The sequence below is a fragment of the Rhizobium sp. AAP43 genome (genome assembly GCF_001296045.1).
Lineage (GTDB): Bacteria > Pseudomonadota > Alphaproteobacteria > Rhizobiales > Rhizobiaceae > Allorhizobium.
Window position 1 is genome coordinate 1 of sequence record NZ_LJHS01000007.1, and the last position, 57,671, is coordinate 57,671.

Genomic DNA, 57,671 nt, shown 5'->3' on the forward strand with positions numbered 1-57,671 from the left:
CGAGACATCCATCAGCCGCCCGATCAACTCTTCCGGCTTCACCTGCGGTTTCTTCGAGCGCGCCGAGATGCGGACCTCGAACAGGCGGTTGACGCCCTCCTCGATCACCACGCGTTCGGGCAGCAGCTGGTCGGCGCCGAGCGGCGAGACAAGCCGCAACACGCGGCTTGCCTGGATGAAATCGGCTGAGGAGGACTGTTCGGTCATGGGCGGATCTCCAGCCTCACGCGGTGCGGCTGGACAGGAGCGGCCAGAACCAGATCGAGCGGGACTGGTAGTAGCAGGCCGAGGCGCATTGGGCAGCTTCCGCGGCTCCGGTCACGAGATCGATATGGCCGCCGCCGGCATAGCCGGGGATTTCGTTGAAGGCGACGAGGCCCTTGCGCGCGGCGATCCCGGTCTGGGCTGTGCGGGGCGTGAAGGTCTCAGGCGTGCCGAGATAGCCCGGAGTGGCGAGAAGGTCGGCCAGCCGGCGCATCGAAACCTGGATGCCCTTGCCGGAATGGGTGCCCTTCAGGATGTTGTGCGACTTCGGCGCGATCTTGATGCCGGACTTGACGAGGGCAAGGCTGATCCGCACGGCGCAGGTGTTGGCGTAGAGCGGATTGTTGAGAAAGCTGTCCCAGCCGATTTCGGCAAACAGATCCTGCTGGCTGACATAGTTGGATTTGAACGGCGTGCTACCGGAATAGTTTGAATTCAGTGTGTCAAAGGCAACGGTGATCATATCGGCTCCGGGTCAATCGTCTTTGCAGGGGAAGGATTTGGTGAGGGCGGCAAGGACCGGGATTGCCGCGTTGCGAGCAAGCGCGTCTGCCGGCGCGGTCTTCAGCTCGGTGAAGACGCGATCCGTCAATTCGTGCAGCAGGATGCCGCCTTCCATGCACCAGGCGGTGCCATCGGTTGCGTCGGCAACGCCGGCGACATAGGCGGCCGCCCGGTCGTAGGAAACCTGGCGCCTGAGGTCCGGATTGGTGATCTCAGGTACGGCTTCGCCCTTGAGACCGGCCAGAAGCTGTTCACCGCTCATCCGAAAGATATCGACCTGCTGCGCCGAACTGGGCTGCGATCCGATGATCGCGGCGACTGCCAAGAAGCCGAGAGCGGTCACGCTCAAGCGACCTGGACGGTTTATCAAGGCACGGATGGTTAAGCGGCTTGGCATCCGGCATCCTCACATGGGTCAAAAGGTTCAAGCCGTTGCCCAGAGGCAACAGCCAGCGTGCTGCGCCGGCTGATGCCGGCGCAGGTTTTCGGAAAGGAAGTTCAGGAAGCCTTGGTGGTCGCCAGATCGTAAGACGCGATCATCGGCGACTGCGGCGAATGGTTATCGTCATAAGGCGTGTACTTCACTTCCATCTTGGTGAAATTCAGCTTGATCGTCTCGACCGGCCGGTCGCCGTTGGAATCGATGGAATAGCTGGCGATCAGCGTGTTCGTCAGCGAGTACTCGATATAGGTGTCGCCCGGATTGCCGGTGGTGACCAGATGGATCACGGCGCGCTTGCCGGTCCGACCCGAGCAGGCTTCCTGGAACAGCTTGGTCGAAGAGGAATCCGAAACCTTGGTCAGAATGACTTCCGAGACCGTCGGCTCCGACGCTTCACGGTTCGCGGCCGAACCGGCTGATGTGTTCATGTTGCGCGCGACATTCCAATGGATGGCTTCGATATCCATCCATTTGCGATGCTGCTCGTGCGTGGCGTCGCCCTGAATGCCATCGATCTGCAGATAAATCGGCATGCGTCTGTCTCCTGTGAAATAACTGCGTCCGTTTACGGCACGTCGTTCAAGTGTCGTGCCCTCCCCGAGCCTGACTGGGCTGCGGGGTTTCTTCATCCGGCCTGCCGGCATGTGTGGCAGTGCCCGATTGTGTTGCGACCTCGCCTTCCTCAGCCTCAATGGTGAAGCTGTGACCGTCGTGCCGTATGGTGATGCGCGTTACCTTGACCCCGCGGGTCAGTGTGCCGAGCAGGTATGTGGATAGAACCGGCATCAGGTCGCGCATGATCATCAATTCGATGGCGCGGGCGCCCATTTCGCTGGTCTGTGCCTTTGCGACGAGTGCGCTCCGCGCTTCGCCCGCCAGGACGGCTGCTGCGCCATAGGTGGCGAGGACGCGGGCCTTGATGCGTTCAAGCTGGATGTCGATGATGCCGAGAAGGCTCTCTGCCGTCAGCGGCATGAAAGGCAGAATGGTGGTGCGGCCGAGGAAGGCCGGCTTGAAATGCTTCTGCAACTCGGGCAGCAGCATTGCCTCCAGCGCTTCACCTTCGGGCATCGTCTCGGGGTCGGCTGCGAGCTGCGCCAGGAGTTCCGACCCCGTATTGGCGGTCATGAAGATCGTGGTGTTCCTGAAGTCGATATCGCGGCCCTCGCCGTCGCGCAGCGCGCCCTTGTCAAATACCTGGTAGAAGATGTCCTGTACGCCCGGATGAGCCTTGTCGATTTCATCAAGCAGCAGCACGCCGAAAGGTCGCCGCCGAACGGCTTCGGTCAGCACCCCACCTTCGCCATAGCCTACATAGCCGGGTGGTGATCCGACGAGCATGGAGACTTTGTGCTCCTCCTTGAACTCGGACATGTTGATTGTGGTCAGGTGCTGGCTGCCGCCATAAAGCATGTCGGCAACCGAAAGCGCGGTCTCCGTCTTGCCTGTGCCCGACATCCCGACAAGCAGAAAGACCGCCGGCGGACGAGTGGGATCAGCAAGGCCAGCACGGGCGGCGCGCATGGCGGCTGCAATCCGGGTAATGGCCCTGTCTTGCCCGAGGACGCGTGTCGAGAGTTTTTGATCCAGACCGCATACAGCCTCGACCTGGTCGGCCAGGAGTTTGCCGACCGGGATGCCTGTCCAACGGGCCAGAACGGCCGCAACGACATCACGATTGACGACGCGCGGCACAAGCGCCGTGTCGCCCACAATCTCCGCCAGGCTGCGCTCGACCTTCAAGAGAGTGACTTCAGGCCTCTCATCCCGATGGCTCGCGGCAAGAACGGCGACGTTCCCGACATTGTCGGCCGCAAAGGTCGAGGCTGGCTGCAGATCCTCGTCGTGAGCGGAAAGTTGCTCCAACCGATCGGCCTCCTGAACCAGCAGGACCTCAGCGGCGTGCTGCACTTCGAGCACGGAAATTTCCCGGCGGATATCTTCGATTTCGGCGCTTGCGGCCTCGATCCGGCTGTTGCGCTCTTCTGTTTCGGGCTCCTGCAAAAGCCAGGTCCGCTCGTCAGTAACGAGTTTCAGTTCGTGGGCGAGGTCCGAAAGTTTCTCGGGGCGTGTCTGGCGCGCAAGCGCGACGGATGCAGCGGCCGTATCCAGCAGGCTGATTGCCTTGTCTGGCAATTGCCGGGCCGGCAGATAGCGTGCCGACAGTTTTACCGCAGCTTGAATTGCCTCGTCGCGAATTCGCACACCATGATGGCGTTTCAGGCTGGGAGCGACCCCTCGCACCATTCGGATCGCGGTTGCCTCATTGGGCTCAAGCACCTGTACGATCTGAAAGCGCCGCGTCAGCGCCGCATCCTTCTCGATGAACCGTTTGTATTCGCTCCATGTCGTGGCCGCGATGGTCCGGAGTTCCCCGCGCGCGAGAGCAGGCTTCAGGATGTTGGCGGCATCACCCTGCCCTGCCTGCCCGCCTGCCCCGATGAGACTGTGTGCCTCGTCGACGAAGAGAATTATCGGCTGCATTGACGTCTTTACGGCATCGACAACGCCGTGAAGACGCCGCTCGAACTCCCCTTTTACGCCGGCACCAGCCTGGAGCAGAGTGAGATCCAGTAACAACAGGCGAACTGCCTTGAGGCGTTCTGGCACATCACCGCAGGCAATGCCGATCGCGAGGGCTTCGGCCACTGCCGTTTTTCCGACACCAGGCTCGCCAACGAGAATTGGGTTGTTTTGCCGACGACGCATCAGGATATCGATCACTTGTCGCAGCTCATTTTGCCGCCCAATGACCGGATCCAACCGCATCTGCCGCGCATCCTCGGTCAGGTCGCGGGTATAGAGCCTCAGGAATTCGTTCTGTTGCTCTGCAGATGCAACGCCATGGGTCTCGACGCTGGCAGTGCTCTGCGGCGCGGCCCCTACCTGTGCGGCGCGCAAGGCCTCGAGTGCCGCGCGATCGGCGCGCAGCAAGCTCGGGGCCGTACCGCGTGCGATAATCCGCAGCGATGACTCGTCGAGGAGAGTTACCAGGATGTCCGAGGCTGCAATCAACTCGCGGCCACCCTGTAAGGAGGCAGCAAGCCATGCTTCGCGGCAAAGGGTCAGAATATTTTCCGACAACACGAGGGACTGGCCATCGGTCCGGGCGATGTCGGCGATTGCCTGATCAAGCTCCCGGCGCATGACGCCGATATCAATCTTGGCGGCCTCGGCGACCTGCAGGAAGGCAGTATCGTCCGTAAGAGCGCGCAGCCAATGCGACAGGTCGACGGCAGGATGCTGAAAACGGACGGCTATCGATGCTGCTGTTTCCAAACCGACATGCAGAGACGGCTCCAGTTTTCGCACGAGGCGGTCTATTTCGATCTGCGGCATTGCTGAATTGTCGTCCCGGCTGAAGATTTAAACCCACGCAGAGGTTGTAGCGAAAGAGCTAGGTCCGTACATTCGGATTGTCGAGTGTAAGACGTCACAAACTCCAGTATTTTTTGAAAACCATTCGTCGTCACACTTTTGTCATCTTCTTGACGACGAAAAGAGGATGTAAATTTTCACCGGTGTGAATCTGTATCTTGACCAAAAGCCAGATCATGAGAAATGAATTCGCATGAAAATAGAATCTATGATCGCTCCAATTTCAGAAGATCGTCCGTGCGGATTTAACATCAGGAGTAATACTGATTCTCGGGAGATTTATTTCAGTATTAAGGATGCAAGGACTATGGCGCGTGCTGCTGAGCGCAGTGTCGAGCCGGGGCAAACTGTCAATTCTTCAGCGATTTGGGTCGAGGTTCGCAATCTTGGATTGAGTATTCTGTCATCGCGCGGCAAGGACATTGAGGTGCTTGCGTGGCTGATGGAGGCGCAGTTGCGGCTTGAAGGCTTTGCCGGATTGCGAGATGTGTACCAAGTGACGCTGTCGCTTATAGAACATTATTTCGATGATCTGCATTCAATAGGAGACGACGATCCCGAAGAAAGGTTCGCGCCGCTTGCAGGTCTCAACGGGATTGGCAGTGAGGGAACGCTGATACAAGCGATACGGCTCACACCACTGACACCGAATGCCAAATTCTCGCAATTTTCGCTCTGGGACTTCCAGGTTTCGCAACGCCCTGGAGAGGAACGAGCAAGAGAGGCTCTCCAGCAGGCCGCAGCTGATGTGGGGCAGTCGGCTATGGTCGAGCACTTAGGGGCCGTGCGAGACTGTATTTCATTATTTGATCGATTGACCGAGCTGTTGATTGAACGTTGCGGTGCTCAAGCGCCGCCGAGCTCCAACATACGAAATGCTTTGGTCGAGGCCGCAAACGCGATCCGTTACCTTGCCCGCATTGAAGAGGAGCCGCTCGGGTTGCTGTTGCCCGCTGATCCGATGCCGGAGCAGAGCATTGTTTTGCCGGAGCAGAAGCAGACTGCCGCTGTGCCGCCACGCGTTGATGCCATTCGGTCTAGAGACGACGCTTTCGAAGTGCTGCTCGGCGTGGCGCGATATTTTCGTAAGACCGAGCCCCATTCACCGATTTCGATGTCGATCGAAACCCTGGTGCGTCGCGGGCGCATGGACTTCTCCCAGTTGCTGGCCGAACTCCTTCCGGATGCGGCACAGCGCCAGGCGGTCCTCACGGCAGCTGGCATACGTCCGAATCTGGACGCCTGACGACAAGACATGCCGTCGGTTTGCCAATCGACGGGGAAACTGACGAACGGACTGAATTGGATCTGCCGCATCGGCATGAAGGAGCAAGAAATGGCGAGTGTTCACGAGAAGCTGGAGCGGGTCCGTAAGCCACGTGTCCACATCAAGTATGAAGTTGAAACCGAAGGGGCGATGGTCGTCAAGGAACTGCCTTTCGTTGTCGGTGTTCTGGGGGATTTCTCCGGCAATCCCACGCAGCCGCTAAAACCGTTCGGTGAGCGCAAGTTCGTTCAGATCGATCGCGATAATTTTGATGACGTGATGCAGCGCATGTCGCCTGGACTTGAACTCGCCGTCGACAACACGCTGCAGGGCGATGGTTCCCAGATGCGTGTTTCCCTGAAATTCGAGCGGATGGAAGACTTTGAGCCAGGCTCTGTTGTCCAGCAGGTCCCAGCATTGAAGGCACTGCTTGATGCACGCAACGAGCTGCGAGACCTGATGAGCAAGGCTGACCGTTCCGAAGAATTGGAGCGTCTCCTTGAAGAAATTCTGCAGAACAAGGGCGATCTTGCCGCCCTTGTCGGCCAGCTCGGCGAGAAGAACCACGACGGAAAATGAGACTGCCTTTCCCCGTCGTTGAGACAGGGCAGGACAGATCCATCACTTGGGGTGCCACGTCGACATGGCGTCACCTCGGCGGAAGGACAAGAAGATGAGTGCTGAAACGCAAGTGCAGGCGAGACCAGAAGCAGTTTCCTCTGAGGGCGAAAACCTGCTTTCCAAAGTCGTGGCCGCGACGCGCCAGACGGAGCCGGATCGGGCGCAGGATCTGCTGCGTACGCTGACCGAACAGGCAATGAAAGGCACGGTCTCTTACGACCGTAATCTGACGATTACGTTGAACAATGCCATTGCAGAAATCGACAAGGCTATTTCCCTCCAGCTTGCGGCGATCATGCAGGCGCCGGAATTCGTCAAGCTGGAAGGCTCCTGGCGAGGCCTGAACTATCTCGTGAAGAACTCCGAGACGAGCGTCAACTTGAAGATCCGCGTATTGAACGCCAGCAAACGCGAGATCTCGAAAGACCTTGCCAAGGCCGTCGAGTTCGATCAGTCGCGGCTGTTCAAATCGATCTATGAAGACGAATTCGGTACGCCCGGCGGGGAGCCGATGGGGGCTTTGATCGGTGACTACGAATTCGGTAATTCGTTCGAGGACGTGCAACTGCTGCAAGGCGTCTCAATGATTGCAGCGGCCTCCTTTGCACCGTTCATTGCCGCTGCGAGTCCGCACATGTTCGGATTTGATGACTTCCGTGATTTGGCCAAGCCGCGTGATCTCGAGAAGATCTTCGAGACGGCGGAATACGCGAAGTGGCGCAGCTTCCGCGAAAGTGATGATTCTCGCTTCGTTACGCTCGCCATGCCGCGCGTTCTTGCCCGCATGCCCTACGGGCCGAACACGACACCGATTGACGAATTCAACTATGACGAGACTGGCGGTTCGACCTCCGGCGAACTGGCGCATGATTCCTATTGCTGGATGAATGCCTCATACGTCATGGGCACGCGGTTGACCGAAGCATTTGCCAAGAGCGGCTGGTGCACGGCGATCCGCGGTGCCGAAAACGGGGGTAAGGTCGAAGGCCTGCCCATGCATGTCTTTTCCAGCGATGAGGGCGATCTCGATCTGAAATGCCCGACAGAGGTCGGCATTACGGATCGTCGCGATGCCGAACTTGGCAAGCTCGGCTTCCTGCCTTTGTGCCACTACAAGCACACGGACTATGCGGTCTTCTTCGGGGCCCAGACGACCCACAAGCCGAAAACCTACGATCGACCCGAGGCGACAGCGAATGCTGCCGTCTCCGCGCGCCTGCCTTACATCATGGCAACCTCTCGCTTCGCGCATTACCTGAAGGTCATGGGTCGCGACAAGATCGGCTCCTTCATGGAAGCGGAAGGTTGCGAGGCTTGGCTTAACCGATGGATCTCGAACTATGTCAACGCCAACGACGATGCTGGTGAGGAGTCTCGCGCCAAATATCCGCTGCGCGATGCCAAGGTGACGGTTCAGGAAATCCCCGGTCGGCCGGGTTCCTACAATGCTGTGGCTTGGATGCGTCCTTGGTTGCAGATGGAAGAGCTCACCACCTCTCTGCGCATGGTCGCCCGTATTCCGACGAAGAACTGACGCGCTTATCGGAGACAGGTGGCGCATTGCCGTCATCTGTCTCTGTCGCGCAGCAAGGCACAGGACCCATGCTCGACACGCGCTCGGATCTGCGACGGAGAGTGGATCAGTTGATCCATCTTATCGACGATCGTCTCAACCGCCAGGTCAATGCCATTCTTCACCATGCTGACTTCATGGCGATGGAGGCAAGATGGCGGGGGCTTGCCATGCTTGTCGTGGAGGCGGCCCGAGGCCCGGACGTCAAGGTCAAGGTTCTCGCAGTCTCCTGGCAGGATCTCTCCCGATCCATCCAGCGAGCCGCCGATTTCGACCAGAGCCACCTCTTCGAACTTGTCTACAGCCGCGAATTCGGCATGCCAGGCGGCGAACCCTTCGGCTTGTTGGTCGGCGATTATCTGCTGTCGCCAGAGGAGCCGAGCGGTGGAGATACCGTGGGCACGCTTGCGCAGCTTGCCCTGGTTGCAGCTGCCGCTTTCTGTCCTTTCGTGGCTGGTGCCACGCCGCAGGCGATCGGGCTTGAACGTTTCGCTGACCTGGATCGCGTGCATGATTTTTCTTTTCTCGCCACTGACCCGAGGCGGTTACGCTGGAATAGCCTGCGTGCGGCGGATGACGCCCGCTTCCTTGGTCTCGTTGCACCAAGGGTTTTGATGCGCAGCCCACTGCCTCCCCTTTCTCGCAGGCGCGACGATCTCTTCCCCTTTCGCGAAGAAATCGCAGCGGATGGTCGTACGCTGCTCTGGGGCAATGGTGCTTTTGCTTTCGCGTCCATCGTTATTCGAAACTTCATCGAAAGTGGTTGGTTTGCCGATATTCGGGGTGTTACCCAGGATGGCATCGATGGCGGACTCCTTTCGGAACAGCAATTGCCGCCGCTTGACTTCGGTACGGAGAGTGGAGGCCTTTCTGCCCAGCCGCCGGTCGAGATCAGACTGTCCAGCGGTCAGGAGCAACAACTCGGCGATCTCGGCGTCATTCCAATCGGCACGACCTATCTGACGGCCAATGCCATCTTCAATACCAATCCGTCGCTTCATGCTCCATCGCGTTTTTCGACCGAACAGGCCCGCCAGAACGCCCGACTTGCTGCGATGCTACAATATGTGCTGTGCGCCTCCCGTTTCAGCCATTTCCTCAAGGTGATCATGCGCGACGAAATCGGACAGATTTCGGATGCCCGAACGCTGGAGCGTCGACTGGACGAGTGGCTTGGCGGATACACACTCGGGAATGACGATGCAGATCTTTCGCTGCGAGTACGCTATCCGCTGCGCTCGGCTGGCATCACCGTAGCGGAAGTGCCCGGCAAGCCCGGTTGTTTCTCCTGCACGGTGCGGCTGCAGCCACATTTCCAGCTCGACGACATTTCCACGAGTTTTCACCTGATCGCCGAGATGGCGAGAGACACCGTCGGCCTGGCCTCTGGCCCTGCTTCACGGGAAAGGATTTCCGCATGAGCTTTTCGCAAGAAGTCGATGCCCTTTTGTCGAGCAACGACATTCGAGCAGGTCTTGAAGCCTGCAAGGCAAGGCTGAAGACGGCCCCGTCCGATCCGCAGGCACGTCAGCTTTACATCGATCTCTTGATCCTGGTGGGCGACTACGAGCGCGCCGACGATCAGTGCGGCCTTGCTGCCACGCTCGATTCATCGAAGGTGATGAGCTTTGCCATGCTGCGCCATCAGTTGCGTGGAATGGCGGCGCGCAATGCTTGGTATGAGACGGGCGCCGTTCCGGAGTTCCCCGATGGGCCGACCGGGCTCGATACGCTCGCTCTCAAGCTTGCCGTCGCAGATCGAGCCGGCAATCGAAACGAGACTGGCGCGGCTCTCACCGCCTTGGAAACGGCGCGCGCAGAGCGGCCGATGTCAGTTGCTGGCCAGAATGTGTCTGATTTTCGCGACCTGGATGATCGCCTCCCACATGCATTCGAAGTGATCATGGGCGGAGGATCGTATCTCTGGGTGGATTATTCGCGTGTCCGACAGCTCCGTCTCGATCCAATCAGCCGCCCTCGCGATTTGGCCTTCAGACCTGCGCAACTTACGTTGATGGATGGCGCAACAGCACCAGTCCTGCTACCGGCAATCTATCATGGCACGGCCGGTGACGACGCGACCCAACGCCTTGGCCGAAGCACAGAATGGGTTGAGACCATGACCGGCTTGACGGTCGGGCTGGGGCAGCGTTGCTTCCTCAGTGGTGAGACCCTGGTCCCGTTTCATGAACTCGGCCTGCTCGAAAACATCGCCACCGAAGAGGCTGTCCATGGCTGATCCGTTGGACATGTTCCGTCCGCGTGAACGGCAGGTTGCACGTTCCATACTGGATCGGCTTCTGGATGACGCGCCTTATAGTTCGGCAGACCCGATGAGCGGCTATGTCGATCAGGTGCGAGATATGCGCGAATGCATCCGGCGCGACCTCGAAGCGCTCCTGAACAGCCGCAAACCGATCAGGACTCCACCTGCAAAACTAGTCGAATTGCAGAATTCGTTGCTCGGCTACGGGATTGATGGAGCCGTATCAGCGAACCTTATTACCGATGAAGCGAAGCTCATGCTGGCGCGGTCCATAGAGCGCCGAATTCGCCGGTTCGAAACCCGGTTGGATAACATTCAGGTGACGATTCTGAAGAGCAGGACTGTTACTGAGCGTGCGCTTAGACTGCGGATCGAGGCGACTTTCCGCCTGCATGACGGCATGCCGCCGATCAGCTTCGAATCGACCATCGACCCGGCAACCCAGCGTTTCCGCGTCGACGGAGGCCGAAGTGCTGAGTACGGTGTCGCTCATGGCTGAAGGCTTTCTGTCGCGATACAACGAAGAGCTTGCAGCGCTCCGCCAGCGTGCTGGCCGCTTCGCCAATGCTTTTCCCAAGATTGCGGGTCGCCTTCGCATGTCCGACGAGGTCGCGGACGATCCCCATGTGGAGCGGTTGATCCAGAGCTTCGCCTATTCCGCGGCGCGCATCCGCCAGAAGCTTGACGACGAGTTTCCCGAACTCACGGACAGCATGCTGGAAACCCTCTATCCACATTATCTCGCGCCAATACCGTCTATGACCATCGTCCAGTTCGAGCCGGGTCGCACCCTGGCCAGCCAACAGGTCATCCCGCGTCACAGCGAACTCGTGGCGGAGCCGATCGGCGGCGAAAGTTGCCGTTTCCGAACGACGCAGGATGTGCGCATAGCCCCGGTCGAGCTTGTTGCGGCCAAATTGACAGGGCAGCCGGTTGAAGCGCCGCCGGCCCCCTTTCCGGGCGTGGCCGGTTGTTTGCGTCTATCGCTCCGGTCCACTGATGAACGGCTCCCTCTTTCAGCCGTGGGGCTCACCCACCTTCGGCTTTGCCTCACCGCGCCGTGGCAACAGGCCGTTGGCATGCATGAGCTTTTGGTCAACCATGTTGCGGGTTTTGCATTTGCGCGCCATGCAGACGACCGGACGGCTATATTCATGCCGGCCTCGAAGCTGACACCGGTCGGTTTCCAGTCTGACGAGGCTATGCTTCCCTATCCCGCCGCTAGCTTCGCGGGCTATCGGCTGCTGAGCGAATTCTTCGCCCTCCCCCAGAAGTTTCTCTTCCTGGAGATCGCGGGGCTTGAGGCTTGGCAGGGCGATGCGATGGAAGTCTTCATCTATCTTCGCAAGAGCGATCCTAAGCTTGAGCGGTCTTTGACGGCACGCGACATCGCACTTCATGCAAGCCCGGCCGTCAATCTGTTCCGGCAGGGGTGCGAACCTGTGGCGATTGACGGAACCCGGACGGAATATCGACTGATCGCCGATGCCCGGCGCCAGAAGACCCGCGAAATTCACAGCGTCGAGCGTGTCGTGCTGACAGATGTGGCGGGACGGCGCCAGACATGCCAGCCGTTTTTCGGCCGCTCCCAACGAACGAACGGCGCAAGTATCTATTTCCAGATCTATCGCCGTTTCGACGAGGATGATGGCACGAGCGACACGGATATCGCGTTTGTCGACCCCAACAAGCGACACGCAACCCCGCTCGACACGGTCGCTAGCATCGATGCCCTGTGTCTCAATCGTGACCTTCCGGAACAATTACCCTTCGGTGGTGGACATCCACATCTCCAGCTGGCGTCCGGTCATGAGGCGGTTGCTTCCGTCATGGCACTCACACCGCCAACACCGGCCGTCAGGATGAACGATCGGGAGGGGCGTGCATGGCGGCTAGTTTCTCATCTGGTTCTGAACCATCTGTCGATCGCAGACGGACAAGGCGGAGCCCTCAAGGATATCCTGTCGCTGTATGCCTTTCGCGATACGCCTGAAACACGACAATTGGTGGATGCGATTGCCGCTGTTGAAACGCATCAGTCGCTTGCCCGGATGGAGCATGGCGGAATGGTTTCCGGTACGGAGGTGAACGTTTCTTTTGATCCGGCAGTCATCGATCAGCCCACTGCCCATCTGTTCGGTCTCGTGCTCGACCGCTTCTTCGGCCTCTACACCTCGATGAACAGCTTTACACGGCTCACTGTCACGATGAAGGGCATGAGTGAACCGGTCGCTCGTTTTCCGGCCCGTGCGGCCGAACGTCCGTTGATCTGACGGGAATGATGGCATGACCCATAGGATCAGCGAAATCACGGACACTCTGGCAGACCGCCTCGATCGCGAACCCGGCAGTTTCGATCCGGTGACAGCCTTGCGGGTGGCGCAAACTTCGGCCAACGGCTTGCTCGATATTGTCGCCCCTGTCGGTGTTTCGCCCGCACCACTTGGGGTCAGCGGTTATGAAAGACGCGGACCGCGCCAAAAGATCCGTGCGCTCTTCGCCAACCTTACAGGCCCGGTCGGCGCATTGCCTCACGCCTATAACGAGCTCGTCCTGCGCGAGGAGCGCAATCGCGCGCGCGCACTCTCGGCATTCTTCGATCTTTTCAATAGTCGCGTTTCCGAACTTTTTGCCGACGCAAGTGACAAATATAGGCTGGCCCGCCGGCTGCGCTGGCGCGGTGCGAGCGAGCATGGTGGCTTCATCAAGGCGCTCCTTTCCCTGGCTGGCCTCGGAACACATGAGCTGGTCGATCGTGTTGGCATTGAGCAGGACCTCCTCCTGCGGTTCTCTGGATATTTTTCCGACAAGACCCGTCATGCATCTGGCCTGCGTGCAATGCTTGGTGACCTGACCGGCTTACCGATTGAAATCGAGCAATTCCGTCCACGTTGGCTGGCGATACCGCTGGATGAACAGACCCGAATGGGGCAGTCGAGCGCTGTGCGGCTCGGTATCAATACGTCGGCGGGCTCGGCTGTTCGCGACCTTGTTGGTTCGTTCCGGATCGTGGTTGGACCGGTGCGCTACGGCGATTATTTGCGCTTCTCTCCAGATGGCCGCTTCATCCGGGAAGTGGTGGCACTCACTCGCCTTTATGTCGGCCCGGTTCTCGATTTTGATATTCAGGTTATCCTCCACAAGGATGATGTTCCTTTCTCCTCGTTGAGTCAGGCCGGTCATGTTCCTCGCCTCGGTTGGAACAGCTGGGCACGGATAGCACCGGCCGAGCGAGACAGCCGTGATGCCATCGTCAACGCCCATTCGGTTGAGCGGCGGATATCGGAGGATGCAACATGCAGATCGAACTGATGCCGATCGGTGGCAAGGAAGTTGGCCAGTTCAATCGGATGGTTCTCGACCGTGGCCGAAAAACACTAGGCCGCGGGCCCGATTGCGACTGGAAGCTACCACAGGATCTGCGGGTCGCTTCGAAACTCCATTGCATTGTCGAACGCCAGGGTGATCGCTTCCAGCTGGTTGACCGGAGCTCAAACGGCACCTGGGTCGATGGAGTTTTGGTGCAGGATGGCGCATCCGCACCCCTTGCCGACGGCAGTCGCGTGACAATCGGCAATCTGGAACTGGCAGTTTCGATCAGCGGGCAGCCAAGCGGCACTGACGGTGATTTCGCCGGGGACTACGCGCTTTCCGATGAGCCTCTGACGATTTCCGCCATCCTCTCAGATATCGTTCCTGGCGGACGCATTGCTGGCGGTATTCTCGGTGCGTCTGAAACGGCTGAATTGCCTGTTCGTCCCTCGATTGCGATCAAAGGCGTCTCCTCCTCCCGCAATGTTGAGATTGGGTGGTCCGGGCCACCAGACCCGCGGGATTTTGGCACGATCCTCCCCGCAGACTGGGACGCCGATCCGACATCTGAGTTCGGCGGTCTGCTTGAACATGGAGCAGCGACGCAAGTTTCAATTTCGGTTGCGCCAAAGATTGGCGGGGGACAGGCAAAGGCGCCGTCTCAGTTAGCCGATGGCTTGCCTGAAAGCGGGAGCACGGCAGTGGCGCAGGATTCGGATGCCGCGTTAACGCCGCTTGTCGATCGATTGGAAAGGCAGGTCGGCTTGCTCAGCGGCCTGCTCGGCTGTGACGATGGGACCAGTGCAGATACTCTCACCGATCGCGTCGATATCGATGGTCGCCTCATAGCGCTTCTCACCGTCCACGAACGACTCCATGCCAACCTTGACCGGTTGCTTTCAAACAGTGACCGCATCTTCAATCCACGAATGATCGAAGCGCGTGTCGATGCGCAGAGCGGTCTGCCGCTTGGCCCCCTGCAAGCCCTTCGCTACTGGCGGATCTATCGCGCGCAATTCGTGACCGATGGGCGAAACCTTTCCGCCTTCGATCTGATGCGTGCCGGTGTGTCTGCCGATCCACTGCAGGAGACGCCCGGGAGGGCCGGCCTCGCCAAACAAGGAAAGACCTCCGATGAGGAATGAGAACCGCGTAGCCTGGAGCGAGGGAATGTTCCTTCGCGTCCAGCATTTCCAGCAATCAGACCGCTGGACCGAACGGCTGGTAAGAACCTCGATCCGTCCTCTTTCGCCCTATCCTTGGGGCGTGTCCGAGCTTGCGATCGACCGCAGCGCGCTTGCGACAGGTAAATTTGCCCTCGTCTCGGTTGCCGGAATCTTGCCGGATGGCACGCCGTTCGAGGCGCCGCTTGATACCGACCTGCCACCGCCTCTCGATCTCGATGAGACGGTGAAGAACACGATCGTCTATCTTGCCTTGCCGACCCGCCAGCCGGGTCGTGCCGACACGACCATAAACGGGGTGGGTCTGCGTAACCAGATCCGGCATGTCGGCTCCGTCTACGAGGCACCCGACGCGAATGTCGAAACTGATTTCATGGCTCAGATAGAAGTTGGGCGGCTGGCTCTACGTTATCTGAAGAGCGGCGACGACATGGCAGGTTACGATCTGATCGGGGTCGCAAGGGTTGTCGAGGTCCGCTCAGACCGGGCCGTCATTCTCGATGCCGACTATCTGGCTCCTTCCCTGACCCTCTCGGCAGAACGTCGTTTGAGCGACTTGGTCGGAGAATTACTTGGCATCGTGCGGCATCGTGCCGAGGCGATTGCCGAGCGTATCGGCGATCCGACGATCCGAGGAACGGCGGAGGTGGGAGACTATTTTCTCTTGCAGATCCTCAATCGCGCTGATCCCCTGCTTCAGCACATGGTTGCAAACGCCACGCGTCTGCACCCGGTCGACTTTTTCGAAACCTGCATCCAGCTTGCTGGCGAACTCGCAACCTTTACCACAGAACGCAAGCGGGCAGTCGAGTTTCCGCCCTATCGGCATAAGGATCTTAAGGCCACATTTGCGGCGGTATTTGATGAGCTGCGAACTTCGCTGTCTGCGGTACTCGAACAGTCGGCCGTATCGATCGAGCTTGCCGAGCGGCGTCACGGTGTTCGGGTTGGCACAATCCACGATCGGACGCTATTGCGAGATGCGGGTTTCGTTCTCGCCATCCGGGCGGACATGCCGGCGGAAGATATCCGGCGCAAGCTTCCGGCCCAGATCAAGGTTGGTCCAGTCGAACGCATTGCCGAACTTGTCAATGTCGCACTCCCCGGCATTCCGGTGCGACCCTTGCCCGTTCTCCCACGCCAGCTCCCCTATCGGTCGGGCACGATCTATTTTGAGCTGGATACGCAAAACCCGCTTTGGAAGCAGCTCGATACCTCGGGTGCCATTGCTCTGCATCTCTCCGGCGATTTCCGTGAACTGCAGATGGAACTCTGGGCGTTGAGAGCATGAGCAGGGATCCTTCTTCCTGGCAGAGCTTGCCGACCATCGTTGAACTTACCGATAGCGGACGGGCGAAGCAGCAAGCCGCTGCTCGAATTGCAGATCTGCTCGACGATGTGATCGTCGCTCCGGAAAACAACAGGGCGTCGGGAGATGCATCTGTTGATCGCACTGGCTGGTCCGTCGAAAGGTTGGTTCGTGACTTCAGCTTGGGCGGCGAAGAGGTGCCAATGCTGGTGCGCGCTGCAGCGCCATTGCTCAATCTATCGCATGAAATTCGAAAAACAGACGCCCAGCCGGATATCGACGAACTGCGCCGGGTTTCGTTTGAAGTGGTCAATCGCTACGAGCGTGATCTTGGCGCGGCGAGGATCAGTCCCGAACGGGCTCGGGCTGCGCACTACATCATCTGCGCGACGCTGGACGATGTGGTCCTTAGCAAGCCCTGGGGGGTGACTGCCGGCTGGGCCCGGTCAGGCTTGGTGTCGACCTTTCATATGGATGTGACGGGTGGCGAGCGAGTTTTCGATCTTCTTGACCATTTTCACCAGACGCCTGGATCGGCCAAGGATATCCTGTTGCTGATCTATCTTTCGCTATCGCTTGCCTTCGAAGGCCGTATGCGTGTTTCTGCTCGCGGCAACCTTGAACTTAGCCGTATCCGTGATGGTCTATACAAGACGTTGCTTGGCCAATACGGCATCTTCGAACGGGAACTGTCACCCCATTGGCGCGGTGTTTCTGCCCGCCACCGGCCGCTTAAGACCGCTACGGCGCTATGGACCCTGTTGTCCGTCGTGGCGCTTATCTTCGCCCTTGGCTATCTGTTCTTCACCCTATCCCTGAATGGGATTTCAGACGGTACGTTCACGCGTCTTGCCGGACTTCCGCCAAGCGAGACGCCGAGTGTGGTGATGACCACGCCGCCTCTACCGACGCCACCTGCTGAAGATCCGGCGCCCATTGCTGTCGCACCGCCGCCTGTCATTCCTGAATTGCCTCCACGAAAGCCCGACCCGGTGCCAATCGAGGAACTTCTCGCCTTTCTTCAGCCGGAGGTCGACAAGAAGCTGGTGACGCTCTCGGATGCCGAAGGCAGGCTTCGCATCCGGATCAACAATTCCGGTTTGTTTGAGACGGGCAGCGCCGAGGTCAGCCCACTGTTTCGCGATCTGCTTGAGCGGATTGGAGCAGCCCTTGCTGCCGATCGTTTCCGGGCGGTCGTCGTCGGGTATACTGATAATGTTCCAATCAAGACCGTACAATTTCCTTCGAATTGGCACCTGTCCGAGGCGCGTGCCAAGGCGGTTGGCGAAATTCTAGGCGCCTATACCGGTACCGAGGCCATCCTGACGGAAGGGCGCGCCGACAGCGATCCGATTGCCTCCAATGACACGCCAGAAGGCCGAGAAATGAACCGACGTACAGAAGTACTCGTTCTGACTGATCCCCGGCAACATCTTGGCGGCCAAGACATCGCGCCTCCTGTGGTCGAAGCAAGCGAGCCTGCCGAACCGAGTACAGGTAGCCAGCCATGAATCCTTTGAGTCTCTTTTATACCATCCGATCCTATGTCGAGGCCTATGCCGGCCTGGTTGGTCGCCGCTTCATCTCAGTCATCTGGGTTGTCGCACTCTGCGTTGTGATCTGGTTCTACGGTTTTCTTCTCGCTTTCGGCAGCTTCAAGCCACTGGCGAGCGTCAACATCCGGATCCTGCTGGTCGCGACGGTAAGCCTTGCCTGGCTTGGATATCTCGTTTTCACGATCATCCGGGATCGGCGCAGAGACACTGCACTTGTCGACGGGATAGAGAAGAGCGCTGAGGCCGAAGCTGCCGCCAGCCAGAGTGCGGAAGTGGGCGAGATCCATGCCCGGCTGAAGGACGCCCTACAACTGCTGCGCCGTGTGACCAAGAGGCGCTTTGGCTACATTTACCAGCTTCCCTGGTATGTCATCTTTGGCGCGCCAGGATCCGGAAAGACAACGGCTCTCACGAATTCGGGCCTGAGTTTTCCGCTGGGCGATGCGCTGGGCGGCAATTCTGTGCAAGGTATTGGCGGCACGCGCAATTGCAATTGGTGGTTTACCGACGATGCAATCCTGATTGACACCGCCGGCCGTTACACCACCCAGGACGACCTGAACGGAACGGCGAAGGCCGGTTGGGAAGGTTTTTTAGGGCTCCTGCGCAAGTATCGCCGCTCGCAACCCGTCAACGGCGCCTTGGTCACCCTGTCAATCGGTGATCTCATCAGCCGTGATCCGGAGTCGCAACGGGATGAGGTCCGCATCATTCGCCAGCGCCTTGCGGAGCTGGACGAACAGTTGCAGGTCCGTGTTCCTGTTTATCTGGTGCTGACAAAAGCCGACCTTCTGACCGGTTTCATCGAATTCTTCGACGGCTTCAATCGCAGTGATCGGGAGCAGGTCTGGGGCACGACCTTTTCTCTGGAGCAAAGCGAGGCGATGGAGGACTTGCCGCAACGCGTCTCGGAGGAATTCGCTCAACTTCAGGAACGTGTCGGTGCCATGCTTATCGAACGGCTTCAGCAGGAGCCGAGCGCTGAAGTCCGCGGTCGTATTTTCCGGTTTCCGGCGGAGTTTGCCGCGCTGCGCGAGCGGCTTCAGGATGTGGTCGAGGAGTTATGTGCCAGCTCGAAACTCGTTGAGCCACCGCTCCTGCGGGGCATCTACTTCGCCTCTGGAACCCAGGTCAGTGAAGCTGGAGCCACAGGCGGCAGTGTGCGCCCGAGACGCAGCTATTTTTTGACGCGGCTCTTCAAGGAGGTAATCTTCGGCGAAGCCGCACTCGTCGCGCGCGACAAGCGGTTGACGCGGCGCCAGGTGATGACGCGTCGGGCGGCCTATGCAATCGCCGGCATCGCCGTTTCCGTGGTACTCACCAGCTGGATTGCTACCTATGTGCAGAACCGGGCCGCCCTGTTAAGCGCTGAGCGCCGCCTCGATGCATTCGAAGAGCTCATTCGTGGAATTCCGGTCACGAATGTCGCCGATACCGATTTTCTCCGTATTCTTCCTGCTATCGATAATCTGGCGGCCGTCTCGACAGATTTCGATGTCACCCGCGCGTGGCCGCTGAGCTTTGGTCTGGACCAGCAGGCGAAGGTAGAAGGCCGCCAGCGTGACGCCTACCGGCGTGCCCTTAATGCACTGCTTCTGCCACGCATGCTTGTTCAACTGCAGCGTGACATGCAGATGAGCAATGATCCCGAACAGACTTTCGATGCATTGAAATTTTATGGAATGCTTGGCGGTCTCGGCCCCATGGATGTCGATTTCGCTGAACGCCAGGCCGAAATCATGTATTCGAGGCTCTATCCTGGTGAAGCGCGCCAAGCTGTTCGCGATGCGCTGACCCGCCATACCGCAGTGTTGGCGTCGGGGACGCTTTCCTCCGTCGAACTTGACAATCGCCTCATTGCAGAAGCACGCGAACGTATTCGTGAGATCGGCGTTGCCGATCGCGCCTTCCATATTCTCGTACAGCACCGGGATGCCCAGGCCCTGCCGAACTGGACAGCAGCCCAAGCTCTCGGTCCCTTGGGTGAGCGTGCTTTCATCCGCAGATCGGGTAAGCTGCTGCGGAATGGGCTTGCCGGTATTTTCACGGCAACTGGCTACCGGACGGTGGTGTCATTGCGTCTTGACGATGCTGCCCGCGATGCGGTGAATGAAGAATGGGTGCGGGGGGAAGCCAATCCGCCCGAGACAGCGATTGACGCTGTCGGCCAGGCCGCACTGATGCTCTATCATGCCGAATTCGAGCGTCAGTGGAGATCATTGCTGGCGGATCTTGTGATCAAGCCGTCGCAGACGATTGCCGATGCGGCGGAAACGACCCGAATCCTGGCCAGCGAGCCCAACCCGGTCGAATTGCTGCTACGCGCTATCGCACGCGAGACAGATCTTTCGATCGTGACATCCCCTCCGGCATCCGGAGGAAAAGGCGTCACCGAGGCTTTCGCTTCTGTCGTGCACGCTTCTCCGCCCGATCCCTATGGCGGCCTCCGGGAAATGCTTGATGCAAATGCGGGTGAAAGTGCCGATGGTCAGGCGCAGACCGAAATGCAGCAGCTGATCGCCAGACTTTCCGTGCTTGGCGAACAATTATCGCGGGCTACCACCTCATCCGCCGAGCTTGCCAAGGTTTTCGATGTCGATAGTCAGTTGACGATGGCCAATCAGGACTTGCTGCAGCAGGCGCGCCGTCTCCCTGCACCGGCTGACACTCTGATGGCGGGTGTTGCTGCGGATATCGGTTCGCTGGCTGTCAAGTCTGCCCGAACGCGGATTGCTGAAGCCTGGTCGGCCGAAGCGGCAAATTTCTGTGAAAGCGTGGTTCTGGAACGCTATCCCTTCGATCGTCAGTCTAGCCGCGATGCCGCCCTTGCCGATTTCGTGCGGCTGTTCGCTCCAGATGGCGTCATGAAGACCTTTTTCGATCAGAGGCTGTCGCCATTTGTTGATACAACAAGCACGCCCTGGAGCTGGAAGGGTACATTCGGTTCACGCGGTATCGAGAGTGAAGCGGTGGCGCAGTTCGGCTATGCGGATCAGATCACCCGCGCCTTCTTCCCGAATGGCGCGAAGGTGCCGCAGGTCTCCGTCAACGTTACTCCTGTTTCGCTCAGCCAGGCAGCCAATGCTGTCAAGTTGGAGCTCGGCGGACAGCCCGTCATTTATTTCCATGGCCCTATCCGTTCAAAGTCCATCAACTGGCCTTCTGAGGAGGGGAACAACAGTTCAAGCCTCGCCTTTCAGCCCGGTGGATGGCAGAACGGTTTGACGGCCACTGGCGATTGGTCATTGTTCCGGCTCTTCGATCGTTCGACACTCGTGCCGCAGGGTGATCGTGATCTGTTTCGCGCGACTTTCGAGCAGAACGGCCTGAAGGCGTCCTTTGATATCCAGTTTGGTTCGGTTCTCGACCCCTTCCGTCTGCCCGCCCTCTCCGCCTTTTCGTGCCCTAAGGCATTCTGAACTCCATGCAGGACAAAGGCTATCGAACAAGCGAAAGTGCTGAGCGTGAGCGGATCGGGTTCTTCGGCAAGTTGCCCAGCCACGGGGACTTCGTTGGTTGGGGTTTTGCGCGCGACTTCGAGTTGACACTTCAAGCGTTTCTGCAGACGGGTTTGCAGTCTTGTGCTTCGAAACTCGGTTCAAGTTGGGAAGATGCCTTTGCTGGCATGCCGCCTTGGCGGTTCATCGTTGAGCGCGGACTCTGGTGCGGCGGCACTGTGGCCGGGGTCTTGGTGAACAGCCGAGACCGCGTTGGTCGGCGCTTTCCACTGATCGTTGCGGTGCAAATATACGAGTTCAGCGGTCATCCACGTCAACTCTATCTCGACGAAAGCTGGTTTACGGCGGTTGAGGCGCTTGCTGAGACCGCGAACCACCGCGATTTTGACATGGAGCGGTTTACAACAGCGCTAACGCGTCTGCGAAGGTTGAGACCGGCAGATCCGCCAGATGATTTTGCCGGAATCAGAGATCGAGTCGCGACTGAAAGCATATGGTGGTCGGTCGAACCCGGCAGCAGGAAAGTTCGTGGCTTTCGCAATTCAGGCCCGCCCCGCGGTGAGGATCTGCCCAAGCTCATCGAAGCTGGTCTTCCGCCGCTGTCAGCAGCCGCACAGCCTGGGCAAGGGGTCGCCGATCCCGATCCGGCACCTTTGTCATCGGTAGGGACCTCACCCGGATCAATGCTCCCCCAGCCTATTGGTCGCAGTTCATCGAGTGAGGTTATGGTCGATGGCAGTCGTAGAAACTCAAGCTTCGTCGGTCGCGGCAGTTCGCCGGTTGTTCCGCCAGCGGTGCATCAGCCTTCCCCTCCCTTGCGATGCCGGCACGCCTATTCGAGCCATTCGGGAACACGCACTACACTTAATGCAGACGCCATCCTCGCGGCCGATGCCTCGGGCATGTTTGTGGTGGCCGATGGAATAGGGGATGGTAGCGGTGCGGTTCACGCAGCGAAACTCATTGTACATCTGCTCGGCAGCGATATCGTGCCCGGACCCCTCGAGCCTCGCCTTCAGTATGTGACTAGCAAGATTGGGCTGGTCAACGGGCTGCTGTTTTCTCAAAGACGTGAGAACACCGATGCGGCTGTGGAAACTGCCAGCCTTGTTGCGCTTTTGGTCGGTGAAGATAGGGTTGGCTTGCTCTGGGCAGGTGATGCACGTTGCTATCTGATCAGGCACGGCATGATGCGATGCCTGACGCGGGATCATGTGGCGCTCGGGCTCAGGTACAATCTTTCCAGGGCCGTCGGTCTGTCGGATACGCTGTCACCCGAGACGACGACTGTAATGATCGAGCCCGGCGATCTATTCTTGCTGTGCAGTGCCCCGCTCGTGCGTGTTCTTGGAGAGCGGCTGATCGCTGAAACACTGATTCAAGAGGAGTTCAGTCAGGCACCGGCGATCCTTGTCGAAAATAGCATGATTGCCGGCGCACGCGAGAATCTGACTGCAGTTTGTGTGTCTGTCGATCATGAGTGACGCCGAGGATAGTGCAGCGCGCCGGATCGCCGATTGTTTTGCTTCCTTGTGGCATCTTGTCAGGCCGATCGACGGGTCAGGTACGGACGAATTCCGCCGCATGGCGCGCATCCAGATTATCAACGCCCTGGAGCGCGGCGGTGAGTTTGTCGGTAGCCAGACTGGCGTCCAACTCTTCGCCGGAACCTTCTATTCCGAAGCTGTGATATGGTCTGGCCAGATGAGCGAAGTCCATCTCGTGCGCCATCGTGATCTAGGAAACCTGCAAGTCCTGAAAACTGTCCCGAAAGCGAGGGCCAGGGATCAGATGATCGTCGAAAGGCTTATAGTTGAGGCAAAAATCGGAGTGGCGCTCAGGCATGCGCACCTCGTCGAAACAACGATGCTCCTGCGACTTGAGGACGGTCGGCCCGCATTGATCCTAGAGTCATGCGGTAAGTCCCTGGCGGATCAGCTCGCGCATGGCGTGGTTGAATCAGGTGAAATTGTCACCGCTCTTATGCATCTGCTGGAAGGGCTCTCTGCCCTACACCGGGCAGGTTATGTTCATGGAGATGTCGCCGCAGAAAATCTCCTTTCCGCGCTCGATCTAGCCGAACAATGGAAGCTTGGTGACTTCGGTCTCACGCTTCCGGTAGGAGGTTCCTGTGCGGTCAAAGATGTCGCCTATCAGGGGCGGCCGCACTATGCTTCGCCGGAGCAAAAAGCGGGCTTGCAGCTAACCCCGCTCTCGGATCTCTACAGTGTCGGAATGTTGGCGGGGCACATTGCACGATCTTGTGTGCCGGCCTGCACTCGCGACCAATTGATAGCCTCGCGAGCGCTTCAGGCTTTTGAGGCAATCTTGGTCCAAGAGGACCAAGGCAAGCGCCCGGCAGACGCCCACACTTGCCTTGCCATCCTCAAAGATTGTTTTCGTAGTTGTGCTAATTAGAGCCTCTCCGATGAAACGCGGACGCAGAACGGCTCAATTTTTTGTTTTCAAGCAATTGCGGACGACAAACTGCTGCGGACTTTTCAGCGAGCTGATTCAAAGACCTGGTGTTTTTGGAAGAGGAGCGGCCGGTAATGATGGGCTCTTCTGATAGATGGTGAACAGCTTTCCAAAGTCGGCCATGCCGGAATTGCCAGCATACAGGATGTCGCCATCGCGCATCTTGAACTGCTGCATCAGAGCGAGGTTACCGATGTCTTTCAGATCGGCGCGATAGATGGTCGGCCGCACCTTGACTGGGCCAGCAGCGACGGTTTTGCCGTCGATGACTCGAGACGGCACCTGAACCTGTTGACTGCGCAGGACATAGACCTGGCTTGCATTTGCGCGGTCGTCGAGCAATCCCCCTGCGCGTGCCAAGGCTTGTGCCAGCGTCATGCGACCGGGTTCGAAGGTGAACTCACCCGTACTTTTAAACGCACCCATCGCGGTAAAGCTCGGGGCGTCGTCTTCCAGATACAGCTGGTCGTCTGGCAACAAATACACATTCTGACTTTGGTCTTCGAGGATCCGCGCGAGTGAAACGCTGGCTTTTCGGCCGCCCCGGGTCAGCGAAACCATGGTGGCACCGGGTGCTGCGGATGCGCCACCCGCAAGCGCCAGGCCATCAAGCACGCGCTCCTTGCGGGCCGTCAAGCCAACGCGCCCCGGCTGGTGCACGAGCCCACCGATGCTGACCCCGCTGCCCGGACGCTCAACAACTGTTACGACCGCTTGCGGATTAACGGCCGATCCCTTGAGTCCCGCGACAATGCGATCCTGCAGAGCTTGCGGCGACGAATCAATTGCGCGCTGGCGTCCGACAAATGGAAGGTTTACGTTGCCCGAGGAATCGACAGTGAAGCGGCCGAGGGGTAATGTCTTGCTGTTTGCGGACGCAAAAAGCCCCTCCTCACCTGTATCGAAGATTGTAACGTCAATCACGTCTCCACGCCCCAACCGGGCATCTGAGTAACCGCTCGAGCGGAAGATCGAAAGCCCAGCGTCTCCCGCCGATGCTGGAGCCGCGTCCGAGGTGATCTCGCTCAGTGACGCTTCTTGAAGGCGGACAACGCGCACATTCCCGCCAGTGACAGGATCCTTCGTATTGTAGAAGCTTGAGGGAGACGGGCCGTCTGAAGGGGCGGCACATGCGCCAAGCAACAAGGCAAGCAGGACCGGATAGGTTTTGCGCATTTTGTTAACCGTGAAAAATGATAGGTGTCAGAGGGTTAACACCTACCGTTCACGGAGGATGTGCGCGGTGTCACGATAGGTCAGATCATTCTCGAGAATTAACACCATGTGGCGCTCGGGTCACATGGTGCCATTTCGGTTTAGTGGTGGGCGGTTGTCACAGATCAGGCAACCAATGATCTCAGATTGTCTGCAGAGGCCGCGAACCACTCCTCGTAGCTTTGCGGCGCACGACCAGTGAGGTGGCGGAAATCGTCTGTTGTCATCGACAGGCCGCCAACCCCAACAGTGGTGTCCACCGAGGCAAAGACGCGCGCTATCGGTTCTGGCAAGCCACTGCAGATCATCCCGTTCACGAGCGCTTCGAGCGGTACATCGACGACGGTTACATCTTTCGCCGTTGCTTGGGACAGCAGTGCTGCGACGTCACGATATGCGTAGGTTTTCGAGCCGGTGAGTGTAAAGGTCTGCTTGCCCTCATTGGCTTCAACCAGGGCCTTGGCCGCTGCGAGAGCAACATCGTCGCGGGCGATGTAGGCAACGCGGCCTTCGCCGGCCGACGAATGCCAATGACCGCTCGCCAGAGCCGTTGGGGCTTTCTTGTAGACGTTTTCGAAATACCAGTTTGATCGCAGAATGGTCCACGCAGGGATAGTGCTGGCCGCGATCGCGGCTTCTGTGCCTTCGTGGTCCGGGGCAAACAGCAGCGGCGAATTCGCCGGATCGGGCATGGATGTGTAGAGCAAGTGCCCTACGCCCGCTTGCTCGGCTGCCAGAATTGCAGCCTGGTGCTGGTTGAGCCGATGTCCCGGCCGATCAAGGCTGTTGGTGCTGATCAGCATCACACGACGCGCTTCGGCAAATGTATGTCGAAGAGATGAAGGCTCGTCGAAGTCCACCCGCCGCACCGTGACGCCGCGATCTTTCCATTCCTTCAGCGTTTCCGGTCTGCGGCTGGCAGCGACGATATCGCCCGCGGGCACCATGAGTGTTTCAAGGAGATGATGGAGAACGCGGCGACCCAGCTGACCGGAAGCGCCCGTAACGAGATATTGCGCTGACATGGCAATCCTTTCGGCGGATATTCTGCAGAACGGCTGTGACCGATAACATCAATGCGAGCGTTGGTTGCAGATTGGAACGCTGCGGTAAAGTGGAAGATGTTCACATCCTCGGCATACCGCCTGCAGCATGGACCGTAAGTGAGCATCGACAAAAACACGATTGTCGCGCTTTACGAGCACACGGACCTGAGCTTACATTCCCGTGCTTTTGCGGTCTGTGACATGCGTGTCTCAACCCTACGGGCGGTGCTTGATTCCAGGCAACTCACAGGCAGGCTGCGTATTCATAAGTTTCTCTGACGCGTGCCATGCAGATCGAACTTGATCAACAGGGCACGCGTCATAGCAACTGGAGGACGCAGCAGTTTCGCCTGAGCGTCCAGCTTGATGCCGGCAGTCTCAGGAGTCTGGGTTGGTTCGAACCCGGCTGAACGAAACCGATGAATCGTCCTGGAAGTGCAAGCCTTCCTTCTCGAAAGCTTCGCGAATTGCGATCAGCGAGGCAGGACGTGTCACCCGTTCGCCGCCAGCTTCGATGCGACGGATGGACGAAACCGATACACCCGAGATGCGCGACAGGTCGTCCAGTGTCCATTCCAGGATGGCGCGCGCCGCGCGAATCTGTGCGGGCATGATCGTCTGGTAAGAGTGATCGTCGGGCAGATGCGAGGCATGGATTTCGTCAGTCCGGATCAGGATGCCAATCCATTCATGCGTCTGGCCACCCTTCTTTATGATCGGAACGGCCCGCGCATGGAACCATTCGTAGATCCCGTCCGCCCTGCGGATCCGCAAATTGTTTCGATAGGGGCTGTTCGTCGACACTGCACGCGCCCAATCGGAAGCGACACGGCTCTGGTCTTCCGGATGCACGGCTGCCAGCCAGCCACCGCCCGCCGCCTGCATCTCGTTCTGACCGGTCAGGCCATTCCAGTTCGACTGGGTCAACGAGGTCCCGTCGCCACTGATGCGCCATTCCATGCTGACCAGAGAGCCCATGGCCTTCTGGCGGTCGAGCATATCCTCCAGCGCATGGCGGGATTCGTGCATCGCAGTCACGTCAAGAAGCATGCCGATTGCACGGCTCGGCTTGTCATGCTGGTCGAGGACTATTTCCGATCGAAGCTCGATCCAGCGAACGGTCCGGTCTGAGCGAATGATGCGGAAATCGCGGTTGACCGGAACGCCGAGGCGGATCATCGACCATAGATCTTCAACCAGCACCCTATCCTCCGGGTGAACTTGTTGAGCGATGCCGGAGATTTCGAAGGGTGTGCCGGGCTGCAGGCCGAGGATTCGGTAGAACCCGGTGCTTGGCCAGCATTTTCCACTTGAGACATCGCAGGACCAAAAACCAATGGTTCTGCGTTCTTCGATAAGTTTCAGGAAGTGTGCGGATGAAACGCCGGACGCCTTGAAGGGAGTTGTCGCAGTATCCGGTAGATTGACTGTTAGCTCGAAATTTTGCATTGAAGAAAATCTCTATCTCTTGGATAAGTTGTATTCTCGCTATTCTTCGTGTCCAATCTGCGAAGCTCCTCACTTCGAGATAGACCTGGCGCTTGGGAGGCGTTGAGGAGAAGGTAATTAAGTTTATCGCAATGGAGCAAGGGCTAATTGCCCTAAAGGGGAGCACTTGCCCAAATTAAATCATAATTGTACATCGTTTAAACAATTATGGGGTGTATCGACTTTTTGATTAAAGCCAATGCGAGCCGAAGTCACGTTTTTAGCGTCAAGGTCGAGAGCAATTTGCGGTCGCCGGTTCATCAGGATGGATATTTTGCCCGCGCTGGATCTTGTGATTCGCGTCACTTCCGTGCAGGGAAAGAGGGTCAAGTAGGACCAAGGTTGAAGAGGACCTCATGTCGAACGTGATCAAGTTCGAGCGCCCGCCCGAACCGAAGGTGCCGAAGCCCAAGAAGACGCTGTCGCCGATGCTGCGCCGCCGGCTGACTTGGGGCGCACTTGTGCTGGCATTCGTCGCGACCTGGGCCTATTTTACGCTGGCTGGCGCTTGACAGACGCGTAGGTCAAGTCGGCGCAACCTCGGTTGCAGAACGGACCAGAGCGCCTCTCGCACCGATGACACGCCCTGCAAGCAAGGCTCCTGCAGTTACGGATTGCTGGATTGTTGCGCCAGTGAGCTCTGCTGCGAGAAATCCGGCATTGAAGCTGTCTCCCGCGGCGGTTGTGTCTACAATCGCAGGGGCTGGAGGAACTGCAAGTTTTTCCAGGCTGCCGGCCCGGTCGAGGATTGTAATCTCTCCCGCGCCATTTTTGACGATGACGCGCTGCGCGCCCGTGTCACGGAAACGGCCTGCGGTTGCTTCTGGGTTCCTGTCGCCATAGTGGGCTGCTTCGTCATCGAAGGATGGCAAGGACAGATCGCTGATGGCAATGGCACGATTGATCCACCCACGCATGGTTTCGACATTGTCCCAAAGGCGAAGTCTGAGATTGGGGTCGAACACCACGCGACCTCCACGACCTGCAAAGCGTGACAAAGTGTCAATCAGCGTCAATCTGTCCGCAGGTGGCAGGATGGCGAGAGTTATGCCGGAGAAGTACGCGATATCGGCGCCGTCCAGCGCGGCCTCAAGGCGGGCCGGGTCACTGGCCAGCCGGCGGGCGGCACTGTCATTGCGCCAGTAGGTGAAGGAGCGCTCACCATCTTTCAGAGTGATGTAGTAGAGACCGATCGTCTTGTCGGTCAATCGCTGCACATATTGGGTGCCGATCTCTTCTTGGTTTAAGAAGTCGATGAGCCGGTCCGAAAGACCATCACTGCCAATCGCGGTGACATAGTCGATCTGCCAGTGGGCATCCAGGAGACGGCGCAGATACCAGGCGGTATTGAGCGTGTCGCCGGCAAAGCCCATGTTCAGTGCGCCGGGCGCGCCTGTTTCCGACAATTCGCCCATGCACTCGCCAATCGATACGATCCGTCCCATCTTGATTGAATTCCTTGTAGTTTCGATTGTCTATGAAAAGTTTGGGGTGGTCAGGGTCCGCCACGCGGGGACCGCGCGTTGGCGGTCATCAACGAAGAGCATTGGATCAAGCATGTCATGCTCCTCGATTTCTTCGATCATTCGGCCGATATGCAGACGCATAGCTTCGACCGCCAGCCGGTCATTCCCGGCTGCAATTGCTTCGATCACGGCTGCGTGCTCATCAACGACGAGGGTGATCCGCCCTGATTGCGGCAGGACCAATGAACGATAGCGGTCCAGTTGAACCTTGCTGCGCTCGATGACTGACCAGATGCCCGGGCAGCCGGCGATCTCGGCGATCAACTGGTGGAATGCGGTATCGATTACATGGATGCGGGCAATGTCCCCCTGCCCCGCGGCCTCCGCAAGTTCTCGCTGATTGGTACGAAGCAGCGCGATTGTCTCGTCGCTGGACCCCGCGATCGCCAGGGAGACAGTTGTTGCTTCAAGGGCAGTGCGGATCAGAATTGCCTCACGCAGCGCGCTGGCCGGTATGCGGGCAACACGAGTACCCGATTGTGGAACGATCTCCACAAGTCCCTCGTCGGCAAGTCGCAGCAACGCTTCGCGAATGGGCGTGCGGCTGACGCCGAAACGGGTCACGAGCTGCTTTTCGGCAAGGATGTCGAGAGGGCGCAGGCGCATATGGATAATGTCATCACGCAGTGTGGCATGGATCCGGTGGGCCGCACCCCTCGTCGTTGGCGGTGCAGTTGCATCGACGCCTATGTGGGTTTTGCCAATCGCAGGCATGGGAGATCAATCTCTGAGTCTCGAACTGATATACTAGTATATCAGTTCGACCGAGGGGTAAACACGCTTCAGTAGGTCCAAGTCCTCAGCTGAGACCCATGTAGCGTCCCGGCTTGTGATTGATCGCCAGAATAAGATTGGCAATGGCTGCACCCAAAACTGACAAGGCCAGTCGGTCGGCCGGAAGCACGAGATATGCGGCGCCGAGGATGGCAAGGTCGACGCCGAGTTGGAAGTAACCGGCGCGGAGCCCGGTCTTTTCCTGGAGATACATTGCCAGAATGTTGATGCCGCCAAGGCCGGTGCGATGGCGAAACAACATCAGCAATCCTGTTCCAATCAAGCCTCCGCCGATGACGGTGGCATAGAGTGGATCGAGGTGTGAGAAGTCGATCCACTGACTGTTTAGCCGCGACAAGACCGAAACCAGAGCTACGGCCGTAAACGTCCGGATGGCAAACGGCCAACCCATTCGCTTCACTGCGAGGAAGTAGAATGGGAGATTAATGAGGAAGAAGATCGGGCCGAAACCCCAGCCGCTCGTATAGGACACGAGAAGTGCGAGGCCGGCACTCGAGCCGACGGTCAGCATGGTTTTAGCATAGATCAGCGTGCCGAGGGAGACGAACATGGTGCCAGATATCATTGCCAGCAGGTCTTCATAGAGACGGTGGCGCTCGGCTCTCGCCTCGGTGTTGGCGATTGTCGTGGTCATGGCGTCATCCCAAAAGCGGCTTGAGAATGGATGCAACACGCGCGACGTCGGTCTTTTTCAGGCCCGCGATATTGATGCGGCCGGAGGTCGGCATATAGATCCCGTGCTGGGTCCGCATCGACAACACATCAGCTTCCGTCAAGGGCAGGAGCGAGAACATGCCTTGCTGTTCGGCAATTTGTGGTGCCAGTTGCCACGAATCCGAGAGCGCTGTTGCCAACTCTCGACGGAGTTCGTTCAGGCGGTATCGCATACTGTTGAGCTCGTCGGCCCAGGTCTGGCGAAGGCTGTCAAAGGAGAGAATGGTGCGCACTACGGCTGCTCCATGATCGGGCGGCATGGAGTAGCTGGTGCGCGCCATGGTGACGAGGTTGGTGCGCGCCGTATCGGCTGCGGATTGCGTTTCGGCGACAGCGAAGATCGCGCCGGTCCGTTCACGGTAAATTCCGAAGGATTTTGAGCAAGAAACAGCGACAAGCGCTTCAGGTGCTGCAGCAATCACCCGGCGCAGCCCCAGAACGTCCTCCTCGATACCGGAGCCGAAACCCTGATAGGCAGAGTCAATCAGTGGTATCAGACGGCGTTCCGCAATTGTGGTTGCAAGCTCCTCCCACTGGGCCGCTGTCAGGGTGGCACCTGTAGGATTGTGGCAGCTTGCATGGATCAGAACGGCATCGCCTCTTTGGGCGCTGCTGAGGGCCTTCATCATGCTGGAGAAACGAACGTCCTGCGTAGCTACATCGAAATACGGATGGGTCTCGACGGTAAGGCCGGTTGCGCCGAAGATGCCGGCATGATTCGGCCAGCTCGGTAGCCCGAGATGCAGGCGTCCGGTTCCGGCCCGCGCTATGAGCTCTGCGGCGAGCCGCAAGGCGCCGGATCCTCCGGGCGTCTGGACGCCGGCTGCAAGTTTTCCAGTTCCCGTACCACCGACAAGATCCCACAGAAGGTCAAGGAAGATGCGATCGCCTTCAGGGGCCACATAAGACTTGCTCTCCTGTGTTTCGAGGAGCAACGTTTCTGCTGACTTGACCGCTTCCATGACCGGTGTGCGGCCTCGATCGTCGCGATAGACGCCTACGCCAAGGTCGATTTTGTCGGGCCTGCCGTCCGCATTGTAGAGCCCGATCAAAGCGAGCAAGGGGTCTGTCGGCTGTGAGGCGAGTTTGTCGAACATGAAGCGAGCCTGCGGGGGAGAGGGATGGGTGTCGCACACATAGCAATACCGCAACGCAAAATCTTGTGCGATTTCGACAATTTGCAGGGGCATATCTTACAGGGAATTGCGTGCTTTAGGCAATTGCCGCAATGCAACCGGCCTTGCAGGGAAATCGCGGTCCATTCTGATCTGGGGGGATTGGCATATGATTGAACTGGATAAAACCGACAAGCGGATCATTCAATGTCTGCAGTAGGATGCAACTCTGACCAATTCTGAACTGGCAGAGAGGGTCGGTTTGACGGCGGCTCCCCTCTCCCGACGCCTTGCCCGACTTTATGAGACTGGTGTCATCCGCCAGGTCATCGCCGTCGATCCCGCCTGTGTCGGCCTGGGTTTCCAAGCCTTCATAGAGATCACGTTGCATCATAGCACACGCCATGGAAGCGGCCGGTTCGTGGAGCATGTGCGCCGTCTTCCCGAGGTGGTCGAGATCCATGCGGTGGCGGGGGGCTTTGATTTCCTTTTGAAGATCTCAGTGCGTGACATGGCCGACTACAAGCGGCTCATCTGGCAGGAGTTCGACCAGTTGACTGATATCAAGACGATCAACTCAATAATGGTCTTCGATAGCCCAAAGATCGTCTATGGCTATTTGCCGGAGTAGGCCTGCCACTCGTAGGACCGGAGAAGGCGCCGCTTGGCGCCCTCCCCTGCTCTCGTTTCATCCGGCTGCGAGGGCCAACTTGCGCTTGGCCATGCGGGCACGGATCGATTCCACATCTGCTCGCGGCGTGGCCGCAAACAGCGTGCGGGTGTATTCGTGCTGAGGGTCGGAGAACACCGCGTCGCGGCTTCCATATTCGACGGCCTCGCCGAAATACATCACCATGACTTCGTCAGCGATGTATTTGACGACCGAGAGGTCGTGGCTGATGAAGACATAGGTCAGGCCGAATTCATCCTGCAGGTCGGCAAGCAGGTTCAGAACCTGGGCCTGCACCGACAGGTCGAGTGCGGAGACCGGCTCGTCCAAGACAAGAAGCTTCGGATTGAGCATCAGCGCGCGGGCAATCGCGATACGCTGGCGCTGACCGCCGGAGAACATGTGAGGATAGCGGTTATAGTGCTCTGGACCGAGGCCGACCTTGACCAGCATCTCGGTCGCACGCTCGCGACGCTCCGCAGCACTCATCTTGGTGTTGATCAGAAGCGGTTCACCGAGCACATCGCCGATCTTCTGGCGTGGATTGAGTGAGCCATAGGGGTTCTGGAAGACGATCTGCACCTTCTGACGCATTTCAGCTGTCAGATGTCCCGGACGTGTATCCACCTTCTGGCCGTCGATCAGCAGCTCGCCGGCTGTTGGTTCGTCGATAAAGGTCAGAATGCGGGCAAGTGTCGACTTGCCGCAACCGCTTTCGCCAACGATCGCCAGGGTCTTGCCCTTTTCGAGCGAAAACGAAACGCCCTTGACGGCTTGCACGACCTTGGACGGCTTGAGAAAGCCGCCGGGTACATGATAGTCGCGCTTGATATCGCGGATTTCCAGCATCGGGTTGGTCGCGTTGATGTCAGCGCTCATGCAGCACCTCCCATGTCGGCGGCTTTGAGGAAATCGGAGACCGTCGTCAGGCGATCACCAGTGGCGTTTTCCGGCAGGGCCGACAGCAGTGCCTTGGTGTAGGGGTTCTGAGGGTTTTCAAATAGCGAAAGCACGTCGGCCTCCTCCATCTTGCGACCCTTGTACTGGACGATGACGCGGTCCGCGGTCTCTGCCACCACAGCCATGTCGTGCGTGATCATGATCAATCCCATGCCCGTCTCGAGCTGAAGCTTCATCAAGAGATCGAGGATCTGCTTCTGGATTGTCACGTCGAGGGCCGTCGTCGGTTCGTCCGCGATCAGAAGCTTCGGATTGCAGGCGATCGCGATCGCGATCATGACGCGCTGGCACTGGCCGCCCGACATCTGGTGCGGGAAGTGGTTGAGGCGATCCTCTGGGTTGGGCAGGCCGACAAGCTTGAACAGTTCAATGGCGCGGGCACGCCGTTCCGCTTTGCCGAGCCCCATATGCAGCTGCAAGACTTCCTCGATCTGGAAGCCAACTGTGAAACAGGGATTGAGGCTGGCGACAGGTTCCTGGAAGATCATCGCCACGTCTTTGCCGATCAGCTTGCGCCGTTCCGCAGGCGACAGTTTCTGGATATCGAGACCCTCAAATTCCATCTTGTCGGCAGTGATGCGGGCAGTCCAAGGCAGGAGACCCATAACGGCCAGCATGGCGACGGACTTGCCGGAGCCACTTTCGCCAACAATGGCCAGAACCTCGCCCTTGTTGACGGCCATGGATACACCGTCAACGGCCTTGAACCAGCCGTTGGATGTCTGGAATTCGACGGTCAGGTTCTGAATGTCGAGCAGTGCCATGTCAGGACCTCTTCAGCTTGGGATCGAGCGCGTCGCGCAGGCCGTCGCCCATCAGGTTGATGGCGAGCACCGTGATCAGGATGGCGAGACCCGGGAAAGTCACGACCCACCAGGCGCGCAGGATGAATTCACGGGCCTCCGCAAGCATTGTACCCCATTCGGGTGCCGGCGGCTGTGCGCCCATGCCAAGAAAGCCAAGAGCGGCTGCGTCGAGAATTGCATTCGAGAAAGACAGTGTTGCCTGGACGATCAGCGGTGCCATGCAGTTCGGCAGGATGGTGCGGAACATCAGGCGGAGGGGCCCTGCCCCCGCAAGGCGAGCGGCGGTGACGTAGTCGCGCGTTTTTTCCGTCATGACGGCGGCACGCGTCAGGCGCACGAAGTGCGGCTGCAGCACGAGCGCAATGGCAATCATACCATTTGTCAGGCCCGGTCCGAGGATGGCCACCAGCACGAGAGCCAAGAGCAGCGACGGGAAGGCCAGGATGATGTCCATCAAACGCATGATGGCAGTATCAAGCCAACCGCCATAATAACCGGCGATGACGCCGATCGCGATGCCGGTGGTCAGCGACAGCGTGGTGACGAAGACGCCGATGAACAGCGAATACTGCGAGCCGTAGATCAAGCGCGAGAGGATGTCGCGGCCGACGGGATCGGTGCCGAGCGGATAGCTCCAGTTTCCGCCTTCCATCCATGCCGGCGGAAGCAGCACCACGTCGCGATACTGTTCGAATGGCGAATGGGGGGCGATGACGCCGGCGAAAACGGCAGTCAGGACGAGGGCGAGGAAGACGACGAGGCCGATGACAGCGCCGCGGTTTTCCGAGAAGTAGAACCAGAATTCAGCCAGCATCTGGCGACGCATCTGCGCGCTGCTGACGACCTGATTAGGGGAAATCTCTGCCATGGGAATTTATCCTTCTAGTGGCGGATGCGCGGGTTGATCAGGCCGTACAGCAGATCAACGATCAGGTTGACCACCATGATGATGCCGGCGATCAGCAACAGGCCACCCTGGATGACGGGGTAGTCGCGACGGAAGACGCTATCGACCATCCATTTGCCGATACCCGGCCAGGAGAAGATCGTTTCGGTCAGGATCGCGCCCGCGAGAAGCACGCCGATCTGCAGGCCAATGGTCGTGATGACGGGGATCATGGCATTGCGCAGGGCATGCAGGCTGACGACGCGGAAGGGCGAGAGGCCCTTTGCACGGGCCGTGCGAATATAGTCTTCTGACAGGACTTCGAGCATGGCTGAGCGTGTCTGCCTGGCGATGACGGCCAGCGGGATGGTCGCGAGCACGATGGTCGGCAGGATCAGGTGGCTGACGGCCGATGCGAAGGCCCCCTTCTGGCCGGATAGCAGGCTGTCGATTAGCATGAACCCAGTGACCGGGGGGAAGAAGAACATCAACGAAATGCGGCCGGATACCGGGGTCCACTGCAGGATACCGGAAAACAGAATGACGAGCAGCAGGCCCCACCAGAAAATCGGCATTGAATAGCCGACAAGAGCAATGCCCATCATGGTCTGGTCAAAGAAGGAGCCGCGCTTGATAGCTGCGATGATGCCTGCGGGAACGCCGATCGCGACCGCAAGCAGGATCGCACAGATCGACAATTCGACGGTTGCTGGGAAAAGAGCAAAGAATTGGTCGATGATCGCACTCTTGGAGACGATCGAGGTGCCGAAATCCCCGGTGAGCACACCGCCGAGATAGTCAAAATACTGGAATACGACGGGACGATCCAGACCCAACTGCGCGCTGATCAGCGCATGGCGCTCGGGTGACATCACGCGCTCGCCGGATAGCAGCGCGACCGGGTCGCCTGGCAGCAGGCGGATGAATGCGAAGGCGATGACCGAGACACCGAGGAAGGTCGGGATCAGGACGGCGAGCCGTCGCAACAGAAAGCCGAACATGTGTGTGACCTGTTGTTGTTATCTTGAAGGAGACCGGCATCGCGCCTTGATCATCCTTGGTTTCCACGAAGCGTCTGTCGCTTCCGGTCGATGCCCGCCATTGGCAGACAGCATCAACAAAATTCGCCGCGGGCGCAATGGCCCGCGGCGAGATGCATGTTTGATCGATTACTCGGCGATGTCGACGTTCTCGAAGGTGAAGTCACCAAGCGGGCTCTGGACGAAACCAGTAACTTCCTTGCGCATCGGCACGACGGACAGGGAGTGGTCGATGGTCGCCCAAGGAGCTTCCTTCTTGAAGACGGCCTGAGCCTGTTCGTAGAGCTTGGTACGTTCGGCCTGGTCGGAGGTGACCTTGGCCTTCTTTACGAGCGTGTCGAACTCTTCGTTGCACCACTGTGCACGGTTGTTGCCGCCAACACCGTCGCAACCCAGGAGGGTGTCGAGGAAGTTGTCCGGGTCGCCATTGTCACCGGTCCAGCCGAGCATGACGGCGCCGTCGCGATCCTTGGCCTTCGAACGGTCGAGGTATTCGGCCCATTCGTAAGAAACGATCTCAACCTTCACGCCGACCTTGGCGAAGTCGTCCTGCATGATTTCAGCGGCGCGACGTGCGTTCAGCATGTACGGACGCGAAACAGGCATAGCCCAGATCTTCATCGACAGATCCTTGACACCAGCTGCTTCGAGTTCCTTCTTGGCAGCGTCGAGGTCGTAGGCGTCGTCAACAGTGGCTTCACTGTAAGACCACATTGTCGGCGGGATCGGGTTCTTGGCAGGTGTTGCCATGCCCTGGAAGACGGCGTCAACGATCGCTTCCTTGTTGATCGCCTTGTTCAGCGCCTTGCGGACTTCAGGCTTGTCGAAAGGAGCCTGCGTCGTGTTATAAGCGAGATAGGCAACGTTCAGGCCTTCCTGTTCCATGACGGTCAGGGCCGGGTCGCTCTTCATGGCTTCGACGTCGGCTGCGTTCGGGAAGGGCATCAGGTGGCATTCGCCAGCCTTGAGCTTCTGATAGCGAACAGCGGCGTCCGTGGTGATCGCGAAGACGAGGTCGTCGATCTTCGGCGCGCCACCCCAGTAGTCGGCGTTCTTCTTGTAGCGGATGGCTGCGTCCTGCTGATAGGCGACGAAGGAGAACGGACCCGTGCCGATTGGCATCTGGTTCAGCTGTTCCTTCTTGCCTTCGGCTTCGAGCTTGTCAGCATATTCCTTCGATACGATCGAAGCGAACGGCATGGCGAGGTTCGCGATGAACGGTGCTTCCGGACGGTTGAGCGTGATCTTGACGGTCAGATCATCAACCTTTTCCATCGACTTGATCAGTTCCGGGAAGCCCATGGAGGCTGCATATTCCCAGGAGCTGCCGGCGACATACTGGTTCCACGGATGGTCAGCCTTGATCTGGCGCTCAAGCGAGAAGATCACGTCGTCGGCGTTGAGTTCGCGGCTCGGCGTGAAGAATTCGGTGGTGTGGAACTTGACGCCCGGGCGCAGCTTGAAGGTGTACTCGGTGCCATCAGCGTTGACTTCGTAGCTTTCGGCAAGGCCGGCTTCAGCTTCGGTCGTGCCGGGCTTGAATTCCATCAGGCGGCTGTAGACGGGATGTGCGGAGGCATCGAAAGTCGTTCCGGCGGTGTACATGCCCGGGTCGAAGCCCTCGGGCGAACCTTCCGAGCAATAAACGAAGGTCTTGGCGCTGGCGGCGCCGGAGAGGAACGTGGCCGCGAGCAGAGCTGCAGCGGCGAAGGCGAACTTGGTTTTCATCAGTAGTCTCCCAATGGCGACGGGTATGCCCCTCGCCGGTTCTTCTGGTCCCGCGGCGCGTGAACCGCGCCCGTGTTTTATGAACGTCGGCTTTGATCGACATCCTGGCAAACAGTCAGAACGAGATGGGTTGGTCGCAAATAAGCTACCATTCCAAGCCCGGTCTTCAGGTCGCTGATGCAGTGTCTTATCGGCTCTGAATGCGATGTAAAGAGAGAATCTGCCGTATTCTGCCTACAATTCGGTCCGGTTTTCGCCCCGATCAAGGATTTGTAGAGCATAATACTAGAGGCTACAGCTTGTCACGTGAGTTTAACGTGATTTAGCGGAATGTGAGAATTGCTGGAAATGCCGGATTTGGCGATGGCCCGGAGCCGGTTTGGACGGCGCTATTTGGCGAGTGCGGAACCAATCTGACGTAAACGAAAATTTTATCAGTCGGTCAAGAAATTTCGTGTCAGAAGATGAGGAGGAGCCCGGCAGGGCTCCTCCTCCCCCTTCAGTCGGCGCGCTGGATTTGGGGAGAGCGGCCGAAGAAGAGCGAGTAGGCGGCAGGCAGGACGAGGATGGTCAGGACTGTCGCGACCAGAATGCCACCCATCATGGCGTAGGCAAGCGGTCCCCAGAAGATGCCGCGTGAGATCGGAATGAGTGCCAGGACGGCGGTCAGGGCCGTTAGTGTGATGGGTCTGAAACGACGCACCGCAGAGCCGATGATCGCCTCGCCGCGATCCATGCCAGCCGCTATATCTTGGTCGATCTGATCAATCAGGATAATCGAGTTGCGGATGATGATCCCAAGGAGTGCGATGACGCCGAGGATGGCGACGAAGCCAAAAGGTGCACCTGAGATCAGCAAGGCAGCAGATGCGCCGATGATGCCCAGCGGACCGGTTGCCAGAACCAGCATTGCCTTGCCGAAGTGCTGCAGCTGGATCATCAGCAGGACGACGATGACAAGAAGCATGATCGGTGCCTTTGCGGCGATCGATTGTTGACTTTCAGCGCTGTCCTCTGCTCCGCCCTGGATTTCAACGGCGTAGCCAGGTGGTAGGTTGTCACGCAGCGGCTGAAGTTGGTCGAAGATCCGCATGGTGACATCATTTGACTGAACGCCATCCGGAAGCGTGGCGCGAACGGTGATCGTTGGCAGTCTGTCGCGGCGCCATTCGATACCTTGTTCGAGGGCCGGGACGACCTTAGCGATCTGTGACAGAGGGATAAATGCGCCGAGATCGGTCGGGACATAAATTGAGTTGACAGCTGTCAACAGGCGCCGATTCTCTTCCGGTTCCCGCGCAACGATGGAGATTGTTTCTTCTCCCGCGCGGACATCAGCCAGCGGCGCGCCGCTCATTGTCGCCTGCAACATCTGTCGAAGTCTCTGTGAACTGACGCCCAGGGCGCGAGCTCGGTCCTGGTCGACAACGAGCGTCATTGCGGAGACTGGTTCGAGCCAATCATCATGCACGGCCTGAAGAACCGGATCGGCATGGAAAGCGGCTTTCACTTCATTCGCGATCTTTCGAACTTCATTGCGGTCTGGACCCGTAACGCGCATCTGCACGGCCCATCCGGTCGGCGGCCCTAGGAAGAGGCGATCCACCTTGCCGCGAACGGTCGGGAAATCGGAGGCGAGAACGCCCCGTAACTTCACGATCAGGCGTTCGCGGGCAGCCTCGTCTTTGGCCATGACCAAGAGCTGGGCGTAATTGGGATTGCGCAGTTGCTGGTCCAGCGGCAGGAAGAAGCGGGGCGCCCCCTCCCCGATATAGGTCGCGACAAAGCGCTGGTCCTCATCCTTGAGGACCGTGGCTTCGAGACGCTTCGCTTCAGCCTCGACTTCCTTGATTGACGTGCCTTCGGGCAGCCAGAGGTCGACCAACACTTCCGGCCGAGATGATTGCGGGAAAAAGTTCTGCGGAATGAACTGAAAGGACCAGAGGCTTGTCGCGAAAATGCCGAGTGTCGCCAGCACGACCAGGATCCTATGCTTGACGGCAAAGCCAACGGTCGCACGCAAGCGCCGATAAAACGGAGTGTCGAAAACGTCTTTGTGTTCGCCCACATGCGGGCGATGCTTGAGCAGCATGTAGCCGAGCCAGGGGGTGAAATAGACGGCCACGAACCATGATACGACCAGCGAAATGCCAACGACATAGAACAGTGAGCGGACGTATTCGCCAGCAGTGGATTCAGCGAAGCCAACGGGAATGAATCCCGCGGTGGTGATCAGCGTGCCGGTCAGCATAGGGAAGGCAGTCGAGGTGTAAGCAAAACTGGCCGCGTCGATCTTGCTTAGCCCCTCCTCCAATTTACGTTCCATCAGTTCAACCACGATCATTGCATCGTCGACCAGAAGGCCGAGCGCAATGATCAAGGCGCCGAGAGAGATGCGCTGCAGATCCAGTCCAAGCTCGTACATGATGGCAAAGGTCGCGGCCAACACGAGGGGGATGGCAATTGCGATAACGAGACCAGAGCGCCAGCCGATTGAGAGAAACGACACCACCAGCACGATCAGAAGCGCCTCCCCAAGGGCCTTGGAGAACTCTCCCACCGCCTCGCGGACGACCTCTGGCTGATTGGAGATCTGAGACACCTCGACGCCGAGCGGCAATCCGGCCTCAAAGCGGCCAAGTGTTTCTTCCACGGCCTTGCCGACATCCGTGACCTTGAAACCCTTCGCCATGACCACGCCGACCTGGACGGAGTCTTGGCCGTTGAAGCGGAACTTCCGCTGATAGGGATCTTCCAACCCCTCGCTCACGGTGGCGATATCGCCAAGTCGCGTCACCTGTCCGCCGGCGCTCAATCGCAGTTCCCGGATGTCTTCAGCAGCACTCAGTCCGCCATCGACGGCGATCCTGACGGAGCGGGAGCCCGTGTCGATCGATCCCGTGGCGTCGATCGCATTCTGGCCGGCCAGTGCCTCTTGAAGATCGGCAAATGTCAGGCCGCGTTCCGCGAGGGTCTGTGATGAGACGTCGATGAAGATCTTCTGTGGTTGGTCGCCGAGAATGACGGCCTTCTCAACGCCCTCGGTCGCAAGTAGTACGTCGCGTGCCTGAATGGCGTATCCTTTGAGCTCCGGATAGGAGAAGCCTTCTCCGGTCAGAGCGTAAAGGGTGATAAAAGTGTCGCCGAATTCATCGTTGAAGTACGGACCGAGCAAGCCTTCCGGCAGCTCGTTTTCAATGTCGCCGACCTTCTTGCGCACCTGGTAGAAAGCATCTGCCACGTCTTGAGCCGTTGTGTCGCCATTGACCTGGAGCGTGATGATGGCCGAGCCGGGACGGGTATAGGACTTCACCCAGTCGAGATGAGGAGTTTCCTGCAGTTTCCGTTCGATCTTGTTGACGACCTGATCCTGCATATCGGTGAGTGAGGCACCAGGCCAGAAGGCCTGGACGACCATGACACGGAAGGTGAAGTCTGGATCTTCCTTCTGACCCATGCGCATCAGGCCGAACAAGCCCGTGAGGAGGATCAGGGCAAACAGAAACCGCGCGATGGAGGGATGCTGGATGGCCCAGCGGGACAGATTGAACGAACCCGGGGCTGCAGGTGAGGTGCTCATGGTGAAATATCCGAGGGGAGGGGCTGACCGTATCAGCGAAAAGATGAGGGCAGAGCGGGGAGGTCAGCGCGTCGACGCTGTGAGTTCTCCGCTTGCCAGTTGGGACAGGGTATCACCCTCAAGCGCGACCTTGAGATCCTCCCGCATGAATTGGGTACCAGCCACGATGACGATGTCCCCTGCGCTCACGCCTTGTGAGATCTGCACGCCCGCTTCCGAAAATGTTTCGAGAGTTACGCGACGGGAGTGAACCGTCTGGCCATCTCGCTCTACGGCCCAGACAATCGGGGCGTTTTCGGCATCGCGCGCAAGGGCAGAAAGGGGTAGTTCGAAAAGCTCTTTTTCGGCGCTCGCCTGAGCTACCACCCGCGCCGTCATTCCGAGCAGGATGTCAGGATTGTCAGAGACTGAAATACGGACAGAGAAGGTTCGGGATGCCGGATCGGCGCTGCCGGCGACCTCTCGAACCGTACCCTCAAGCTTCAGACCTTCCTTCGACCAAAGCCCAACATCGACCTTCTTGCCGACCGAAAAGGCGAGGATCTCGTTTTCAGGAACTGCGATGAGTACTTCTTTTTCGCCGTCGGCTGCCAGAGTTACGACCGGATTGCCCGCTGGGACCACCTGCCCTGCATCGGCATTGATTGCTGTGACGATGCCGGGACGGTCTGCCTTTAGCTCCCCGTATCCGACCTGGTTCTGTGCCTGCTCAAGGCTGGAACGGGCGCTGTCGCGATTGGCGACGGCCTGGTTGAAGGAAAGCTCTGCCTGCTCGAGCTGTGCCTTGGTGCTGACTTGCTGGCGGAAGAGTGCTTCTGCACGGGCCTTTGCGAAGGCTGCCGTTTCGACCTGCCGTTCGGCCGATGCAAGATTGGCTTCAGCGCTTTTGAGTTGAAGCACGTAGTCGGCCACATCAAGACGTGCCAGAACCTCCCCTGCGACGACCCGGTCACCGATGTCGACCAGCCGTTCGGTAATCTTGCCGGCGACGCGGAAGCCAGTGGCAGCCTCGCTGCGAGCTTTGACGATGCCAGAGTAGCGGAGTTCGCGGGCCTTGGCGGCGGGTGCTACTTCAACCACCTTCACCGGCCGTGAAGGTGTTTCTGTGGGAGCCTCTGCTTGCTCCTCAGTGCATGCAGAGAGCGTGAGGACTGCCAGAAGAGGCAAAACAAGACGGGTAGATGAGAAGGAAAGGGACATCGGACAATACCTTGGGGTGCGGAAAGGGGGGAGGTCAGACCTTGAGGGCCTTGATTGCAAAATCGGTCAGTTCTTCCGGCGTAACGCGGTTGGGTTTGCCGACGCATTGGGCGACCAGTTGCGGATGGTGCAGCGCGATCGTAGCGGCTCCAAAAGCACGTGCCGCTGCATCGGCATCCCCTTTGCGGAACTCGCCCTTCTCCATGCCATCGGCGATGATTGTCGCCACCACGTCCTGGATCTTGTCGATAAACTCATCGATGACATTCCATTCGCGTTCGATCGCAACCAGCACCATCTCGTGCACCCGCTGCTCGACCAGCATCATGTCGACGGTGAACTTGAAATGCGCGAGGGAGTAGTGACGCAGCCTCTCTTCGGCACTGGCTGGCATTTTGGCTGCATCCTCGGCAATCGTCAGGCTCTGTTGCAGCATTCGCGCGCAAAGCGCCTGATGGATTTCGGCCTTTGATGCGAAGAAGCGATAGATGTTCGCGGGTGACATGCCGAGATCTTTGGCAATGTCTGCGACCGTGGTCTTGGCATAGCCATAGTGACGAAAAAGTGCCTCTGCCGCATCCAAGATGCGGTGATTGCTTTCCTGGCGCCCCGGTTCCAGCGCGTTATCTGCAATTGCTGACATGATAAATCCTGAATGCTGACGAAAATCGAATTTCGTCATTCGTAAAACGAAAGGTGATATGAGTCAATCCTGATGTTCCGGGAACAAAATCCAAGCAGGAGCATCTTGCTCCCGTGGTGCCGTCCACAGCGGCGCGGTACTGAATTCGGCAGTCCGGAAGAGGTGTATTATTGTGAAGCCGCAAATGACCGAGTTGAACCTCCAGACGACCCTCAACGACGTTGTCACTGAGGTGCGCAAGGCGAGCCCTGAGATCCTCGAAAAGGCGACTGTCGAGGCGGACGCAGCCGGAAGGCCCGCGCCGCGCAGGACGGATTTTGAAAAGTTTGGAATTGCCGTCTTCATGAAGGACGGCCAGATGGCCGCGGCTGGAAATGCAGGCGTCAGCTTTCCAATTCAGTCAATTTCCAAGGTCTTTGCCGTGGAAGTAGCCCTTGAGGCTATCGGCGAGGCATTGTGGAAGAGGGTAGGGCGAGACCCGTCTGGCGACCCTTTCAATTCGATCATCGATCTGGAGCGCGCGAAAGGCATCCCCCGCAACCCTTTCATCAATGCCGGCGCGCTTGTGGTCTGCGATGTTTTGGCATCCCTCAAAGGCCAAAACAGTCCAAATCGGCATGTCATTGCGCTCTTTGAACGTATGCTCGACGGTCAACCGATTGAACTTGATGATGATGTCATGGCCAGCGACCGTACAGGGGGAGATCTCAATCGATCACTGATGTTCATGGCCCGACACTTCGACAACATCACCAATCCAGTCGAGGAGGTAATGGATACCTATGTTCACCAGTGTGCGATCAAACTAGATTGCCGTGGCCTCGCGAAAGCAGGTCGCTTTCTGATCCTTGATGATCCCAAGGATGATGACGAGGTGAAACTCAGTGCGGCCCGTAGGGCGCGGCGCATCCTGTCAATCATGATGCTCTGCGGGCTGTATGACGGATCAGGCGATTTCGCCTATCGTGTTGGACTTCCTGCAAAATCCGGAGTCGGTGGTGGTATTCTTGCCATCGCGCCGCTTCATGCATCTATTGCCGTCTGGTCCCCCGCGCTCGATCCGATGGGGAACAGTTGGCTTGGGGCTCTCGGTCTGGAAATTCTGACCTCGAAAACAGATTGGTCTGTCTTCGGTGCTAGCCGCTTGTGATCGACTGGATGGCTCTAAAGCCCCGATGCCTTGGTCAGGTTGATGCGGAAGCGGTCCCGACGCCGCTGATAGCGGCGGGTCATCTCGGCTGATGCATGCCCGAGGTGCTTTTGGACATAACGCTCTTCCACGTCTGCTGACGATGCGAGCCCGGCACGCAATGAGTGCCCTGAGAACTTAAGGGCGCGGTCTGTCTCGCTCAGGTCGCCGCCGATGCCTGCCGCCATGGCGGCACGCTTGACCAGCCGCGCGACTTCCTTGTCATTCAAGCGATCGGGGCCGACGGATTTTCCTTGCCCAGTGATGCGGCGGAACAGGGCCCCATGCGCAAGTTTGGCGAACTTGATCCATGTTTCGATGGCTGCAACCGGGCAGCTTGCGTCGGCTGAACCCCGTCCAATCTCCACTTCCCGCCAGCCGGTCTTGCCGCGCAGGGTTACAACCAAGCCTTGGTCGAGGATTTCGATCCAGCCTCGACCCTCCTCGGTTTGATCGGGTTTCAGATCAAGCCCGACGATTTCCGATCGCCGAAGGGCGCCGGCATAACCGACAAGCAGCATGGCACGGTCGCGCATTCCCCGAAGCGTTCCTCGTTCGAGCGTATCGATCATCGCGAGGATGTCTTCGCCCATCACCGCTTCCTTCTGCGCAGGCGGGCGAGCATGGAGGTTACGGATACCCGCCATCACCGTGGTGATGTGGCGGTCCTTGCGATCAAGGACGAGGCCACGCTGCGCGTAATTCCAGGATAGTGAGGAAAGGCGGCGCTCGATTGTCGCGACCGAATTCGGCTTTGCGCCACGATCGCCAGGGCCGGCGGCGGTGCCTGAGGTGCAGGCGGTGATATAAAGGCCGACGGTCTGCGGATTTGCAGGAACGACATTGATGTTCGATCTCCGACACCAGGCAGCAAAATGTTTCCAGTCAGATGCATAGGCCTTGCGGGTGTTGGCGGAACTTGCTGCCTCGACATAGGCCCGCGCCCGCGCGGTCAGGTCGGCCAGATGTGCAGGGTCTGCGGCGCTTTCAGCGGGGGAGGCGGGCGATGTCAGAGCGGCATCACTGGGAGCCACAATACCCGGCGGTGAAGAGCTCACCTTGACGCAATCTTCACTGCTTTGATCGATGATTTGGGTCATTCAACCCACTAAGACCAAAATGTCCGATAATGCAAGATTATCGGACATTATTGATCGACGACGGGGAGTGCAGTTATCGGGCCAAATGGGCGGCAAACTGCACGTACCGTTTTTGAACTCAAATGACCGGAACGTGGTGTTCGCCCGTCGGCGGTACCGATGACCTCCCGGCCGACAGCGGGGGGAACATGAATAAATACGCAGGGATTTAGGAATGACGGCCGCAGTCTCTGTTTCCAGGCGGATGCTGGACTTACAGATAGGCGCCTTCCAAACCATGGCAGAGGTTATGCCTTGGCTGTTCGCGACGCTCGTTTTCCTCTCGGCCACTTGAATCTAAGCCAGAAGGATCGCTTTGGATGGTTTTAGCTCTTTCCGAGGGGGAGTTGCTGAAGATCACAGCTCTTCCTTCAAGAGCAGTGATCTGGCGATTTCAGAGGCCTCTTCAATATGCGATCGGCAGGCCCGCTCTGCTGCTTTCGGGTCGTTGTCTGCAATGGCATTGAAAATTTCTCTCATCCGGGCAGGTCCAGAGACTGTGCGATTGCGTGTCGAAAGCGTCATCACTCTCAGGCGGGAGATACGTCCGTTGAGACGGTTCACGATTTCCCAGGCGATGACATGCCCACCGGCCTCAAACATGACTTTATAGAACTCATGTGTCGCATCCAGAATTGCGGGCGGAGACTGGTTCTTTGACGTTTGATCGAGTTCATCGAGGGCTGTTGCCAGTTTGGCCTTGATTGCCGCATCGGCTCGCCTCGCACAATCTGCCGCCGCAGTGGCTTCGAGAGCCAATCGGATCTCGTAGATTTGTCTGGCATCCTCCCAGCTAATCCGTGCGACCGTGGGGCCCTGCTTTGCAACGTTTTCGACCAGCCCCTCTGATTCCAGATGGCGGATGACTTCCCGGATCACGGAGCGCGAGACACCCATCTGCTCGCAGAGGTTCCGCTCGACCAATCTTTGTCCCGGTTCAAAAAGGCCCGAGATAATGGCGCGCCGCAGCCGGTCGAGAGCAATCTCCCTCAAGGTCACGGGCGGGGTTTCGATCCGCAGATCGGCAAGGTCATTGTCTTGTTTCAGCATCATTCTTCCATAGCTGCATTTTTTGTCACCAGCAAGGTCTTGACACGTTGTCTGATGGTATACCAACATGTGGCATACACATCAGAAGGAGGCGGCCTTGGTTCCGGTCATTCGCAAAACCCTGCTCCACGTTGAAACCACGCTCATCGAAGGTGGTAAGGCAGCACCGAAGCCGCTGAAGCTGATTGCTGCAATTGCCGTCCTGAAGAACCCTTGGGCCGGACGTGGTTTCGTCGAAGACTTGAAGCCCGAGATCCATGCAGCAGCTCCAGTGCTCGGTGCGCTTCTCACCAAGATGATCCTTGACGTAACGGGATCGGGGGAGGCTGTCGAAGCCTATGGCAAGGCCGCTGTCGTCGGTCTCGACGGTGAAGTCGAACATGCCTCGGCACTCATCCACACGCTTCGCTTTGGCAACCATTATCGCCAGGCCGTCGGTGCCAAGTCCTATCTCGCCTTCTGCAATACGCGGGGAGGGGCCAATGCTCCGATCATGATCCCGCTGATGGATAAAAATGACGAGGGTCGTCGCTCGCACTACCTGACGATCCAGTGCGCCATTCCAGATGCCCCTGCAGCAGACGAGATTGTTGTCGCGCTCGGCGCATCGATCGGCGGACGTCCGCACCATCGCATTGGTGATCGCTATCAGGACCTGAAGGAGTTGGGCAACGATGTCCATAATCCCGCAGCGGTCTGAGACACCGTCGGGCACGGCCTATGTCGCGGTCGGACGCGGCGAGCCGCTGGTCCTGATCCATGGCGTCGGCATGAAGCTGGAGGCCTGGCTGCCGCAGATCGAAGCCCTTTCCGGCAGCTTTGAAGTGATTGCAGCCGACCTTCCTGGGCACGGCGAAAGCGCCCCACTCACAGGCGGGTCTGCCTTGCCGGCTTTTGTCGGCCGGTTTACGCGGTTCCTCGCGGAAATCGATCGTGGGCCGGTCAGTGTTGCAGGCCATTCCATGGGCGCGCTGATCGCGGGCGGGCTTGCCGTCGAAGCGCCGTCCTTTGTTCGGCGCGTGGCACTTCTCAATGGTGTCTATCGGCGCGATCCGATGGCCCGCGACGCGGTGATGAAGCGCGCTGCCGAAATCGAGACCGGTGGCTTTGACCGCGAAGCGCCTTTGCGCCGCTGGTTTGGCGATGGGCATGAGCATGAAGAGGCCGCCTATGCTTTGTCGCGGCGGCTGCTGGCCGAAGTCGATCAGCAGGGTTATGCGACCGCCTATGCAGCCTTTGCCAACGGAGACGCGGTCTATGCTGACCGTTGGCCGGACGTCACCTGTCCCGCTCTGTTCCTGACAGGTGAGGGGGATCTCAATTCGACGCCAGATATGGCTGAGGCTATGGCGGCATCGACGTCGATGGGACGGGCGGTGGTCATTCCCGGTCACCGCCACATGGTCAACCTGACGGCGCCACAGGCAGTGAATGACGCCCTTGCCGAATGGATGAGTTGGACCACGGAGGAAGCCTGCCATGACGCATGATTCGCGCGCCCTCAGAAATGCCTTCGGCGCCTTCCTGACCGGCGTCACCGTGGTGACCACCCGCAACGCCGCTGGCGAGCCGATCGGCTTCACCGCCAATTCCTTCGCCAGCGTCTCGCTCGATCCGCCTCTTCTTCTCGTCTGCCTCGCCAAGACCTCGCGCAATTTCGACGCGATGACCCGATCCATAGGCTTTGCCGTCAACATCCTCTCCGAAGCGCAGAAGGACGTGTCGAACACCTTCGCCCGACCGGTTGAGGATCGCTTTGCAGCCGTCTCCTGGAGCGACGGTCCCTATGGCTCTCCCGTCTTTGCCGATGTCTCGGCCTGGTTCGACTGTTCAACCTATCAGGTGGTCGAGGCCGGCGACCATGTGATCCTGATCGGCCGGGTCGAAGCCTTCGAGGATACGGGCCTTGCCGGGCTTGGCTATGCGCGGGGCGGTTATTTCTCGCCAGCGCTGTCGGACAAGGCATTGCTTGCCGGCCAGGACATGCCGCAAACACTTGGAACGGTCGCCGAACGCGCCGGCGAGGTACTTTTGCAGGAAGCGCCTGATGGCACGCTTGGCCTTCCATCGATCGAACTGGAGAGTGGTGGTGACGGCGTCGACGCCCTGTTCGGCCATCTGCATGATCTTTGCCGCCTTCCGGTCGCGCCTGGCCTTGTCTACTCCATCTATGAGGACACCCAAGCCCGCCGCCAGCACGTCATCTATCGGGCAACGCTCGGGGAAGGCGATATCGAGGGGGCAAAGCTCTACCCCGTCGACGCGCTGCCGCTCGAGCGCGTCGCCGATCGGGCCACGCGCGACGTGCTGAAGCGCTACGCTCAGGAATCGAGCCTCGGCAATTTCGGGGTCTATGTCGGAAATCAGGAAAAGGGCCGGGTGCATGCCCAGGCCGCCAGAGGTTAGACCATGAAGTTCTCGCTCTTTGTCCACATGGAAAGGCTGGATGCCAGCCAGTCACACGGGCAACTCTATGAAGAGTTCATTCAGCTCTGCGAGATCGCCGATCGTGGCGGCATGCATGCGATCTGGACGGGTGAACACCATGCGATGGATTTCACCATCGCGCCGAACCCCTTCATCAATCTGGCTGACCTCGCCCGCCGCACGAAGAACGTGCGGCTCGGCACGGGAACCGTGATTGCGCCCTTCTGGCATCCTATCAAGCTCGCCGGCGAAGCGGCCATGACCGATATCATCTCCGATGGGCGGCTCGATGTCGGCATTGCCCGCGGCGCCTATGGCTTCGAATACGAGCGCCTGCTGCCGGGCCTCGACCCTTGGGGCGCTGGCCAGCGCATGCGCGAGCTGATCCCGGCGATCAAAGGTATCTGGGCCGGCGACTATGCCCATCAGGGCGAGTTCTGGCAGTTCCCGTCCACGACCTCCGCGCCGAAGCCGGTGCAGCAGCCGCATCCGCCGATCTGGGTCGCGGCCCGCGATCCCAACAGCCATGAATTTGCCGTCGCCAATGGCTGCAATGTCCAGGTGACGCCGCTATGGAACGGCGACCTGGAAATCGAGGCACTCATGGGCCGCTTCAACACGGCTTGTGAAAAGGCGGCCGATCAGGCGCGGCCGAAGATCATGCTGCTCTTGCACACCTATGTCGGCTCGGATGCGAGCGACGTCGATCAGGCGACCCGCGAAGTCAGCGTCTACTACAATTACTTCTCCGCCTGGTTCAAGAACGAGAAGCCGATCCGCCAGGGCCTGATCGAGCGTCTCACAGAAGAGGAGATGGCCGCCAACGCCATGCTCTCGCCTGAAGTCATGCGGAAAAACCTGCCGATCGGCACAGCCGGCGAGGTGATCGCCCGGCTGAAGGCTTACCAGGCGCTGGGTTATGACGAGTATTCCATGTGGATCGACACCGGCATGAGCTTCGAGCGGAAGAAGGCTTCGCTCGAACGCTTCATCGCCGACGTCATGCCGGCTTTCGGCTGAGGGGGTCTGATGCAGCGCTTTCAGCAATATATCAACGGCATATTCGAAGATGGGAGTGGTCGTTTCGAAAGCCTGGATCCAGCAACTGGCACTCCCTGGGCGGACATGCCGGAAGCCCGTGAAGCGGATGTCGAGCGCGCGATCGACGCCGCCGAATCTGCCTTGCTGGACGGCCCCTGGGCGGCGATGACGGCGACCCAGCGCGGCAAGCTGCTCTACAAACTCGCCGATCTCGTCGCCGCCAATGCACCGAAACTTGCGGAACTCGAGACGCGCGATACAGGCAAGATCATCCGCGAGACCTCGGCCCAGATTGCCTATGTCGCGGATTACTATCGCTACTACGCCGGGCTCGCCGACAAGATCGAGGGCGCCTATCTTTCGATCGACAAGCCGGACATGGATGTCTGGCTCCGGCGCGAACCGGTCGGTGTCGTCGCCGCCATCGTGCCGTGGAATAGCCAGCTGTTTCTCTCCGCCGTCAAGCTCGGCCCCGCACTTGCGGCCGGCTGCACGCTGGTGGTCAAGGCCTCGGAAGATGGGCCGGCACCGCTTCTGGAATTTGCCCGCCTCGTGCATGAGGCCGGGTTCCCGGATGGCGTCGTCAATATCCTGACGGGCTTTGGCCCCTCCTGCGGCTCGGCGCTTACCCGCCATCCGAAGGTTGCCCATATCGCCTTTACCGGCGGGCCTGGAACGGCTGCCGCAGTTGTGCGCAATTCAGCCGAGAACCTCGCCAGTACATCGCTCGAACTCGGCGGCAAATCCCCCTTCGTCGTCTTTGCTGACGCCGACCTTGAGAGCGCTGCCAATGCCCAGGTGGCCGGCATCTTTGCGGCGACCGGGCAGTCTTGCGTTGCCGGATCGCGCCTCATTGTTGAGGCCTCGGTGAAGGATCGCTTTCTCGATATCCTCAGGGCGAAGGCCGAAGCCATTCGCATCGGCTTGCCGCTCGATATGGGGACAGAAGTCGGGCCGCTCTGCACTGAGCGCCAGCGGGCAGTGATTGAGCAGACGGTGCAGGCTTCACTGGACGCTGGCGCCCGGCTCGTAACCGGCGGCAAAAATCCGAGGGAGGAGGGCTTTTATTATGCTCCGACGATCCTCGACTGCGACGGCGTGACGTCGCCTTCGGTCGAAACGGAACTCTTCGGACCTGTGCTGTCGGTTCTTTCCTTCGACACGGAAGCAGATGCCGTCAGGCTTGCGAACGACACGCGCTATGGGCTGGCGGCTGGCGTTTTCACCCAGAACCTGACCCGTGCCCATCGCATGATCAAGCGCATCCGCGCCGGCGTCGTCTGGGTGAATACGTATAGGGCCGTGTCCCCGATCGCCCCCTTTGGCGGCTTCGGCCAGTCCGGCCACGGACGCGAAGGCGGACTTCAAGCCGCCCTGGACTATACGCGGACGAAGACGGTTTGGGTGCGCACATCCGACGATCCGATCCCCGATCCCTTCGTGATGCGGTGAGCCCATGTACTACGAGATCCGCACTTACCGACTGAAGAACGGCGCGATCCCCAAATATCTGAAGGTCGTCGAGGAAGAGGGGATTGCGATCCAGAAGACCCATCTTGGCCACCTCGTCGGTTACTTCTTTTCCGAAATCGGCCCGATCAACGAGATCGTTCATATCTGGGCCTTTGCCAGCCTGGACGAACGGCAGGAGCGGCGGGCCGCCCTGATGGCAGACCCGGCCTGGCGTGCCTTCCTGCCCAAGATCCGCGACCTGATCGAGGTTGCAGACAACAAGATCATGAAGCCGGCGGCCTTCTCGCCGCTCGGTACCAGCCTGCCTGCATGACACATAAAAAGTGAATAATAACGGAGAACGGGAACATGAAAAAACAACTGGCAGCCACAGTCTTTACCGCCCTGATCGGTCTTTCTGGTTCGGCACTCGCCGACGAGATGGTCTTCACCAGCTGGGGCGGCACCACCCAGGACGCCCAGAAGGCGAATTGGGCAGACAGCTTCACGAACAACACGAGCATTGCAGTCGTCCAGGACGGTCCGACCGACTACGGCAAGATCAAAGCCATGGTCGAAGCCGGTAGCGTCACATGGGACGTGGTCGACGTAGAGGGCGATTATGCCGTCCAGGCCGGCAAAGCTGGTCTGCTAGAGCCGCTCGACTTCTCCGTCATCGACAAGTCCAAGCTCGATCCACGTTTCGTCACCGACTATTCCGTCGGCAGCTTCTACTATTCCTTCGTCATTGGCTGCAACAAGGACGCGGCCGGCACCTGCCCGAAGACCTGGGCCGATCTCTTCGACACGGCCAAGTTCCCCGGCAAGCGCGCCTTCTACAAGTGGTCGGCGCCGGGCGTGATCGAAGCCGCACTGCTCGCTGACGGTGTTCCCGCCGACAAGCTTTATCCGCTTGATCTCGACCGTGCCTTCAAGAAGCTCGACAGCATCAAGTCTGACATCGTCTGGTGGGATGGTGGTGCGGCCTCCCAGCAGCTGCTGGCCTCAGGCGAGGCCCCCTTCGGCTCCTTCTGGAATGGCCGCCTGACGGCACTCGCCGCCACCGGTGTCACGGTCGAAACCTCTTGGGATCAGAACATCACGGCGGCCGATTCCCTTGTCGTGCCCAAGGGATCGAAGAACAAGGATGCAGCGATGAAGTTCATCGCCCATGCGACCGCCGACATGCAGCAATCGTTGTTCTCGATGGCGACCGGTTATGCCCCGACCAATGTCGACGCCAATCTCCTGATGGACGAAGCCGTTCGCAAGACTTTGCCTGACATGCAGGCCGAAAGCCAGGTCAATGCCGACATGACCTACTGGGCCGACAATCGCGACGAGATCGGCAAGCGCTGGTACGACTGGCAGGCCAAGTAAGCGAGAAAGCCGGCCGGTTTCGATCGGCCGGCCCAACAGAACCGGGGCAACAGCATGGCCATTCTCGCAACGACTGAAAGAGCGAACGGCAGCAGCCGGGGATCGGTGAGAAAGCGCGACAGCGGCTTTTCCAGTTCCGTTCCAGCTCTGATGCTGATCATCCTCTTCTTTGTCACGCCTGTGCTTGGCCTTTTGCTGCGCAGCGTGACGGAGCCTGAACTCGGCCTGCAAAACTACGTCGAACTGATTGGCAGCGGCACCTATCTGCGCATCTTTGCCAATACCTTTCTGGTGGCAGGTACTGTGACTGCCTTATCCGTGGTGATCGGCTATCCAGTGGCCTGGGCGCTTGCTGTTCTGCCACGCCATTGGTCGCAACTGGTTTTTGCCATCATCATCCTGTCGATGTGGACCAACCTGCTTGCCCGCACCTATGCCTGGATGGTTCTCCTGCAGCGCACCGGCGTGATCAACAAGACCCTGATGGGGCTTGGCCTGATCGACCAGCCGCTGGCGCTGGTCAACAACCTCGTCGGGGTCACGATCGGCATGACCTACATTATGCTACCCTTCGTCATCCTGCCGCTGGTCGGCGTTCTCCGGTCGATCGATCCGGCCATCCTACGCGCTGGCGCCCTTTGTGGGGCCAACCGCCTGCAATGCTTTACCCATATCCTCCTCCCCCTATCCCTCCCGGGCGTCGCAGCGGGTGCATTGATGGTCTTCGTCATGGCGCTGGGCTATTACGTCACCCCTGCGCTGCTCGGCGGGACGGCGAACATGATGCTCGCCGAAATGATCGCGCAATTCGTCCAGTCGCTGGTCAACTGGGGCATGGGGGGCGCCGCGGCCTTCGTTCTCCTGGTCGTGACCCTCCTGCTTTACGCCGTGCAATTGCGCTTCTTCGGCGCAAATCGGATCGGTTGAGGAGGTCTCGCCATGTTGCTCGACTATGACAAGCTCGGCGCCTGGAAATGGTTGCTCATTGGGACGACAGTCCTCGTTTGCCTCTTCCTGCTCATGCCCATCGTCTTCATTGCAGCTCTGTCCTTCGGCTCCTCGCAGTGGCTGATCTTCCCGCCGCCATCCTGGACGACCCGCTGGTATGCGGAATTGTTTTCCGATCCGCGCTGGCTGACATCGGCGTTGACCAGCCTACAGATCGCCTCCGTCGTTACAGTACTGTCGGTGGTGATCGGCTTTCTGGCAGCGCTTAGCCTCAGCCGTGGAAACTTCGTCGGTAAGGAGTTGTTGCGCGCACTCTTCCTCACCCCGATGATCCTGCCGGTGGTCGTGCTTGCGGTGGCACTCTATGCCTTCTTCCTGGAGATCGGCTTGGCAGGCACCACGCTCGGCTTCATCATCGCGCATTTGTTGATCGCGCTGCCCTTCTCGATCATCTCGATCGGCAGTGCGCTCGACGGCTTCGACAAGTCCATCGAGGATGCTGCCATCCTGTGTGGCGCAAGCCCATGGGAAGCCCGGCTCCGGGTCACGGTGCCGGCGATCAGCCACGGCCTGTTCGGGGCGGCGGTCTTCTCTTTCCTCGCCTCCTGGGACGAGGTGGTGCTGGCGATCTTCATGGCGAGCCCGACGCTGCAGACCCTGCCGGTCAAGATCTGGTCGACGCTGCGACAGGACCTGACCCCCGTCATTGCCGCTGCTTCAACCCTTCTCATTCTCTTCACCATCGTCTTGATGGTCATCGCGGCCCTGGTCCGCAAGGGACGAAAAACATGACGTCTTCCTTCATTGAGATCCGCGATATTCGCAAGGACTACGGCCCGATTACTGCGGTCAAGGACGTGACCCTCGATATCCGTAAGGGCGAGTTCATGACCTTTCTCGGGCCTTCGGGTTCGGGTAAATCGACCACGCTCTACATGCTGGCAGGTTTCGAAAATCCAACCTCCGGTGATATTCTGGTGGATGGCAAGAGTGTGCTCGATACGCCATCGCACAAGCGCAATATTGGCATGGTGTTCCAGCGCTACACGCTGTTTCCGCATCTGACCGTTGGCGAGAATGTCGCCTTTCCCTTGCGCATTCGCCGCCTGCCCAAAGCGGAAATCGAGACGAAGGTGAAGGAAGCACTGCGCCTGGTGCGGCTCGAAGGCTTCGAGGATCGGAAGCCCGCCCTGATGTCGGGCGGCCAGCAGCAACGCGTCGCGCTTGCCCGCGCACTTGTCTACGATCCGCCCATTCTCTTGATGGACGAACCGCTCTCGGCCCTCGACAAGAAACTGCGCGAAGAAATCCAGTTCGAAATCCGCAGAATTCACCGCGAGACGGGTGTTACCATCCTCTATGTCACGCATGACCAGGAGGAAGCGCTACGCCTGTCCGATCGCATCGCGGTCTTCAGCCACGGCCGCATCGACCAGATCGGCTCGGGTAACATGCTCTATGCCGAGCCTTCGACCCGCTTCGTTGCAGGGTTTATCGGCGATTCCAACTTCATCGATGTCGATATCCTTGAAACACAGGGGACGTCGGCTCGGATCAAGACCAAGGGGGGCGTCGAGGTTTCAGGTGTTCCGCTTCATGGGCAGGGTAATGGGGGCAAGGGGGCGCTTCTCCTGCGCCCCGAACGGCTGGAATTGCGCAAGACCGGAAGCGATGCGGGATTGCTGCGAGGCACTGTCCTGGACATGCATTTTCTGGGCAACACAACTGATGTGGTTGTGGATCTCGGAGAGGGCGAAACACTTTCGGTCAAGCTGCCATTCGGCCATCCGGCCCTGTCGGAAATCGGACCTGCTGTGATGGTGGATGTGACCTTCGATGCCGGGAGCACGCACCTCTTTCGCATGTAGTGTCTCTTTCGGACGAGTGATCTCAAAGACCGAAAACGAGATTTGGCCGCGCAAAAAATGCGCGGTTATCGGCTTGCGTGAATTTCAGTGAAAAGCCCATTGTCCTCTCTGTGGAGCGGGCATGCCGGCGCAAAATGCCGGCGGGTCAGCGATTTCGTTCGCAGCAGAGAACTCTTAGTCGACGCTCAACAATTAGCTTATGCCTGGCCTAAGGGATGGCGGCACAAGAGGGCGATCTCCCCAACGAGACTTTCGGCGAGGCTGCGCATGACGATCAGTTCGAAAACCTCCGGCCCCGTCTGGGTAATATGAACGCCGATATGGCCAATCAGTGTAGTTGCAGGTCGCTCGAGAGCTACAGGGGCGGCATGGAGGTCGAGCCCGGTGGCCTGCGCCAGAACAGTCTGGACAGTTCGTCCTTCGAGCTCCAGCCGAACCCGGCCGTGGCTCTGGTCGACGATATCCACTCGCTCCCGGAGCGTTTCCGCAATCACAGCGTGGTCCAGTCGGCCATCTGATACAAGCAACCACTGGCCTGGGCTGAAGGGTCTCAGGTCTGCCGCCATCCCCGCACCGAGCTGTTGCCTGATCCAGGCCTCATCAATGGAGCCGGGACGCGAGAGCAGCAGCAACAGCGCGCCTTCTGTCTGCACGGCCAGTCGTGTGCCGTCTCCCAGCACGCGGATAGGTTCCGCCAGTGGCGAACGGCGTTCGATGTCCATGGACGTCAGATGATCCGGGGAAATGTGCGTTTCAGACATGAAGCTTCTCGTTTTGCGGATCGACAAAAACAGGGCTCACCAGCCGCCCCATGGCAAACTCGTTGCGCAGACCGTTCCAGATCTGAACTTCCTCGCCGTAGCGGGAGGCGCCGCCCTTCACCAGCGCAAGACCGATGGTCGAGCCAACATGCGGTGAGTAGCAGCTCGACGAGACATAACCTTCATCATTCTCGAGTGTCGCATCGGCTTCTTTCTTCAGAATATGGGCCCCCGTTCGGAAACTGTCGGACGGCTCGATCGGCATAACGCCAACAAGCTGGAGGCGATCGGTATCGACCAATCCCTCGCGCTGAACCATGTGTTTGCCGATGAAATCCGGCTTGCCCATGGCGACCATTTTCGCCATGCCGAGATCCGCTGGGACGACCGTACCGTTGATCTCGTTGTGCGTGACGTGGCCTTTCTCTATCCGCAAGACCGACAGGGCTTCGACGCCGTAGGCGCAAATGCCATGAGGTTCGCCGGCCCGCATGATCGCATCGGCAACGCTCTCGCCGAAATCGGCGGGAACGGCGAGTTCATAGGCGAGTTCGCCTGAAAACGAGATGCGAAACAGCCGTCCCTTGAGACGTCCGCCGAAGAGCTGGACCTCTCTTGCTGCAAGGTAAGGGAAAGCGTCATTGGAAATGTCCTGATCAACGATCTGCTCCAGCACGGCACGCGCCTTCGGTCCGGCTATGGCCATCTGTGCCCATTGGTCGGTGACGGATGCCAGCCTGACGTCGAGTTCGGGCCAGAGTGCTTGAGAGCAGAATTCGAGATGGTTCATCACACTAGCTGCATAGGCAGTCGTCGTGGTCATGAAGTAGCGGTTCTCGCCCAGCCGGCTGGTGGTGCCGTCATCATAGATGAAGCCGTCTTCCCGGAGCATCAGGCCGTAGCGGGCCTTGCCGACCGGCAGCTTGAGAAAGCCGTTGCAATAGACCCGGTTGAGGAATTCGGCTGCATCCGCCCCGCAGATCTCGATCTTCCCCAAGGTCGAGACGTCGCAGAGCCCGACATTTTGTCGAACATTCATGACTTCGCGGTCGACGCTCTCCCGCCAGTTCACTTCATCCGGTTTCGGAAACCAGCTTGAGCGATACCAGAGCCCCGTCTCGACAAAGGTTGCGCCCAGCCGTGCTGCCCAGTCATGCAGGGGCGACTTGCGGACGGGCTGGAAGTGTTTGCCGGTCGATGCTCCGGCAAGCGCCCCGAACGAGACCGGCGTATAAAATGGACGGAACGTCGTGGTGCCGACGTCGGCAGGCGATATGCGTCGCGCTTCGGCCAGTAGGCCGATTGCGTTGACGTTCGATAGCTTGCCCTGATCCGTCGCCATGCCATTGGTCGTGTAGCGCTTGGCGAGTTCCACATGTCCATAGCCCTCCC

51 protein-coding genes (1 of these 51 running past the window's edge) are annotated in these 57,671 nt (G+C 59.0%); 27 read left to right on the forward strand and 24 right to left on the reverse strand.

Translation table 11 applies throughout. From position 1 onward, the window contains the following. From IP76_RS06620 to tssH, 5 genes are all read right to left on the reverse strand, one after another. Nucleotides 1-207, reverse strand: a 207-nt coding sequence (locus tag IP76_RS06620) for a hypothetical protein (RefSeq protein ID WP_054157427.1), incomplete at its 3' end; no start/stop codon positions are given. Between the two features lie 16 nt (nt 208-223). Beyond that, on the reverse strand, nt 224-727 hold the full coding sequence (locus IP76_RS06625; protein WP_245281406.1) for a type VI secretion system amidase effector protein Tae4: 504 nt from the start codon (nt 725-727) through the stop codon (nt 224-226). Between the two features lie 12 nt (nt 728-739). Continuing rightward, on the reverse strand, nt 740-1,165 hold the full coding sequence (locus tag IP76_RS06630) for a Rap1a/Tai family immunity protein (RefSeq protein WP_054157428.1): 426 nt from the start codon (nt 1,163-1,165) through the stop codon (nt 740-742). A gap of 101 nt (nt 1,166-1,266) precedes the next feature. Beyond that, nucleotides 1,267-1,743, reverse strand: coding sequence for a type VI secretion system tube protein Hcp (locus IP76_RS06635; RefSeq protein WP_054157429.1), 477 nt, complete (start codon nt 1,741-1,743; stop codon nt 1,267-1,269). A gap of 46 nt (nt 1,744-1,789) precedes the next feature. Beyond that, complete coding sequence (gene tssH, locus IP76_RS06640) at nt 1,790-4,549, reverse strand: type VI secretion system ATPase TssH (protein ID WP_082352436.1); 2,760 nt, start codon at nt 4,547-4,549, stop codon at nt 1,790-1,792. Nucleotides 4,550-4,781: 232 nt separating this feature from the next. On the opposite strand from tssH, the gene tssA reads away from it, so the two are divergent. From tssA to IP76_RS06710, 14 genes are all read left to right on the forward strand, one after another. Then, nucleotides 4,782-5,834, forward strand: a complete 1,053-nt coding sequence (tssA, locus tag IP76_RS06645) for a type VI secretion system protein TssA (protein ID WP_082352437.1) — start codon at nt 4,782-4,784, stop codon at nt 5,832-5,834. A 90-nt stretch (nt 5,835-5,924) separates the two neighbouring features. Beyond that, nucleotides 5,925-6,434, forward strand: a complete 510-nt coding sequence (tssB, locus tag IP76_RS06650) for a type VI secretion system contractile sheath small subunit (RefSeq protein WP_054157527.1) — start codon at nt 5,925-5,927, stop codon at nt 6,432-6,434. Between the two features lie 94 nt (nt 6,435-6,528). Further along, on the forward strand, nt 6,529-8,010 hold the full coding sequence (tssC, locus tag IP76_RS06655) for a type VI secretion system contractile sheath large subunit (RefSeq protein WP_054157430.1): 1,482 nt from the start codon (nt 6,529-6,531) through the stop codon (nt 8,008-8,010). A gap of 68 nt (nt 8,011-8,078) precedes the next feature. Next, nucleotides 8,079-9,470, forward strand: coding sequence for a type VI secretion system contractile sheath large subunit (gene tssC / locus IP76_RS06660; protein WP_054157431.1), 1,392 nt, complete (start codon nt 8,079-8,081; stop codon nt 9,468-9,470). Continuing rightward, complete coding sequence (locus IP76_RS06665; RefSeq protein WP_054157432.1) at nt 9,467-10,288, forward strand: type VI secretion system accessory protein TagJ; 822 nt, start codon at nt 9,467-9,469, stop codon at nt 10,286-10,288. Before tssC (IP76_RS06660) ends, IP76_RS06665 begins: the two co-directional genes overlap by 4 nt. After that, nucleotides 10,281-10,814, forward strand: a complete 534-nt coding sequence (gene tssE, locus IP76_RS06670) for a type VI secretion system baseplate subunit TssE (protein ID WP_054157433.1) — start codon at nt 10,281-10,283, stop codon at nt 10,812-10,814. The genes IP76_RS06665 and tssE overlap by 8 nt, the downstream gene beginning before the upstream one ends. Beyond that, complete coding sequence (gene tssF, locus IP76_RS06675) at nt 10,807-12,588, forward strand: type VI secretion system baseplate subunit TssF (RefSeq protein ID WP_054157434.1); 1,782 nt, start codon at nt 10,807-10,809, stop codon at nt 12,586-12,588. The genes tssE and tssF overlap by 8 nt, the downstream gene beginning before the upstream one ends. 13 nt (nt 12,589-12,601) lie before the next feature. Then, nucleotides 12,602-13,627 (forward strand): type VI secretion system baseplate subunit TssG, encoded by a 1,026-nt coding sequence (gene tssG / locus IP76_RS06680; protein WP_054157435.1) that lies wholly within the window; start codon nt 12,602-12,604, stop codon nt 13,625-13,627. Then, nucleotides 13,612-14,772 carry an FHA domain-containing protein gene (locus tag IP76_RS06685; RefSeq protein ID WP_054157436.1) on the forward strand — a complete coding sequence of 387 codons (1,161 nt, stop codon included), beginning with the start codon at nt 13,612-13,614 and terminating at the stop codon, nt 14,770-14,772. Before tssG ends, IP76_RS06685 begins: the two co-directional genes overlap by 16 nt. Continuing rightward, a complete protein-coding gene (gene tssK / locus IP76_RS06690) occupies nt 14,762-16,102 on the forward strand; it encodes a type VI secretion system baseplate subunit TssK (RefSeq protein ID WP_054157437.1) in 1,341 nt (446 codons plus the stop codon). Before IP76_RS06685 ends, tssK begins: the two co-directional genes overlap by 11 nt. After that, nucleotides 16,099-17,631, forward strand: coding sequence for a type VI secretion system protein TssL, long form (gene tssL / locus IP76_RS06695; RefSeq protein WP_054157438.1), 1,533 nt, complete (start codon nt 16,099-16,101; stop codon nt 17,629-17,631). Before tssK ends, tssL begins: the two co-directional genes overlap by 4 nt. Beyond that, nucleotides 17,628-21,095: a type VI secretion system membrane subunit TssM gene (tssM, locus tag IP76_RS06700; RefSeq protein WP_054157439.1), complete on the forward strand. Its 3,468-nt coding sequence runs from the start codon at nt 17,628-17,630 to the stop codon at nt 21,093-21,095. The genes tssL and tssM overlap by 4 nt, the downstream gene beginning before the upstream one ends. A gap of 5 nt (nt 21,096-21,100) precedes the next feature. Next, complete coding sequence (tagF, locus tag IP76_RS06705; RefSeq protein ID WP_054157440.1) at nt 21,101-22,618, forward strand: type VI secretion system-associated protein TagF; 1,518 nt, start codon at nt 21,101-21,103, stop codon at nt 22,616-22,618. Continuing rightward, a complete protein-coding gene (locus IP76_RS06710; RefSeq protein WP_054157441.1) occupies nt 22,611-23,552 on the forward strand; it encodes a protein kinase in 942 nt (313 codons plus the stop codon). The genes tagF and IP76_RS06710 overlap by 8 nt, the downstream gene beginning before the upstream one ends. A 96-nt stretch (nt 23,553-23,648) precedes the next feature. On the opposite strand, the gene IP76_RS06715 is transcribed toward IP76_RS06710, so the two are convergent. From IP76_RS06715 to IP76_RS06725, 3 genes are all read right to left on the reverse strand, one after another. After that, nucleotides 23,649-24,788, reverse strand: a complete 1,140-nt coding sequence (locus IP76_RS06715; protein ID WP_054157442.1) for a polysaccharide biosynthesis/export family protein — start codon at nt 24,786-24,788, stop codon at nt 23,649-23,651. A 164-nt stretch (nt 24,789-24,952) separates the two neighbouring features. Beyond that, nucleotides 24,953-25,852: an SDR family oxidoreductase gene (locus IP76_RS06720; RefSeq protein WP_054157443.1), complete on the reverse strand. Its 900-nt coding sequence runs from the start codon at nt 25,850-25,852 to the stop codon at nt 24,953-24,955. A 399-nt stretch (nt 25,853-26,251) separates the two neighbouring features. Then, on the reverse strand, nt 26,252-27,238 hold the full coding sequence (locus IP76_RS06725) for a PAS domain-containing protein (RefSeq protein ID WP_306765469.1): 987 nt from the start codon (nt 27,236-27,238) through the stop codon (nt 26,252-26,254). A 479-nt stretch (nt 27,239-27,717) separates the two neighbouring features. On the opposite strand from IP76_RS06725, the gene IP76_RS23260 reads away from it, so the two are divergent. Next, the gene (locus IP76_RS23260; protein WP_197278312.1) at nt 27,718-27,873 is read left to right on the forward strand and encodes a hypothetical protein; all 156 of its coding nucleotides are present in this window, start codon (nt 27,718-27,720) and stop codon (nt 27,871-27,873) included. A 12-nt stretch (nt 27,874-27,885) separates the two neighbouring features. On the opposite strand, the gene IP76_RS06730 is transcribed toward IP76_RS23260, so the two are convergent. From IP76_RS06730 to IP76_RS06745, 4 genes are all read right to left on the reverse strand, one after another. Further along, a complete protein-coding gene (locus tag IP76_RS06730; protein ID WP_054157444.1) occupies nt 27,886-28,806 on the reverse strand; it encodes a sugar kinase in 921 nt (306 codons plus the stop codon). A 30-nt stretch (nt 28,807-28,836) separates the two neighbouring features. Further along, entirely contained in the window at nt 28,837-29,601 is a 765-nt protein-coding gene (locus IP76_RS06735; protein ID WP_054157445.1) for a GntR family transcriptional regulator, read from the reverse strand. Between the two features lie 85 nt (nt 29,602-29,686). Then, nucleotides 29,687-30,316 (reverse strand): YitT family protein, encoded by a 630-nt coding sequence (locus tag IP76_RS06740; protein WP_054157446.1) that lies wholly within the window; start codon nt 30,314-30,316, stop codon nt 29,687-29,689. 4 nt (nt 30,317-30,320) lie between these two features. Beyond that, a complete protein-coding gene (locus tag IP76_RS06745) occupies nt 30,321-31,493 on the reverse strand; it encodes an amino acid aminotransferase (protein WP_054157447.1) in 1,173 nt (390 codons plus the stop codon). A gap of 247 nt (nt 31,494-31,740) precedes the next feature. Between IP76_RS06745 and IP76_RS06750 the strand changes: the two genes are divergently transcribed. Beyond that, complete coding sequence (locus IP76_RS06750; protein ID WP_306765470.1) at nt 31,741-32,142, forward strand: Lrp/AsnC family transcriptional regulator; 402 nt, start codon at nt 31,741-31,743, stop codon at nt 32,140-32,142. A 57-nt stretch (nt 32,143-32,199) separates the two neighbouring features. Here IP76_RS06750 and IP76_RS06755 read toward each other — a convergent pair whose 3' ends face one another. From IP76_RS06755 to IP76_RS06790, 8 genes are all read right to left on the reverse strand, one after another. Further along, on the reverse strand, nt 32,200-33,060 hold the full coding sequence (locus IP76_RS06755) for a dipeptide ABC transporter ATP-binding protein (protein WP_197278313.1): 861 nt from the start codon (nt 33,058-33,060) through the stop codon (nt 32,200-32,202). After that, nucleotides 33,057-33,905 (reverse strand): ABC transporter ATP-binding protein, encoded by an 849-nt coding sequence (locus tag IP76_RS06760; protein WP_082352438.1) that lies wholly within the window; start codon nt 33,903-33,905, stop codon nt 33,057-33,059. Before IP76_RS06760 ends, IP76_RS06755 begins: the two co-directional genes overlap by 4 nt. 1 nt (nt 33,906) lies before the next feature. Then, nucleotides 33,907-34,815 carry an ABC transporter permease subunit gene (locus IP76_RS06765; RefSeq protein ID WP_054157448.1) on the reverse strand — a complete coding sequence of 303 codons (909 nt, stop codon included), beginning with the start codon at nt 34,813-34,815 and terminating at the stop codon, nt 33,907-33,909. Nucleotides 34,816-34,829: 14 nt separating this feature from the next. Beyond that, nucleotides 34,830-35,834: an ABC transporter permease subunit gene (locus tag IP76_RS06770; protein ID WP_054157449.1), complete on the reverse strand. Its 1,005-nt coding sequence runs from the start codon at nt 35,832-35,834 to the stop codon at nt 34,830-34,832. Between the two features lie 168 nt (nt 35,835-36,002). Then, a complete protein-coding gene (locus tag IP76_RS06775; RefSeq protein ID WP_054157450.1) occupies nt 36,003-37,601 on the reverse strand; it encodes an ABC transporter substrate-binding protein in 1,599 nt (532 codons plus the stop codon). 499 nt (nt 37,602-38,100) lie between these two features. Beyond that, entirely contained in the window at nt 38,101-41,181 is a 3,081-nt protein-coding gene (locus IP76_RS06780) for an efflux RND transporter permease subunit (RefSeq protein ID WP_054157451.1), read from the reverse strand. A 63-nt stretch (nt 41,182-41,244) separates the two neighbouring features. Further along, the gene (locus tag IP76_RS06785) at nt 41,245-42,381 is read right to left on the reverse strand and encodes an efflux RND transporter periplasmic adaptor subunit (protein ID WP_054157452.1); all 1,137 of its coding nucleotides are present in this window, start codon (nt 42,379-42,381) and stop codon (nt 41,245-41,247) included. 34 nt (nt 42,382-42,415) lie between these two features. Beyond that, entirely contained in the window at nt 42,416-43,024 is a 609-nt protein-coding gene (locus IP76_RS06790; protein ID WP_054157530.1) for a TetR/AcrR family transcriptional regulator, read from the reverse strand. A 184-nt stretch (nt 43,025-43,208) separates the two neighbouring features. On the opposite strand from IP76_RS06790, the gene glsA reads away from it, so the two are divergent. Further along, a complete protein-coding gene (gene glsA / locus IP76_RS06795; RefSeq protein ID WP_054157453.1) occupies nt 43,209-44,174 on the forward strand; it encodes a glutaminase A in 966 nt (321 codons plus the stop codon). Nucleotides 44,175-44,188: 14 nt separating this feature from the next. Here glsA and IP76_RS06800 read toward each other — a convergent pair whose 3' ends face one another. Further along, entirely contained in the window at nt 44,189-45,313 is a 1,125-nt protein-coding gene (locus IP76_RS06800; protein ID WP_054157454.1) for a tyrosine-type recombinase/integrase, read from the reverse strand. 396 nt (nt 45,314-45,709) lie between these two features. Next, nucleotides 45,710-46,468: a GntR family transcriptional regulator gene (locus tag IP76_RS06805; protein ID WP_245281409.1), complete on the reverse strand. Its 759-nt coding sequence runs from the start codon at nt 46,466-46,468 to the stop codon at nt 45,710-45,712. Between the two features lie 31 nt (nt 46,469-46,499). On the opposite strand from IP76_RS06805, the gene IP76_RS06810 reads away from it, so the two are divergent. Genes IP76_RS06810 through IP76_RS06855 form a run of 10 tightly spaced genes read left to right on the forward strand, consistent with a single transcriptional unit; the run spans nt 46,500 to nt 55,518 of the window. Next, complete coding sequence (locus IP76_RS06810) at nt 46,500-47,102, forward strand: amino acid synthesis family protein (protein ID WP_197278314.1); 603 nt, start codon at nt 46,500-46,502, stop codon at nt 47,100-47,102. Beyond that, on the forward strand, nt 47,077-47,892 hold the full coding sequence (locus IP76_RS06815) for an alpha/beta fold hydrolase (RefSeq protein WP_054157456.1): 816 nt from the start codon (nt 47,077-47,079) through the stop codon (nt 47,890-47,892). The genes IP76_RS06810 and IP76_RS06815 overlap by 26 nt, the downstream gene beginning before the upstream one ends. After that, nucleotides 47,882-48,808: a flavin reductase family protein gene (locus tag IP76_RS06820; protein WP_054157457.1), complete on the forward strand. Its 927-nt coding sequence runs from the start codon at nt 47,882-47,884 to the stop codon at nt 48,806-48,808. Before IP76_RS06815 ends, IP76_RS06820 begins: the two co-directional genes overlap by 11 nt. Before the next feature lie 3 nt (nt 48,809-48,811). Continuing rightward, entirely contained in the window at nt 48,812-49,849 is a 1,038-nt protein-coding gene (locus tag IP76_RS06825) for an LLM class flavin-dependent oxidoreductase (RefSeq protein WP_054157458.1), read from the forward strand. 9 nt (nt 49,850-49,858) lie between these two features. Next, nucleotides 49,859-51,322 carry an aldehyde dehydrogenase gene (locus IP76_RS06830; protein ID WP_054157459.1) on the forward strand — a complete coding sequence of 488 codons (1,464 nt, stop codon included), beginning with the start codon at nt 49,859-49,861 and terminating at the stop codon, nt 51,320-51,322. A 4-nt stretch (nt 51,323-51,326) separates the two neighbouring features. After that, nucleotides 51,327-51,656, forward strand: a complete 330-nt coding sequence (locus IP76_RS06835) for an NIPSNAP family protein (RefSeq protein ID WP_054157460.1) — start codon at nt 51,327-51,329, stop codon at nt 51,654-51,656. Nucleotides 51,657-51,691: 35 nt separating this feature from the next. Beyond that, nucleotides 51,692-52,702 (forward strand): ABC transporter substrate-binding protein, encoded by a 1,011-nt coding sequence (locus IP76_RS06840; RefSeq protein ID WP_054157461.1) that lies wholly within the window; start codon nt 51,692-51,694, stop codon nt 52,700-52,702. 54 nt (nt 52,703-52,756) lie between these two features. Further along, complete coding sequence (locus IP76_RS06845) at nt 52,757-53,629, forward strand: ABC transporter permease (RefSeq protein ID WP_054157462.1); 873 nt, start codon at nt 52,757-52,759, stop codon at nt 53,627-53,629. Between the two features lie 12 nt (nt 53,630-53,641). Further along, complete coding sequence (locus IP76_RS06850) at nt 53,642-54,442, forward strand: ABC transporter permease (RefSeq protein WP_054157463.1); 801 nt, start codon at nt 53,642-53,644, stop codon at nt 54,440-54,442. After that, a complete protein-coding gene (locus IP76_RS06855) occupies nt 54,439-55,518 on the forward strand; it encodes an ABC transporter ATP-binding protein (protein ID WP_054157464.1) in 1,080 nt (359 codons plus the stop codon). Before IP76_RS06850 ends, IP76_RS06855 begins: the two co-directional genes overlap by 4 nt. Nucleotides 55,519-55,715: 197 nt before the next feature. Here the strand turns inward: IP76_RS06855 and IP76_RS06860 are convergent, their stop codons facing one another. Together IP76_RS06860 and IP76_RS06865 are read right to left on the reverse strand one after the other, a co-directional pair. Continuing rightward, on the reverse strand, nt 55,716-56,279 hold the full coding sequence (locus tag IP76_RS06860) for a sarcosine oxidase subunit gamma family protein (RefSeq protein ID WP_054157465.1): 564 nt from the start codon (nt 56,277-56,279) through the stop codon (nt 55,716-55,718). Then, nucleotides 56,272-57,671: the end of a sarcosine oxidase subunit alpha family protein gene (locus tag IP76_RS06865; RefSeq protein WP_054157466.1), read on the reverse strand. It continues 1,564 nt past the right edge of the window; 1,400 of the gene's 2,964 nt are visible here — the last part of the coding sequence; its start codon lies beyond the right edge, outside the window; its stop codon occupies nt 56,272-56,274. Before IP76_RS06865 ends, IP76_RS06860 begins: the two co-directional genes overlap by 8 nt.

Bases quoted from the DNA above. Each gene is read 5' to 3' on its own strand.
- IP76_RS23260 (WP_197278312.1), top strand. From the start codon at position 27,718: ATGTCGAACGTGATCAAGTTCGAGCGCCCGCCCGAACCGAAGGTGCCG.
- IP76_RS06790 (WP_054157530.1), bottom strand. From the start codon at position 43,024: ATGTCAGCAATTGCAGATAACGCGCTGGAACCGGGGCGCCAGGAAAGC.
- IP76_RS06745 (WP_054157447.1), bottom strand. From the start codon at position 31,493: ATGTTCGACAAACTCGCCTCACAGCCGACAGACCCCTTGCTCGCTTTG.
- IP76_RS06665 (WP_054157432.1), top strand. From the start codon at position 9,467: ATGAGCTTTTCGCAAGAAGTCGATGCCCTTTTGTCGAGCAACGACATT.
- IP76_RS06830 (WP_054157459.1), top strand. From the start codon at position 49,859: ATGCAGCGCTTTCAGCAATATATCAACGGCATATTCGAAGATGGGAGT.
- IP76_RS06835 (WP_054157460.1), top strand. From the start codon at position 51,327: ATGTACTACGAGATCCGCACTTACCGACTGAAGAACGGCGCGATCCCC.
- IP76_RS06800 (WP_054157454.1), bottom strand. From the start codon at position 45,313: ATGACCCAAATCATCGATCAAAGCAGTGAAGATTGCGTCAAGGTGAGC.
- IP76_RS06710 (WP_054157441.1), top strand. From the start codon at position 22,611: ATGAGTGACGCCGAGGATAGTGCAGCGCGCCGGATCGCCGATTGTTTT.
- IP76_RS06755 (WP_197278313.1), bottom strand. From the start codon at position 33,060: ATGAGCGCTGACATCAACGCGACCAACCCGATGCTGGAAATCCGCGAT.
- IP76_RS06860 (WP_054157465.1), bottom strand. From the start codon at position 56,279: ATGTCTGAAACGCACATTTCCCCGGATCATCTGACGTCCATGGACATC.
- IP76_RS06635 (WP_054157429.1), bottom strand. From the start codon at position 1,743: ATGCCGATTTATCTGCAGATCGATGGCATTCAGGGCGACGCCACGCAC.
- tssC (WP_054157430.1), top strand. From the start codon at position 6,529: ATGAGTGCTGAAACGCAAGTGCAGGCGAGACCAGAAGCAGTTTCCTCT.
- IP76_RS06775 (WP_054157450.1), bottom strand. From the start codon at position 37,601: ATGAAAACCAAGTTCGCCTTCGCCGCTGCAGCTCTGCTCGCGGCCACG.
- IP76_RS06630 (WP_054157428.1), bottom strand. From the start codon at position 1,165: ATGCCAAGCCGCTTAACCATCCGTGCCTTGATAAACCGTCCAGGTCGC.
- IP76_RS06820 (WP_054157457.1), top strand. From the start codon at position 47,882: ATGACGCATGATTCGCGCGCCCTCAGAAATGCCTTCGGCGCCTTCCTG.
- IP76_RS06720 (WP_054157443.1), bottom strand. From the start codon at position 25,852: ATGTCAGCGCAATATCTCGTTACGGGCGCTTCCGGTCAGCTGGGTCGC.
- tssK (WP_054157437.1), top strand. From the start codon at position 14,762: ATGAGGAATGAGAACCGCGTAGCCTGGAGCGAGGGAATGTTCCTTCGC.
- IP76_RS06825 (WP_054157458.1), top strand. From the start codon at position 48,812: ATGAAGTTCTCGCTCTTTGTCCACATGGAAAGGCTGGATGCCAGCCAG.
- tssB (WP_054157527.1), top strand. From the start codon at position 5,925: ATGGCGAGTGTTCACGAGAAGCTGGAGCGGGTCCGTAAGCCACGTGTC.
- glsA (WP_054157453.1), top strand. From the start codon at position 43,209: ATGACCGAGTTGAACCTCCAGACGACCCTCAACGACGTTGTCACTGAG.
- IP76_RS06770 (WP_054157449.1), bottom strand. From the start codon at position 35,834: ATGTTCGGCTTTCTGTTGCGACGGCTCGCCGTCCTGATCCCGACCTTC.
- tssA (WP_082352437.1), top strand. From the start codon at position 4,782: ATGAAAATAGAATCTATGATCGCTCCAATTTCAGAAGATCGTCCGTGC.
- IP76_RS06780 (WP_054157451.1), bottom strand. From the start codon at position 41,181: ATGAGCACCTCACCTGCAGCCCCGGGTTCGTTCAATCTGTCCCGCTGG.
- IP76_RS06715 (WP_054157442.1), bottom strand. From the start codon at position 24,788: ATGCGCAAAACCTATCCGGTCCTGCTTGCCTTGTTGCTTGGCGCATGT.
- IP76_RS06840 (WP_054157461.1), top strand. From the start codon at position 51,692: ATGAAAAAACAACTGGCAGCCACAGTCTTTACCGCCCTGATCGGTCTT.
- IP76_RS06730 (WP_054157444.1), bottom strand. From the start codon at position 28,806: ATGGGACGGATCGTATCGATTGGCGAGTGCATGGGCGAATTGTCGGAA.
- IP76_RS06735 (WP_054157445.1), bottom strand. From the start codon at position 29,601: ATGCCTGCGATTGGCAAAACCCACATAGGCGTCGATGCAACTGCACCG.
- IP76_RS06625 (WP_245281406.1), bottom strand. From the start codon at position 727: ATGATCACCGTTGCCTTTGACACACTGAATTCAAACTATTCCGGTAGC.
- tssE (WP_054157433.1), top strand. From the start codon at position 10,281: ATGGCTGATCCGTTGGACATGTTCCGTCCGCGTGAACGGCAGGTTGCA.
- tssF (WP_054157434.1), top strand. From the start codon at position 10,807: ATGGCTGAAGGCTTTCTGTCGCGATACAACGAAGAGCTTGCAGCGCTC.
- IP76_RS06765 (WP_054157448.1), bottom strand. From the start codon at position 34,815: ATGGCAGAGATTTCCCCTAATCAGGTCGTCAGCAGCGCGCAGATGCGT.
- tssG (WP_054157435.1), top strand. From the start codon at position 12,602: ATGACCCATAGGATCAGCGAAATCACGGACACTCTGGCAGACCGCCTC.
- IP76_RS06740 (WP_054157446.1), bottom strand. From the start codon at position 30,316: ATGACCACGACAATCGCCAACACCGAGGCGAGAGCCGAGCGCCACCGT.
- IP76_RS06815 (WP_054157456.1), top strand. From the start codon at position 47,077: ATGTCCATAATCCCGCAGCGGTCTGAGACACCGTCGGGCACGGCCTAT.
- IP76_RS06760 (WP_082352438.1), bottom strand. From the start codon at position 33,905: ATGGCACTGCTCGACATTCAGAACCTGACCGTCGAATTCCAGACATCC.
- tssC (WP_054157431.1), top strand. From the start codon at position 8,079: ATGCTCGACACGCGCTCGGATCTGCGACGGAGAGTGGATCAGTTGATC.
- IP76_RS06855 (WP_054157464.1), top strand. From the start codon at position 54,439: ATGACGTCTTCCTTCATTGAGATCCGCGATATTCGCAAGGACTACGGC.
- IP76_RS06850 (WP_054157463.1), top strand. From the start codon at position 53,642: ATGTTGCTCGACTATGACAAGCTCGGCGCCTGGAAATGGTTGCTCATT.
- tssL (WP_054157438.1), top strand. From the start codon at position 16,099: ATGAGCAGGGATCCTTCTTCCTGGCAGAGCTTGCCGACCATCGTTGAA.
- IP76_RS06685 (WP_054157436.1), top strand. From the start codon at position 13,612: ATGCAGATCGAACTGATGCCGATCGGTGGCAAGGAAGTTGGCCAGTTC.
- tssM (WP_054157439.1), top strand. From the start codon at position 17,628: ATGAATCCTTTGAGTCTCTTTTATACCATCCGATCCTATGTCGAGGCC.
- IP76_RS06785 (WP_054157452.1), bottom strand. From the start codon at position 42,381: ATGTCCCTTTCCTTCTCATCTACCCGTCTTGTTTTGCCTCTTCTGGCA.
- tssH (WP_082352436.1), bottom strand. From the start codon at position 4,549: ATGCCGCAGATCGAAATAGACCGCCTCGTGCGAAAACTGGAGCCGTCT.
- tagF (WP_054157440.1), top strand. From the start codon at position 21,101: ATGCAGGACAAAGGCTATCGAACAAGCGAAAGTGCTGAGCGTGAGCGG.
- IP76_RS06845 (WP_054157462.1), top strand. From the start codon at position 52,757: ATGGCCATTCTCGCAACGACTGAAAGAGCGAACGGCAGCAGCCGGGGA.